Origin of the sequence: Flavobacterium turcicum (genome assembly GCF_011365745.1) — a bacterium.
In the GTDB taxonomy this organism is placed as follows: Bacteria; Bacteroidota; Bacteroidia; order Flavobacteriales; family Flavobacteriaceae; genus Flavobacterium; species Flavobacterium turcicum.
This window is the reverse complement of sequence record NZ_JAAOBY010000010.1, coordinates 1-57,671: the sequence shown is the minus strand read 5'-3', so window position 1 is coordinate 57,671 and position 57,671 is coordinate 1. Positions and strand designations below refer to the sequence as shown.

43 protein-coding genes (1 of these 43 running past the window's edge) are annotated in these 57,671 nt (G+C 35.0%); 27 read left to right on the top strand and 16 right to left on the bottom strand.

What is annotated here, in order from left to right:
* Window positions 1–535, bottom strand: the 5' portion of a protein-coding gene (locus tag G9Q29_RS14330; protein ID WP_166138974.1) for an alpha/beta fold hydrolase. It extends 341 nt beyond the left edge of the window; the window shows 535 of its 876 coding nt (coding positions 1–535); it begins with the start codon at window positions 533–535; the stop codon falls past the left edge of the window.
* 186 nt (window positions 536–721) lie between these two features.
* Between G9Q29_RS14330 and G9Q29_RS14325 the strand changes: the two genes are divergently transcribed.
* The 6 genes from G9Q29_RS14325 to G9Q29_RS14300 all read left to right on the top strand — a co-directional run bounded on the left by G9Q29_RS14325 (window position 722) and on the right by G9Q29_RS14300 (window position 10,254).
* Complete coding sequence (locus tag G9Q29_RS14325) at window positions 722–2,149, top strand: glycogen synthase (RefSeq protein WP_166138971.1); 1,428 nt, start codon at window positions 722–724, stop codon at window positions 2,147–2,149.
* Window positions 2,139–3,419, top strand: a complete 1,281-nt coding sequence (locus tag G9Q29_RS14320; RefSeq protein ID WP_166138968.1) for a glucose-1-phosphate adenylyltransferase — start codon at window positions 2,139–2,141, stop codon at window positions 3,417–3,419. Before G9Q29_RS14325 ends, G9Q29_RS14320 begins: the two co-directional genes overlap by 11 nt.
* A gap of 57 nt (window positions 3,420–3,476) precedes the next feature.
* Window positions 3,477–5,384, top strand: a complete 1,908-nt coding sequence (gene glgB / locus G9Q29_RS14315; protein ID WP_166138964.1) for a 1,4-alpha-glucan branching protein GlgB — start codon at window positions 3,477–3,479, stop codon at window positions 5,382–5,384.
* Between the two features lie 74 nt (window positions 5,385–5,458).
* Window positions 5,459–7,855 carry a glycoside hydrolase family 31 protein gene (locus tag G9Q29_RS14310; protein WP_166138961.1) on the top strand — a complete coding sequence of 799 codons (2,397 nt, stop codon included), beginning with the start codon at window positions 5,459–5,461 and terminating at the stop codon, window positions 7,853–7,855.
* Between the two features lie 89 nt (window positions 7,856–7,944).
* Window positions 7,945–8,757: a M48 family metallopeptidase gene (locus tag G9Q29_RS14305; protein WP_166138956.1), complete on the top strand. Its 813-nt coding sequence runs from the start codon at window positions 7,945–7,947 to the stop codon at window positions 8,755–8,757.
* A 168-nt stretch (window positions 8,758–8,925) separates the two neighbouring features.
* On the top strand, window positions 8,926–10,254 hold the full coding sequence (locus tag G9Q29_RS14300) for an MFS transporter (RefSeq protein ID WP_166138953.1): 1,329 nt from the start codon (window positions 8,926–8,928) through the stop codon (window positions 10,252–10,254).
* Between the two features lie 31 nt (window positions 10,255–10,285).
* Here the strand turns inward: G9Q29_RS14300 and G9Q29_RS14295 are convergent, their stop codons facing one another.
* From G9Q29_RS14295 to G9Q29_RS14280, 4 genes are read right to left on the bottom strand one after another with little or no spacing between them, the layout of a single operon-like run.
* On the bottom strand, window positions 10,286–11,020 hold the full coding sequence (locus tag G9Q29_RS14295) for a head GIN domain-containing protein (RefSeq protein WP_166138949.1): 735 nt from the start codon (window positions 11,018–11,020) through the stop codon (window positions 10,286–10,288).
* A 12-nt stretch (window positions 11,021–11,032) separates the two neighbouring features.
* Window positions 11,033–12,094, bottom strand: coding sequence for a hypothetical protein (locus G9Q29_RS14290; RefSeq protein ID WP_166138946.1), 1,062 nt, complete (start codon window positions 12,092–12,094; stop codon window positions 11,033–11,035).
* Window positions 12,078–12,614, bottom strand: coding sequence for an anti-sigma factor (locus tag G9Q29_RS14285; protein WP_166138943.1), 537 nt, complete (start codon window positions 12,612–12,614; stop codon window positions 12,078–12,080). Before G9Q29_RS14285 ends, G9Q29_RS14290 begins: the two co-directional genes overlap by 17 nt.
* Window positions 12,611–13,165 (bottom strand): RNA polymerase sigma factor, encoded by a 555-nt coding sequence (locus G9Q29_RS14280; protein WP_166138940.1) that lies wholly within the window; start codon window positions 13,163–13,165, stop codon window positions 12,611–12,613. The genes G9Q29_RS14285 and G9Q29_RS14280 overlap by 4 nt, the downstream gene beginning before the upstream one ends.
* Window positions 13,166–13,450: 285 nt before the next feature.
* Between G9Q29_RS14280 and lon the strand changes: the two genes are divergently transcribed.
* Window positions 13,451–15,901 carry an endopeptidase La gene (lon, locus tag G9Q29_RS14275; RefSeq protein WP_166138937.1) on the top strand — a complete coding sequence of 817 codons (2,451 nt, stop codon included), beginning with the start codon at window positions 13,451–13,453 and terminating at the stop codon, window positions 15,899–15,901.
* A 91-nt stretch (window positions 15,902–15,992) separates the two neighbouring features.
* Here the strand turns inward: lon and G9Q29_RS14270 are convergent, their stop codons facing one another.
* On the bottom strand, window positions 15,993–16,799 hold the full coding sequence (locus G9Q29_RS14270; RefSeq protein WP_166138934.1) for an alpha/beta hydrolase: 807 nt from the start codon (window positions 16,797–16,799) through the stop codon (window positions 15,993–15,995).
* Window positions 16,800–16,982: 183 nt separating this feature from the next.
* On the opposite strand from G9Q29_RS14270, the gene porQ reads away from it, so the two are divergent.
* The 5 genes from porQ to G9Q29_RS14245 all read left to right on the top strand — a co-directional run bounded on the left by porQ (window position 16,983) and on the right by G9Q29_RS14245 (window position 25,845).
* Window positions 16,983–18,005: a type IX secretion system protein PorQ gene (porQ, locus tag G9Q29_RS14265; protein ID WP_166138931.1), complete on the top strand. Its 1,023-nt coding sequence runs from the start codon at window positions 16,983–16,985 to the stop codon at window positions 18,003–18,005.
* A 34-nt stretch (window positions 18,006–18,039) separates the two neighbouring features.
* A complete protein-coding gene (gene cmk / locus G9Q29_RS14260) occupies window positions 18,040–18,735 on the top strand; it encodes a (d)CMP kinase (protein ID WP_166138928.1) in 696 nt (231 codons plus the stop codon).
* Between the two features lie 75 nt (window positions 18,736–18,810).
* Window positions 18,811–20,187, top strand: a complete 1,377-nt coding sequence (locus tag G9Q29_RS14255; protein WP_166138924.1) for a nucleoside permease — start codon at window positions 18,811–18,813, stop codon at window positions 20,185–20,187.
* Between the two features lie 376 nt (window positions 20,188–20,563).
* Window positions 20,564–22,339: a 30S ribosomal protein S1 gene (rpsA, locus tag G9Q29_RS14250; RefSeq protein WP_166138921.1), complete on the top strand. Its 1,776-nt coding sequence runs from the start codon at window positions 20,564–20,566 to the stop codon at window positions 22,337–22,339.
* Window positions 22,340–22,470: 131 nt separating this feature from the next.
* On the top strand, window positions 22,471–25,845 hold the full coding sequence (locus tag G9Q29_RS14245) for a DUF7619 domain-containing protein (RefSeq protein WP_225872953.1): 3,375 nt from the start codon (window positions 22,471–22,473) through the stop codon (window positions 25,843–25,845).
* 351 nt (window positions 25,846–26,196) lie between these two features.
* On the opposite strand, the gene G9Q29_RS14240 is transcribed toward G9Q29_RS14245, so the two are convergent.
* A complete protein-coding gene (locus G9Q29_RS14240) occupies window positions 26,197–26,742 on the bottom strand; it encodes an ExbD/TolR family protein (protein ID WP_166138918.1) in 546 nt (181 codons plus the stop codon).
* Between the two features lie 223 nt (window positions 26,743–26,965).
* On the opposite strand from G9Q29_RS14240, the gene G9Q29_RS14235 reads away from it, so the two are divergent.
* A complete protein-coding gene (locus tag G9Q29_RS14235) occupies window positions 26,966–27,520 on the top strand; it encodes a fasciclin domain-containing protein (RefSeq protein ID WP_166138915.1) in 555 nt (184 codons plus the stop codon).
* Window positions 27,521–27,646: 126 nt separating this feature from the next.
* On the opposite strand, the gene pheT is transcribed toward G9Q29_RS14235, so the two are convergent.
* Window positions 27,647–30,067 (bottom strand): phenylalanine--tRNA ligase subunit beta, encoded by a 2,421-nt coding sequence (gene pheT, locus G9Q29_RS14230; RefSeq protein ID WP_166138911.1) that lies wholly within the window; start codon window positions 30,065–30,067, stop codon window positions 27,647–27,649.
* A 283-nt stretch (window positions 30,068–30,350) separates the two neighbouring features.
* Here pheT and G9Q29_RS14225 point away from each other — a divergent pair, with 283 nt between their 5' ends.
* Both G9Q29_RS14225 and G9Q29_RS14220 read left to right on the top strand, forming a co-directional pair.
* The gene (locus G9Q29_RS14225) at window positions 30,351–31,856 is read left to right on the top strand and encodes an aldehyde dehydrogenase family protein (RefSeq protein WP_166138908.1); all 1,506 of its coding nucleotides are present in this window, start codon (window positions 30,351–30,353) and stop codon (window positions 31,854–31,856) included.
* Between the two features lie 76 nt (window positions 31,857–31,932).
* Complete coding sequence (locus tag G9Q29_RS14220; RefSeq protein WP_166138905.1) at window positions 31,933–32,307, top strand: DUF779 domain-containing protein; 375 nt, start codon at window positions 31,933–31,935, stop codon at window positions 32,305–32,307.
* Between the two features lies 1 nt (window position 32,308).
* Here G9Q29_RS14220 and G9Q29_RS14215 read toward each other — a convergent pair whose 3' ends face one another.
* The 6 genes from G9Q29_RS14215 to recG all read right to left on the bottom strand — a co-directional run bounded on the left by G9Q29_RS14215 (window position 32,309) and on the right by recG (window position 42,167).
* Window positions 32,309–33,232 (bottom strand): AraC family transcriptional regulator, encoded by a 924-nt coding sequence (locus G9Q29_RS14215; protein ID WP_166138902.1) that lies wholly within the window; start codon window positions 33,230–33,232, stop codon window positions 32,309–32,311.
* A 73-nt stretch (window positions 33,233–33,305) separates the two neighbouring features.
* Window positions 33,306–34,169 carry a bestrophin family protein gene (locus G9Q29_RS14210; protein ID WP_166138899.1) on the bottom strand — a complete coding sequence of 288 codons (864 nt, stop codon included), beginning with the start codon at window positions 34,167–34,169 and terminating at the stop codon, window positions 33,306–33,308.
* Window positions 34,170–34,197: 28 nt separating this feature from the next.
* Complete coding sequence (locus G9Q29_RS14205; protein WP_166138896.1) at window positions 34,198–35,511, bottom strand: TolC family protein; 1,314 nt, start codon at window positions 35,509–35,511, stop codon at window positions 34,198–34,200.
* Window positions 35,512–35,570: 59 nt separating this feature from the next.
* Window positions 35,571–38,666: an efflux RND transporter permease subunit gene (locus tag G9Q29_RS14200; protein ID WP_166138893.1), complete on the bottom strand. Its 3,096-nt coding sequence runs from the start codon at window positions 38,664–38,666 to the stop codon at window positions 35,571–35,573.
* Window positions 38,667–38,732: 66 nt separating this feature from the next.
* Entirely contained in the window at window positions 38,733–39,791 is a 1,059-nt protein-coding gene (locus G9Q29_RS14195) for an efflux RND transporter periplasmic adaptor subunit (RefSeq protein WP_166138890.1), read from the bottom strand.
* A 264-nt stretch (window positions 39,792–40,055) separates the two neighbouring features.
* Window positions 40,056–42,167, bottom strand: a complete 2,112-nt coding sequence (recG, locus tag G9Q29_RS14190; protein WP_166138885.1) for an ATP-dependent DNA helicase RecG — start codon at window positions 42,165–42,167, stop codon at window positions 40,056–40,058.
* A gap of 421 nt (window positions 42,168–42,588) precedes the next feature.
* Between recG and G9Q29_RS14185 the strand changes: the two genes are divergently transcribed.
* The 7 genes from G9Q29_RS14185 (at window position 42,589) to G9Q29_RS14155 (ending at window position 48,779) form a co-directional block, all read left to right on the top strand.
* Entirely contained in the window at window positions 42,589–43,014 is a 426-nt protein-coding gene (locus tag G9Q29_RS14185) for a MarR family winged helix-turn-helix transcriptional regulator (protein ID WP_166138882.1), read from the top strand.
* A 13-nt stretch (window positions 43,015–43,027) separates the two neighbouring features.
* The gene (locus G9Q29_RS14180; protein WP_166138879.1) at window positions 43,028–43,450 is read left to right on the top strand and encodes an organic hydroperoxide resistance protein; all 423 of its coding nucleotides are present in this window, start codon (window positions 43,028–43,030) and stop codon (window positions 43,448–43,450) included.
* Between the two features lie 22 nt (window positions 43,451–43,472).
* A complete protein-coding gene (locus G9Q29_RS14175) occupies window positions 43,473–44,108 on the top strand; it encodes a nitroreductase family protein (protein WP_166138875.1) in 636 nt (211 codons plus the stop codon).
* Window positions 44,109–44,271: 163 nt separating this feature from the next.
* The gene (locus G9Q29_RS14170; RefSeq protein ID WP_166138872.1) at window positions 44,272–44,751 is read left to right on the top strand and encodes a GyrI-like domain-containing protein; all 480 of its coding nucleotides are present in this window, start codon (window positions 44,272–44,274) and stop codon (window positions 44,749–44,751) included.
* 99 nt (window positions 44,752–44,850) lie between these two features.
* Window positions 44,851–45,399 carry a DUF1697 domain-containing protein gene (locus G9Q29_RS14165; RefSeq protein WP_166138869.1) on the top strand — a complete coding sequence of 183 codons (549 nt, stop codon included), beginning with the start codon at window positions 44,851–44,853 and terminating at the stop codon, window positions 45,397–45,399.
* A 420-nt stretch (window positions 45,400–45,819) separates the two neighbouring features.
* The gene (locus G9Q29_RS14160) at window positions 45,820–47,304 is read left to right on the top strand and encodes an aminopeptidase P family protein (protein WP_166138866.1); all 1,485 of its coding nucleotides are present in this window, start codon (window positions 45,820–45,822) and stop codon (window positions 47,302–47,304) included.
* A gap of 263 nt (window positions 47,305–47,567) precedes the next feature.
* The gene (locus G9Q29_RS14155; RefSeq protein ID WP_166138864.1) at window positions 47,568–48,779 is read left to right on the top strand and encodes a sensor histidine kinase; all 1,212 of its coding nucleotides are present in this window, start codon (window positions 47,568–47,570) and stop codon (window positions 48,777–48,779) included.
* A gap of 24 nt (window positions 48,780–48,803) precedes the next feature.
* Here the strand turns inward: G9Q29_RS14155 and G9Q29_RS14150 are convergent, their stop codons facing one another.
* Window positions 48,804–49,547 (bottom strand): Dph6-related ATP pyrophosphatase, encoded by a 744-nt coding sequence (locus G9Q29_RS14150; RefSeq protein ID WP_166138861.1) that lies wholly within the window; start codon window positions 49,545–49,547, stop codon window positions 48,804–48,806.
* 93 nt (window positions 49,548–49,640) lie between these two features.
* Between G9Q29_RS14150 and G9Q29_RS14145 the strand changes: the two genes are divergently transcribed.
* Window positions 49,641–51,707 (top strand): M1 family metallopeptidase, encoded by a 2,067-nt coding sequence (locus tag G9Q29_RS14145; protein WP_166138858.1) that lies wholly within the window; start codon window positions 49,641–49,643, stop codon window positions 51,705–51,707.
* Window positions 51,708–51,715: 8 nt separating this feature from the next.
* Here G9Q29_RS14145 and G9Q29_RS14140 read toward each other — a convergent pair whose 3' ends face one another.
* Window positions 51,716–52,237, bottom strand: a complete 522-nt coding sequence (locus G9Q29_RS14140) for a DUF7935 family protein (RefSeq protein WP_166138855.1) — start codon at window positions 52,235–52,237, stop codon at window positions 51,716–51,718.
* A gap of 122 nt (window positions 52,238–52,359) precedes the next feature.
* On the opposite strand from G9Q29_RS14140, the gene G9Q29_RS14135 reads away from it, so the two are divergent.
* The 4 genes from G9Q29_RS14135 (at window position 52,360) to G9Q29_RS14120 (ending at window position 57,311) form a co-directional block, all read left to right on the top strand.
* Complete coding sequence (locus G9Q29_RS14135; protein WP_166138853.1) at window positions 52,360–53,127, top strand: sulfite exporter TauE/SafE family protein; 768 nt, start codon at window positions 52,360–52,362, stop codon at window positions 53,125–53,127.
* Between the two features lie 118 nt (window positions 53,128–53,245).
* Complete coding sequence (locus G9Q29_RS14130; RefSeq protein ID WP_166138850.1) at window positions 53,246–55,579, top strand: ATP-dependent helicase; 2,334 nt, start codon at window positions 53,246–53,248, stop codon at window positions 55,577–55,579.
* Between the two features lie 85 nt (window positions 55,580–55,664).
* Window positions 55,665–56,285, top strand: coding sequence for an L-threonylcarbamoyladenylate synthase (locus G9Q29_RS14125; protein ID WP_166138848.1), 621 nt, complete (start codon window positions 55,665–55,667; stop codon window positions 56,283–56,285).
* Window positions 56,286–56,294: 9 nt separating this feature from the next.
* On the top strand, window positions 56,295–57,311 hold the full coding sequence (locus tag G9Q29_RS14120; protein ID WP_166138844.1) for a carboxypeptidase-like regulatory domain-containing protein: 1,017 nt from the start codon (window positions 56,295–56,297) through the stop codon (window positions 57,309–57,311).
* The last annotated feature ends 360 nt before the right edge of the window (window positions 57,312–57,671 follow it).

Below are 57,671 nucleotides of genomic sequence, written 5' to 3'. Positions count from 1 at the left end.
TGCCAATAGCGACAGCACATTTTACTTTTAATCCTTGTTTCATAGCATTAAGTACAGCCATACCTCCTAATGAGTGCCCAATAATGGCATCAAAAGGTCCCATAGTGTTATCAATTTCAAGTATAGATTCAATGAAATCTCCCATTAAACTTGAGTTTCCTGCGGAAGCGCCATGAGCTGGGGCGTCAAAACTAATAGTTGAATAGCCTTCGGCAAGAAGATTATCTGATATTTTAAACAATTGTGTCCCTCTGCCTGACCAACCATGAACTATTAAGATTTTTTTATTGAATGCACCGTTTTCATAAAGTTGAATATCTTGATTCAAAGAGGGAATATATAGCTTTCTTTTACCGCTTTTTTGCAGCATTTGAAATTCTCTTTTGGGAATTTTGTGTTTTACTGGTGTAGTAAAAATTTTCGCAATTAAAAGCACTGTTAATCTCTCAGATAATAAAGAGATTAATTTAGTTGGGACCACTATAATTTTAGGAATTTTCAATGATTCAGTAGCAGGAGAACTTTTTTTTGTCATTTTATTAAATTTTCAAGTCGGTCGAGTTTTTGGTATTTTTTTTACTAAATTTAGAAAAACATAAAAGTAGTATTTTTAAGTTGTAGTTGAAAAGACAAAGTTATAAAGTTGTTGGGTTTAGCTTTCTTATAAAAATTGCTTGTTTAAAAATGGAATAATTTAATAATTCAAATAGATTTTATCACGATGGAAATTTTTCATATCAGTGCCGAATGTTATCCCGTTGCAAAAGTAGGTGGTTTAGCGGACGTCGTGGGTGCCTTACCGAAATATCAATGTAATGCGGGTTATCAAGTTAGGGTTGTGATGCCTTGTTATGATACTAAATTTAGAACTGAAAATCAGTTTGAATGTGTACATTGGGGCAATGTAACTTTAGGGCATTTTAATTTTCCGTTTAGTGTGCTCAAACAAATAGATGATGAATTAGGTTTCGAACTTTACCTGATTGAGATTCCTGAATTATTTGATCGAAAACAAGTTTATGGTTATCAGGATGATATAGAGCGTTTTTTATCTTTTCAAATAGCTACACTTGATTGGATTGTAGGTCGAGCAGAAATTCCAGATGTGCTTAACTGTCACGATCATCATACAGGATTAATTCCTTTTATGACCTTGTATTGTCATAAATATGCCAAATTACGGTCAATATCTACTATGATTACTATTCATAATGGACTATATCAGGGTCAATTTGGATTTGATAAATTGTATTATTTACCGCCTTTTGATTTAGAACATGTAAAACTTTTAGAGTGGGACAATTGTATCAATTCATTAGCTGTTGCAGTCAAATGCGCAGGTGGTGTAACGACTGTTTCTCCGAGTTACCTAAATGAAATAAATTATTTTGCTAACGGTTTAGAGTCGCTTTTTAACTCTGTCAGATATAAATCTCGTGGTATTTTGAACGGAATAGATATTGAGGTTTGGGATCCTGCAAAGGATGTAATGCTGGCAAAAAATTATTCTTTGACTACTGTTCAGAAAGGAAAGCAAGAAAACAAGAACAAATTATGTTCCCTTTTTAATTTCGATCCCGAAAAGCCATTATTCAGTTTTATAGGCAGACTTTTTGACGAAAAAGGCGGAGACTTACTACCTGAAGCTGCATCACGATCGTTGAATGCACATTACAAATCTATTAATATCTTAATTTTAGGTTCAGGAAATGAAGTTATTGAACAACAATTAAATGGACTTTTAACTGAATTTGAGGGTAACTATAACACTTTTATCGGTTATAATGAGGAATTAGCACATTTGATTTATGCTGGTTCTGACTTTATATTGATGCCGTCAAGAGTGGAACCATGTGGTTTAAACCAAATGTATGCCTTAAGATACGGAACCATTCCAATTGTTCGTCGAACAGGTGGTTTGCGCGATACTGTTATTGATTTTGGCGATGATGGTAATGGTATTTGTCATGATCAGGCATCGGCAGATGATGTAGTTTACTCAATAGGTCGTGCGGTAGACTTCTTTCAGGACAAAAAGCATTTGAATCAATTAATAAAGAAAGCCATGCAAACCGATCATTCTTGGGAGCGAGTTTGTCAAGAATATATAGAAATGTACAACCTAATTATATCACATAATGAAAGCTAAAAAGAAAAATGTAATTGCCATTATTTTGGGCGGAGGACAAGGTTCCCGATTGTTCCCTCTTACTGAAACTCGATCTAAACCCGCTGTTCCTATTGGAGGAAAGTATCGTTTAGTAGATATTCCGATTTCTAATTGTATGAATTCAGATATTTATAGAATGTTCGTTTTAACTCAGTTCAACTCAGCTTCGCTTAATGCGCATATAAAAAACACCTATAATTTCAGTATTTTTAGTCATGCTTTTGTTGATATTTTGGCCGCCGAGCAAACTCCAGATAACCCCACTTGGTTTCAAGGTACTGCTGATGCGGTAAGACAGTGTATGCCTCATTTTTTAAATCATGATTTTGATTATGCTTTAATTCTTTCAGGAGATCAATTGTATCAAATGGATTTTAATGATATGGTTGAAGAGCACATCAAAAACGATGCAGACATTACTATTGCAACCTTGCCAGTAAATGCCAAAGATGCCCCAGAATTTGGGATTTTAAAAACTAATAGCGCTAGTGAAATTGAATCGTTTATTGAAAAACCAGCGAAAGAATTATTACCAGATTGGGAATCTGATGTAAGTGACCAAATGAAATCAGAAGGTAAAAACTACCTTGCATCGATGGGAATTTATATTTTCAATCGTCAATTGCTTATTGATATCATGGCCAATAAAGAAACCAAAGATTTTGGCAAAGAGATCATTCCGCAAGCCGTTGGTAACAAAAAAATATTAAGCTATCAGTATGAAGGATACTGGACCGACATTGGAAATATCGATTCGTTTTTTGAGGCAAACATCGGTTTAACCGAAGATTTACCTAAGTTCAATTTATTCGACAACGATAATAAAATTTTTACCAGACCTCGTTTATTACCGCCTTCAAAATTTCAAAAAACCATGGTTGATCGTTCGCTGATTTCAGAAGGTTGCATTTTAAATGCCAAAGAAATTATGAATTCTGTCATAGGGATTCGTTCTCGTGTTGGGGAAGGAACAGTAATTGAGAATTGTTATGTTATGGGTAATGATTTTTATCAAAATATTGATGAAATGACCGCCGATATTAATAACGGACGCCAATTGGTTGGGATTGGAGAAAGATGTTTCTTAAAAAATGCTTTGATTGACAAAAACTGCCGTGTCGGAAATGATGTTCATATCAGTGGTGGCACTCATTTAGCTGATTTTTCAAATGAATTGTACGCAATTAAAGATGGAATTGTTGTAGTCAAAAAAGGAGTCACAATCCCAGATAATTATGAGATTAAATAAATCCTAAACACAAAAAAAGTTTTTACTTACAATTAGTTAGCAGCACATCCACCTCTTATGAGTACAGTTATCACACATTCTTTTTTTACCGATTTTGATATTGATTTATTTAAAGCAGGCAAACATTTTCGGCTTTATGAAAAATTAGGAGCGCACCTCACAACAATCGATGGTGTGGCCGGTGTTTATTTTGCTGTTTGGGCACCATCAGCACGCCAAGTTTCTGTGATAGGAGATTTTAATTTCTGGAATAAAGGGGAGCACGCTCTATCCGTACGCTGGGACTCTTCAGGTATTTGGGAAGGCTTTATACCTGGAGTGCAAAAGGGAACTGCGTACAAATATTTTATAGAATCAAATAATGGAGGTGTTGTGGCAGAAAAAGCAGATCCTTTTGCTTTTTATTGTGAACATCCACCTAGAACGGCATCAATTGTTTGGGATTTAGAACACAAATGGAACGATAGTAATTGGATAAAAAACAGACCAAAATACAATAATTTAGATAAACCTTACTCAGTTTATGAGGTACATCTAGGCTCTTGGAAACGTCATGTTGATGGCAATCGCTTTTTATCCTATGCAGAATTAGCTCAGGATTTGGTTAAGTATGTAAAGGAAATGGGTTTTACTCATGTTGAATTTATGCCCATTATGGAGTATCCGTACGATCCTTCATGGGGCTATCAATTGGTTGGGTATTTTGCGCCAACTTCGCGCTTTGGTAATCCACAAGAATTCATGCAATTGGTCAATGAATTGCATAAAGCCGAAATTGGAGTAATTCTAGATTGGGTTCCATCACATTTTCCGGATGATGCGCATGGGCTTGGTTTTTTTGATGGATCGAATCTTTTTGAACATCCTGATAGAAGAAAAGGTTATCACCCAGATTGGAAAAGTTTGGTTTTTAATTACGGACGAAACGAAGTGCGTTCTTTCTTGATAAGTAATGCCTTGTTTTGGTTAGATCACTATCACGTTGATGCGTTGCGAGTTGATGCTGTTGCCTCGATGTTGTATTTAGATTATTCAAGAAATGATGGTGAATGGGAGCCGAATATTTATGGAGGAAGAGAAAATCTAGAAACGATCAGTTTTTTAAAAGAATTTAATGAAGCTGTTTATGGCAATTACGAAGGTGTGCAAACGATAGCCGAAGAAAGCACTTCTTTTCCTATGGTATCTCGACCAACATCGATTGGTGGTTTGGGTTTTGGAATGAAATGGATGATGGGTTGGATGCACGACACTTTGGATTATTTCAAAAAAGAAACAGTTTATCGAAAATACCATCAAAATGATTTGACTTTTTCGATGACTTATGCTTTTTCTGAGAATTTTATGTTGCCTTTGTCTCATGACGAAGTAGTTTACGGAAAAAAATCCATTTTGGGCAGAATGCCCGGCGATGATTGGCAACGATTTGCAAACCTCAGATTGTTATACGGTTACATGTTTGCGCATCCGGGAGCCAAATTGCTTTTTATGGGTAACGAATTTGCGCAAGAAAAAGAGTGGAATTTCGAAGCTAGCTTAGATTGGCATTTGCTCGAACAACCCAATCATTTGGGAATTAAAAAACTCATCACCGATTTGAATGCTTTGTACAAAAAGGAAACAGCCCTTCATGAAAAACAATTTGAGGGCGGTGGTTTTGAATGGATCAATTATTCTGATCATCAAAATGCAGTTTTATCCTTTATTAGAAAAGGGAAAAATTCCAATGAAGATGTGATTGTAGTTTGCAATTTTACCCAAGTAGTTCGTCAGGATTACAAAATTGGTATGCCGCGCACTGGCAAGCTTCAAGAAATACTCAATAGTGATGCCACGCAATATGAGGGAAGCGGCGTTTCGAATACTTCAAAATTAACAATTGAAGCCACTCCATATGATGGCAGAGATTACTCGGTTGCAATTACACTTCCGCCTTTAAGTGTAGTTATTTTTAAAATTGTTTAAATAATATCCCAAGCCATTTAATTTATCTTAAGTGGCTTTTCGATTTACTAGGTTTAGTCAAAATACCACAAATCATGATTACAAATACTTCGTTAGAGTACAAAGGAGATACCTATCCGTCAAGAATTGTTTTAGTAGAGCAAAACGTCGATTCTTTTTATTTTCATTCAGAGAATAATGTTATCTTAAAAATTACGGTGCTACGTGATAGTTTAATTCGATTTCGATATACCACAAAAGGATATTTTAGTACTGATTTTTCGTATGCAATTGATAAAAGTCATACGCATGGATATAATTTTTTAGAATTTCAAGAATTTGAGCAATTTTACAGAATTACTACGAGTAAAGTGAATTGCATTATTCAAAAAGCTGATTTGCGCGTTGCTATTTTAGACAAAAATAATCACCTGATTCTTGAAGATGAACTTGGTTTTCATTGGGAAGAAAGTAACGAATATGGCGGAAACATTGTCAAAATGAGTAAAACTTCTAGAGATGGAGAATGTTTTTATGGCTTAGGTGACAAAGCTACTCAGATGAATTTGAAGGGAAAACGACTCGAAAATTTTGCGACCGATCAGTACGCTTATCAAAAAGATCAAGAGCCTTTGTATAAAGTAGTTCCTTTTTATATTGGCTTACACAACAAGCAATCGTACGGAATTTTCTTTGACAATACGTTCCGTACTTTTTTTGATTTTTGCCATGAGCGTCGCAACGTAACTAGTTTTTGGGCCGAAGGCGGCGAAATGAATTATTACTTTATTTATGGCCCTCAAATGCAGGATGTGGTCACCACTTACACCGATTTAACTGGCAAGCCTGAACTACCGCCTTTGTGGGCTTTGGGTTACCATCAATGCAAGTGGAGTTATTTTCCGGAGAGCAATTTAAAGGAGATTGTTGCAACTTTCAGAGAACTAAAAATTCCGTGTGATGCGATTTATTTAGATATTGATTATATGGATGGTTTCAGGTGTTTTACTTGGAATAAGTCGCATTTTCCGGACCCAAAACGTATGGTGGCCGAGTTGGCAGAAGATGGTTTTAAAACAATCGTAATTATTGATCCCGGAATAAAAATCGATAAAGAATATGCCATTTACCAAGAAGCTTTAGCCAAAGATTATTTTTGTAAAAGAGCCGATGGGCCTTATATGAAAGGGAAAGTTTGGCCTGGCGAATGTAATTTTCCTGATTTCACCAATCCTGTGGTGCGTGAGTGGTGGGCAACTTTATTCAAAGAACTAGTTTCAGATTTTGGGGTAAAAGGAGTTTGGAACGATATGAATGAACCTGCTGTCATGGAAGTGCCAAACAAAACATTTCCTATGGATGTACGTCACGATTATGACGGAAACCCTTGCAGCCACAGAAAAGCACATAATATTTACGGAACTCAGATGGCGCGTGCTACCTATCATGGTGTAAAAAGATATGCCTATCCTAAAAGACCTTTTGTAATTACCAGATCAGCTTTTGCAGGAGCGCAACGCTACACCTCGTCTTGGACAGGTGACAATGTGGCGACATGGGAGCATTTGTGGTTGGCTAATATTCAAGTGCAACGCTTGTCACTTTCGGGAATGGGCTTCACCGGCTCTGATATCGGTGGTTTTGCAGAACAACCTTCGGGAGAGTTGTACGCGCGTTGGATTCAGTTGGGCGTATTTCATCCATTTTGTAGAACGCATTCTTCGGGCGATCATGGGCATCAAGAACCTTGGGCATTTGATGAAGAAGTTCTAAATATTACTCGAAAATTTGTCAATCTGAGGTACCAATTACTCCCGTATTTGTATACTATGTTTTGGCAGTATATCAAAGAAGGTGTTCCGATGTTAAAACCACTAGTTTATTTTGACCAAGAAGATATTCAAACGCATTACCGTAACGACGAATTTATCTTTGGTAATCAAATAATGGTTTGCCCAATACTTGAACCTAATGCTTTAGGTAGAAGATTGTACATTCCGCGTGGGCAGTGGTATAATTACTGGAATAACACAGCAATGACGGGCGGAAAAGAACTTTGGATTGATACTGATTTTGATCAGATTCCACTTTTTGTAAAAGCAGGTGCTATTATTCCGAAATATCCAGTGCAACAATATGTTGGTGAACTGACTTTTGAAGAACTGACTTTGGACGTTTATTTCAAAAATGGAAAAGAAAAATCAGTAGTTTACGAAGATGCACAAGACGGCTACGATTATAAAAAAGGCAGGTTCAGTTTACTTTCTTTTCAATTAACAGGTAAAGAAAATGAACTTATGATTCAGCAACATAAAGAGGGGAAATTTGAAACTTCATACAAGAACTACAAAATAAATTTAATTGGTTTGCCTTTTGAAGTTCGTTCCATCGAAATTGATACAGTTGCTGTTTCATTAGATGCGGATGGCTATATTCAAAATGGATTTTTGTTTGTAGAAAAAGGTTTTTCAGTGCTGCATATTAAAGGTTAGAGCACAAAATGATGTTACTTTTTTTGTTAATTGTATAAATTGAGCGTGGATATTAATTGTATTTTTGTTGACAACAAACACCAAATATTATGAAAAAAAATCTAATAGCAGGAATAGCAGTAGTAGCACTTGTAGTAGCTTGCTCAACTAATCCTATAACGGGAAAAAAGAATTTTAATTTTGTTTCTAACAGCCAATTATTCCCATCTTCATTTCAACAATACGGGACTTTTTTGAAAGAAAATAAAGTAATTACAGGTACGGCTGAATCAAGAAAAGTGGAAGCGATTGGTTTCCGAATCAAAGCAGCAGCAGAAAAATACTTAACTTATTTGGGAAAAGCAGAATATTTAAAAGATTATCAGTGGGAATATAAACTGGTAGATAGTAAAGAGGTTAATGCTTGGTGTATGCCTGGTGGTAAAATTGTGGTATACTCGGGTATTTTACCAATTACGAAAGATGATGCAGGATTAGCAACTGTAATGGGGCATGAAGTATCACATGCTTTGGCTGATCATGGTGCGCAACGTATGAGTACAGCACAAGCTCAAGAGGTTCTTGGTCAAGTTATAGCTGTAGGAGTATCTGGTAAAAGTGAAAGAACGCAGCAAATTATTGGTCAAGCCTATGGTTTAGGTTCACAATTTGGAGTTATGTTACCATTTAGCCGAAACCACGAAACGGAAGCGGATAAAATTGGATTGACCTTGATGGCTATTGCAGGATACAACCCAGAGCAATCTATTGCATTTTGGCAACGTATGTCAGCAAAATCTGGTGGCCAAGCACCGCCAGAATTCATGAGTACGCACCCATCTGATGCAACTCGTATAGCTAATTTACAAGCTTTTATTCCAGAAGCTAAAGCTATTGCAGCACAAGTGGGAGTTTTGAAATAATCTTATTTTTAGAGAAGTAATACAGGCTAACTGAATACAGTTAGCCTTTTTTCATTTGTAGGATGAAGTACTTTACTAAAATTTGTAGGTTATCTTTAGATAAATTTTTACAGCAATAAGCTTGAGTTACGTGAAAAAGAAATAAATTCGTGCAGTAAATAAAATTCTATGGTACAGCTTGAAAAAGGAAGTAAGAAGTTATTAAATGCATGGGCATTTTACGATTGGGCAAACTCTGTGTATACCCTAACGATTGCCTCGGCGGTATTTCCAATTTTTTATGAAGCACTTTTTGCAGAGCGTGACCATTACATAGATGTATTTGGTCTGCACTTAAAAAACTCTGCATTAATTAGTTTCGTTACTGCCTTCGCTTTTTTAGTGGTATCGTTTTTGTCTCCCTTACTTTCCGGAATAGCTGATTATTTAGGCGACAAAAAGTCGTTTATGAAATTCTTCTGTTACATGGGCGCACTCTCTTGTATGGGATTGTATTGGTTTGAGTTGGACTCTATTTACATTGGTTTATTATTTTATTTCTTGGGTTTGATTGGTTATTGGGGGAGTTTGGTATTTTACAACTCGTATTTGCCAGATATTGCTTTTCCGGAGCAGCAGGACAGCATTAGTGCTAAAGGGTATTCTATGGGCTACGTAGGAAGTGTGATTTTATTAGTCATCAATCTTGGAATGATCATGAAGCCAAAATTGTTTGGCATTACAGGAACCGATAGTGAAGCAGCCATGAAAGCCATGCGTTATTCCTTTGTGATGGTGGGTGTTTGGTGGGTTTTGTTCAGTCAATATTCGTATTACTTTTTACCGAAAGGGAGTGCTGTTAAAAATCAAAAAATCAGTAAAGCAGTTGTTTTTAACGGATTCAAAGAATTAAAAAAAGTTTGGCAGTTACTGAAACAAAATATTCCACTTTTGCGCTACTTGCGTAGTTTTTTCGTGTCGAGTATGGCTGTTCAAACGGTGATGTTGGTAGCAACCTATTTTGGTGCGCAAGAAATAGAATGGAGTACAAAAGAGGAGGGAACCATTGGACTGATTATATGTATTTTATTGATTCAATTAGTTGCTGTTTTGGGAGCTTTCTTAACTTCAAAGGCATCAGGTCGTTTTGGTAATATTCCAACTCTAATTGCAATCAATAGCATTTGGTTGGTTTTATGTGCATTGGCTTATTTCATTACACAACCTACAGAATTTTATATTATGGCTGGTTGTATTGGATTGGTAATGGGTGGAATTCAATCTTTATCACGCAGCACGTACTCTAAATTGTTGCCGGAGACAGAAGACACAGCTTCATTTTTTAGTTTTTATGACGTAGCCGAGAAAATAGGGATTGTGATTGGTATGATTGTTTACGGTGTTGTAGATCAAGTGACCGGAAGTCCTAGAACAGCTATCTTAATTTTGGCGTTGTTTTTTCTAACGGCAATTGTTTTGTTAAATAAAGTGCCAAAAAAAGGTGCTTTAGATAACTAAAACACCTTTCTATAATTTTAAATATTTCTTACTAGGCTTTAGAAATTGAGCCAGAGCCATTTACTTTAGTGTCTTTTTTCTTTGGGTCGCCTTTGTATTGAATATCACCAGATCCTGAAACGCGCGCGCGAATCATTTCGGAGCAATAAACGGTAGTATCTCCAGAGCCCGACACGGTTGCATCGGCATTTTGTGCTTTCAGCTTACTGGTATCTATATCACCTGAACCACTTAATACGGTGGTGATTTCAGCAGAAGAACCGCTTAAATTAATATCTCCAGACCCAGTTAAAGTTACATCAACATTGGTAGCACGCACATCTAAATTCATATCACCAGAACCCGTTAATTGAACCTGAAAAGATTTTGATTCAATAGGATTTTTTGTAGTAACATCTCCTGATCCGGTCATTGCCACCTTTGAAATTGACTCAAGAGGAACTGTGATGATAATTTCTTTTCCTTTACTAGGGCTGATGTATTTGTTTTTTTCAGATGCAATCTTCAATTGATTATTTTCAACTGAAATATTGATGTATTCTAGTAAATTTTCTTCGCCTTTTATGGTGATGTTGCCCTCTTTTCCTTCGACTAAAACCACATCAAAAAAGCCTGTTACAGCAATTCCATCATAACTTGCAGTAGTTTTTTGTTGGGTAATTACGTTGCCATTTCCTGTTATTTTTCCTTTGCTAGACCATTGCGCTTGCACAAAAGAAGTGGCTAAAATGGCAAAAGTAAGTGCTAATAGTTTTGTCTTTTTCATAGTTATTGTTGTTTATTGGTTTTGTGTTAAAGAAATATTTCCGTATCCGGATGTAATTGTCATTGTGTTTTGTCCTCGCTTTTTATGAAACCCTTCGTAGCGTTTATTATTTGAAACTTCTTCTTTGTTATCTATTTCTAAATCAGATGAATATTTAAAATTAGCATATTTTAAATTGACATCAAAGTCAAACGCGTAATTAGGGTGATATCTTAAATTAATTCCAGTGTAATCGCCTTTAATACTTACATTTTTGGCTTTGGCAGAAAGGTTTTGAACGGTTAATGAACTATATTGTGTGGCTAGTTTTAAGGCGTTGGACACTTCGCCAAGACGGATGGTTAAATAATTTCCTGTGGCTTCAAGAATTTGAACCGCATCAAATTTGATTTTGCCGTACGTGCAATCGTATCTGATCATGTCAGCGCTAGTGATTTCTACATCAGTATAGTCAGCGTTTAAATCGAGTTTGCCAACTTCGGCGATTTTTATACTCGAATATTTGGCCTGTATTGTTCCAGTGCGCAATGAACTCATGCTAGAATTAGAACAATACTCTAAATTATATTCACTATTTCCTGACACTTTTCCCATAGTCACTTTTCCGTATTTGCAGGTGATGTTGGCATCAGCATTGATATCGGCAACCAATATAGAACCGTATTTGTTTACTAATTTAACGCCTCCTTTATTTGGAATTTTAATGGTGTAATTGATTTCAAAGTTGTTGTTTTTACTTTTTCCGTTGTATGAAGTGTTTTCCAGAATAGTTTTGGCGCTTACTAAATTTTTTAAGGCTGTGATAGCAATTGAAATATTGTCAATTCGCTGGTTTACATATTTTTCATTATCTCCACTTACTTTTATTAAAACATCAATTTCGATGATATCTTGATTCCAAGTAGTTACGGTTATATTTCCGTAGGAATTGTCAATTGCTACCGTGGCATCAGCGTTGACATAATACGCTTTTTTTATATTTTTTTGCTTATTGTGTGCAAAATCATCTGAATTCGCTTGCGCTAAAAATGGAAGAAAAAGCAGTAGGAAAAGTAGTTTACATTGTTTTTTCATCGGGTATGTTTATTTTTCGTTCGTTTTCTTCAATGTGCTGTAGCACCGTTTGCAAAAATGAAATTCGAGTTTGTAAATTGGCAATCATGGCTTGTAAAATGGGTTTGCTTTCTCCATTTTTCTCGAGTTCTAGAATTATTTTTTCATAATCGGCATCAAGAACCTTCATTTGCTGTAAAGCGTCGGCAATTATTTTTTTGTTTTCAGGCGATTCTTTTTCATTGAGTTTATCCAGCTCTTTTTTGATGATTACTGTAAAAATTGAATCGGTTTGCTTAGTTTCTTGAGAAGCAAAATGTAAGTTGGGCTTTGGGGGTGCTGCTTTATTAAAAAGTGTGATTGTCATTATTAGCAATAGTGAAGCAGCAATACTTAACGGAATCAAGTACTTTTTAAATGATTTTTTTTGTTTTAGTTTATTTTTGAATCTGTTCTCGTGACCTTCTAGTAATGGTGTTACATCCCATTCGTCTTGCCAAGTTTCAAATAATTCATTCCAATTTTCATTTTCCTTTTTCATAATTCCTCCAGTTTTTTTCGTAAATTTTCTTTTGCTCTACTCAATGTGGTTCTCACATTGGCATAACTTATATTTAGGATTTCGCTAATTTCTTCTTGGTCATAACCTTCAATAAAATGCAAGCTCAATACCACTTGGTAATTGTATTTGAGTGTTCCAATACAGTCTATAATTTGTTTTACTTTTAGCTCTTTAAATTCGGCTATATCGACACAATTTTCAGTTTGATCTTCTAATTTGAAAATGGTATTTTCAAAATCTTCTGTTTTAAAAACATTATTTTTCTTTAAAAAATCAATACTTCGATTGACAACTATTCTTTTAAGCCAAGCACCAAAAGCCACTTCTTGTTTGTAATCGTCAATTTTAGTAAAGGCTTTCAAGAAACTTTCTTGCATCACATCTTCTGCATAATGGCTGTCCTTTACAATGCGGTGCGCTACATTATACATAGCCTTTGCATATCGATTGTAAATTTCGAATTGTGCTTTTTGATTGTTTTGTTTGCAACTTGCAATCAAGTCGTCGATATGGTTTTCTTTTGAATTCAAATAGTTTAAGCTAGTTATGTAAAGAGACTTTGAAAATTTGGTTTTGTTACACTTTTGTAAAAAAATAGTGTAATTGACTTTACTTTGTGTTTTAAAATGGATTAAAATAGCATTGATGCTTTTTTTGTAACCGAAAGATACGTTCTTTTGGCATAGTGATTGAACCGTAAAGGGACATTCTAATTTGAAGGTCTTTGCTTTGATTTCAAGCAATATTCAAAAGTGTAGAACTCAAATTGGTGTCGCTTTTATAAAAATTAATGACAAAAAGACTTAAATAATAATATGTCAAATCATAAAATACTTACTATTGACAATCTGTCACTTCAAGAATTTGATTCTGATGCAGATTTAATTCCACTTTTAACTCCCGAAGACGAAGAGGAAATGAATAACGAAGCTTTACCGGAATTGTTAGCCATTTTGCCATTGCGTAACATGGTTTTGTTTCCTGGTGTTGTTATTCCAATTACTGCGGGTCGTGACAAATCTATCAAACTGATCAACGATGCTAATGCTGCTGGAAAAACGATTGGTGTTGTGGCTCAAATCAATGAAGAAGATGAAGATCCTACTAAAAATGACATTCATAAAATAGGTACTGTTGCCCGAATTTTACGTGTTTTAAAAATGCCTGATGGCAATGTAACCGTGATTTTGCAAGGTAAAAAGCGATTCGAAATTGAAGATATCGTTGAAGAGTTGCCCTACATGACTGCTCAAATCAAAGAAGTTCCCGAAGAACGTCCGGCTAAAAATGATTCAGAATTTGTAGCTATTTTAGACTCGATGAAAGAGTTGGCCATTCAAATTATTAAAGAAAGCCCGAGTATTCCTAGCGAAGCTACATTTGCAATTAAAAACATTGAAAGTCAGTCGTTTTTAATCAATTTTGTGACTTCTAACATGAACTTGTTAGTACAAGAAAAACAAGATTTATTGGCTATCAATGAGTTAAAAGGCAGGGCATTAGAAACACTTCGTTATATGAATATTGAGTTGCAAAAACTCGAATTAAAAAACGATATTCAATCTAAAGTACGTTTTGATTTAGACCAACAGCAGCGTGAGTACTTTTTGCACCAGCAAATAAAAACCATTCAAGAGGAATTAGGGGGCGTTTCGCAGGAGGAAGAGATGGACGAAATGCTTCAAAAGTCACTCAAGAAAAAATGGGATGATAAAACCAAAAAGCATTTTGAAAAAGAACTTTCTAAAATGCGTCGTATGAATCCGCAAGCGCCTGATTTTGGTATTCAGCGTAATTATTTGGAGTTGTTTTTAGATTTGCCTTGGAATGAATTTTCTAAAGATAATTTCGATTTAAAAAGAGCACAAAAAATATTAGATCGCGATCATTTTGGATTGGAAGACGTTAAGAAAAGGATGATTGAACATTTGGCAGTTTTAAAATTGCGAAATGATATGAAGTCTCCAATTATTTGCTTAACAGGACCTCCGGGTGTGGGTAAAACCTCAATTGGTCGTTCCATTGCAGAAGCGTTGGGTAGAGAATACGTGCGTATTTCATTGGGTGGTTTGCGTGATGAATCTGAAATTCGTGGACACCGAAAAACCTATATTGGCGCTATGCCAGGTCGAATCATTCAAAGTTTGAAAAAAGCAGGTACATCAAATCCAGTTTTTGTTTTAGATGAAATTGATAAATTGTCAAATAGCCATCAAGGTGATCCATCATCAGCATTGCTTGAAGTTTTAGACCCAGAGCAAAACAATTCTTTTTATGATAATTTCCTAGAAATGGGTTATGATCTTTCAAAAGTCATGTTTATTGCCACTTCAAATAATATGGCAGCAATTCAGCCCGCATTGCGCGACCGTATGGAAATCATAAAAATGTCAGGATATACCATTGAAGAAAAGGTAGAAATTGCGCGCCAGCATTTATTCCCAAGACAGTTAAAAGAACACGGATTAACATCGAAAGACTTGACGATAGGCAAAAAGCAATTAGAAAAAATTGTGGAAGGCTATACCAGAGAATCAGGTGTTCGTGGTCTCGAAGGAAAAATTGCGCAAGTGATTCGTAATGCTGCGAAATCAGTTGCAATGGAAGAGGAGTACAATAAAAAAGTTACTGATGAAGATTTGGTAAAAACTCTTGGCGTAGCACGTTTAGAGAGAGATAAATACGAAAACAACGAAGTGGCGGGTGTAGTTACGGGACTAGCTTGGACCTCAGTTGGTGGTGATATTTTGTTCATTGAATCGTTACTTTCGCCTGGAAAAGGGAGCATGACCATCACAGGGAACTTAGGTACGGTGATGAAAGAATCGGCTACAATAGCGCTAGAATACATCAAAGCCAATACAAAATTATTAGGTTTAGAATCGGAAATTTTGTCCAAATACAACATTCACTTACACGTTCCAGAAGGAGCAACACCTAAGGACGGACCAAGTGCGGGTATCGCAATGTTAACTTCGTTGGTCTCTTTATTTACTCAAAAAAGAGTGAAGAAAAATTTAGCAATGACGGGCGAAATTACCTTACGTGGCAAAGTATTGCCTGTAGGCGGAATCAAAGAAAAGATTTTGGCAGCCAAAAGAGCTAACATCAAAGAAATCATTTTGTGTCACGAAAACAAAAACGATATTGACGAGATCAAGCCAGAATATTTGCAAGGATTGACATTTCATTACGTGAAGGAAATGAGCGAAGTTCTAGAGTTTGCTTTAACCGATCAGAAAGTTAAAAATGCCAAGACGTTGTAAAAACGTTTTCAATTAAAAGTTTAAAATCCAAATTCGACAGCTAGTAAAAAGCTTGTTGAATTTGGATTTTTTAATTAAAATAAACTTAATTCTACAACTGCAAGAGCGCATTTGTTTTTTGTACCAAAAGAGAAGGATAAAGTTTTGGCGCTTGTAGGTGATCGCCTTCGTAAATCCAAAGTTCTTTTTTTGATTTGGTGTTGTTGTACACTGTTTCGCATTGGCTAAACGGTACGTCTTTGTCGGTTTTAGAATGAATAAACAAAACAGGTACTGATTGTATGTTTTTGATGTCTTCTGCAGCAGAATAAGGCGAAGTTACATACATACGAATCATCTGGTGTTGCGCTTCGGGAGTTTTACTTACCGCAATTTCTGTAAAGGAGCTTATAACACCATCTACAATTAATCCACTTATTTTATCTTGGTTGTTTTTGGTTAAATTCACCGCAACTTGTGTTCCCATTGATGCGCCGTAAATGATGATTTTTTTGTTTTTAAAGTCGGGATTCTTTTGAATTTCATTAAAAACAGTTTGAGCATCTGATGCAATGTTGAGGTGCGTGGGTTTACCACTTGATTTTCCGTATCCTCTCATGCTGATCATGATCGCGGTATATCCGTCATTTACCAAAGGTTTTACATAGCCTGCATAATTCATACAATTGCCTCCTGCACCTTGAAAATAAAGCACAACTGCTTGCTTTGCTTTTTGTTTTGGCGATATAACAACAGTGTTAATAGTGTCGTTTTCTACATAATAATTTTGCTCCTTAAATTGTAAAGAATCAAGTGTTATTGTTTTTGCTTTTTTAGGATAGTAAAATTTGTCATCCATTTGCGCTTGCGTGGCTACTGTTGCTAAAAGTAATAAACTGCTGATAAGTAATTTTTTCATGGTCGTTGTGTTTTAGGTTTTAATTTCATGTCAAAAGTAGCGTGAGGATAATTTGTTGCAAAACAAAGCCTACTCAACTGTCGATTTTAAAGACTGAATTGTATCATTTTAAACTTTTCTTTTTCTAAAAAATAATATCTTCGCACAAGCGTTATCATTTTTGTACTTTTGCGCTCCTAAGACATGTTTAAAAAATTAATGATATCCAGTTTGTTACTCTACGGCAGCGCATCCATCGGGCAGATAGGTGGTCAAACGGTATATCAATTTTTGAACTTAGTAGCCTCGCCAAGGCAAGCCGCACTGGGTGGCAAAGTATTGACTATTTATGATAACGATGTCAATCAGGCGCATTACAATCCAGCCACCATCAATCCAGAAATGCACAATCAGTTAGCTATAAATTACGGAAGTTATTTTGGAGAATTATCTTATGGTACTGCTTCGTACGCCTATACGTATGATAGGCACATTCAAACTTTTCAAGCGGGTATTAATTACATCAATTATGGTAGTTTTGAAGGTTATGATGAGCAAGGTCAACCAACTGAGTCGTTTTCGGGTAGCGAAGTAGCGCTTTCAATGGGTTACGCATATAACGTTCCCTATACCGATTTGCATATTGGCGCTAGTGCTAAATTAATATCTTCAAGTTTAGAAACCTACCAATCATTTGGCGGCGCTTTAGATTTAGGAGCCTTGTATATTGACGAACGCAATGATGTAAATTGGGCGTTGGCCATACGAAATATCGGTACTCAATTTTCAACCTATAATGGTATTCGAGAAAAGTTACCATTAGAAATTTTAGTTGGAGTTTCACAAGAATTAGAAAATGTTCCTATACGCTGGCATTTAACATTAGAGAATTTACAACAGTGGAATGTTTCCTTTTCAAACCCCGCAAGAGCAGAACAATCATTTGATGGAACAGCAACTCCTGAAAAAGTTTCATTTGTAAACAACGCATTAAGACACGTAATCGCTGGGGTAGAGTTATTTCCTAATCGAGGTTTTAACCTGCGTTTGGGATACAATTTTAGGCGAGCCGAGGAGTTGCGAATTGTAGAGCAGCGCAATTTTTCGGGATTATCAGTAGGTTTTGGACTCAAATTAAACAAACTCAAATTCAATTATTCCTACTCAAGATATACACTTGCTGGTAATACGAGTCTTTTTGGACTCTCCATCAACTTTCAAGAATAAAACAATCGTTTCAACAATAAATAAATAAATTATTTTGACAAATAAAATCACCATTGCTATTGATGGCTTTTCATCAACGGGAAAAAGTACCTTGGCCAAACAGTTGGCGCAATATTTGGGATACGTATATGTAGATACAGGTGCTATGTATCGTGCGGTGACCTATTACGCGATGCAAAAAGAATATATTACAAGTGCTGGATTTGATGTTGCTGCTCTTGTGAATGATTTGCCAAAAATTTCATTACAGTTTCAGTTTAATCCTGCTTTGGGTTATGCTGAAATGTATTTGAATGGCGTACTTGTAGAAAAGGAAATTAGAACCATAGAAGTGTCAAATTTTGTGAGCAAAATTGCCGAAGTTTCCGAAGTTCGAGCCAAGTTGGTCGAGCAACAAAAAGAAATGGGTAAAAACAAAGGCATCGTTATGGACGGTCGCGATATTGGTACAGTTGTTTTTCCGGATGCAGAACTGAAAGTATTTATGACTGCTAGCGCAACTACTCGTGCGCAAAGACGTTTTGATGAGTTGGTAGCAAAAGGTGATGCAGTAACTTACGAAGAGGTGCTTAAAAATGTAGAAGAGCGCGATTATATTGATACACACAGAGACGATTCGCCTTTGGTAAAGGCTGATGATGCGATAGCGGTAGATAATTCTGCTTTGACTAGAGAGGAGCAATTTGCAGTTGTTTTAGATTTGGTAGCACAGCGTACTAAAAACATATAATTATTTGCAGATTTCATTTTTAATGGTAGATTTACGCCTTGTAAATTTTTTAAAGTATATAAAACAATTCATCTCATGGGAATTAAAAATAGATTGGTAATAATGAGTTTTCTCCAGTTTTTTGTTTGGGGAGCTTGGTTAATTACAATTGCAAATTATTGGTTTGGTACGAAAGGATGGGAGGGAACGCAGTTTGGATTGGTTTTTAGTACCATGGGAATCGCTTCTTTATTTATGCCAACGCTTACGGGTATTTTAGCAGACAGATGGATCAATGCTGAAAAGTTATATGGAGCACTACACATATTGTATGCTGCAGTTTTGTTTTATATTCCGCAAGTTACTACGCCTGAAAATTTCATTTACATTATGTTATTGGCTATGTGTTGTTACATGCCAACAATTGCGTTGAGTAATTCAATTTCATACAACGCGTTAAAAATAAACGGATTGGATGTGGTGAAGAGTTTTCCGCCTATCCGAGTTTTTGGAACCATTGGTTTTATCGCAGCAATGTGGATCACCAACTTAACAGGAAATAAAGCAACTGCTTATCAATTTTATATTGCAGGTTTAGCAGCGGTAGCACTTGGTTTGTATGCCTTTACTTTGCCGCCATGCAAACCACAACGATTGTCTAAAGAGAATGCTTCTTTAATGGAGACTTTAGGATTAGAATCGTTTAAATTATTTGCAAATTATAAAATGGCTTTGTTTTTCATCTTCTCTATGTTTTTGGGAGGCGCTTTGCAATTAACAAATGCTTACGGTGATGTTTTCTTGGATGAGTTCAAGCATTTCCCTAAATACGCCGATTCATTTGTAGTAGAATATTCTACAATTATCATGTCGATTTCTCAAATTTCTGAGACCTTGTTTATTCTAGCAATTCCGTTTTTCTTGAAACGTTTTGGTATCAAACAAGTAATGCTTATTAGTATGTTGGCTTGGGTATTGCGTTTTGGGTTGTTTGCTTACGGAGATCCAACAAGCGGTTTGTGGATGATTATTATGTCTTGTATTGTGTACGGAATGGCATTTGATTTCTTTAATATATCAGGTTCATTATTTGTAGAGACCAATACTGATGCTAAAAACAGATCGTCAGCGCAAGGATTGTTTATGATGATGACCAATGGAGTTGGAGCAGTTTTAGGTAGTTTTACCTCTGGTTGGGCAATTGATAAATTTTTTACCAAATCATTTGCAGGAACTGGTGATTTAGCAGCTTTCTTGCAAACCGAACCTACTAATGCAAAAATGGCTGAGTTTGTTACTAGTCAAGGTAAAACTATTGGGGCAGACGGTCTTTTTGATTCGGTTATACTAATGAAAGACTGGCATACGATTTGGCTGGCTTTTGCACTATACGCGTTAGCAATTGCAATAGCTTTTGCAGTTTTGTTTAAACACAAGCACAATCCTGAAGATGTAGAGCAAATTAGTCACTAAGATAAATCTAAAACCCGATACCATTTTGTATCGGGTTTTTTTATTCCAAAAATGCCTCTATTTCCTCAATAGCCCCGATTGCAGCGGCATCCTTTTTCAGGACTTGCAGTTCGCCGCAGCGAAGGGAAAGGACTGTAAAAGATAGAGCGGAAAGCGGGAACTTTCTCTACAAAAAAAGCCAATTTATTCGCTCCTGATAGTCAAATGATTAACTTTTGCCTAAAGTTTTGTGGTTTAAGATTAATGTGTTACTTTTGCACATCTTTTGGTGAATAAGAGTTTCCATTGGGTTGCAGTAAATTATACCAACAACTTCTGCTGTTTTCTATCACGTTATGAAGCTCGAGAAAATACAGAATACAAATTTTTAATCAGCATGTCTGAACAAGTAAAATCACAAGAAGAGTTTTTAGCAAATTTTAACTGGCACAATTTCGAAGAAGGTATTGATGCTGTTGATGAAAAAAACTTATTAGAGTTTGAAGAATTAGTTTCTAAAACTTTTATTGCAACTGATCAAGAAGAAGTTGTAGAAGGTACAGTTGTAAGAATTACAGATAGAGACGTTATCGTTGATATCAACGCTAAATCTGAAGGTGTAATTTCATTGAATGAATTCCGTTACAACCCAGCATTAAAAGTAGGTGATACTGTTGAGGTATTAATTGACATCCGTGAGGATAAAACAGGTCAATTAGTATTATCTCACCGTAAAGCACGTACTATCAAATCTTGGGATAGAGTTATTTCGGCTAACGAAACAGGTGAAATCGTTAATGGTTTTGTTAAATGCAGAACTAAAGGTGGTATGATCGTTGACGTTTTCGGAATTGAAGCGTTCTTACCAGGATCTCAAATTGATGTTAAGCCAATTAGAGATTACGATGTATACGTAAACAAAATGATGGAGTTCAAAGTTGTGAAAATTAACCACGAATTTAAAAACGTAGTTGTATCTCACAAAGCGCTTATTGAAGCGGATATTGAAATCCAGAAAAAAGAAATCATTGGTCAATTACAAAAAGGACAAGTATTAGAAGGTGTTGTTAAAAACATTACTTCTTATGGTGTGTTTATTGACTTAGGTGGAGTTGATGGATTGATTCACATTACTGACCTTTCTTGGTCTAGAATCAACCACCCATCTGAAGTTCTTGAATTAGATCAAAAATTGAACGTTGTAATCCTTGATTTCGATGATGAGAAAACAAGAATTCAATTAGGATTGAAACAATTAAACGCTCACCCATGGGATGCTTTAAATGCTGATTTGAAAATTGGTGATAAAGTAAACGGTAAAGTTGTTGTAATCGCTGATTACGGTGCATTTATCGAAGTTGCTGAAGGTGTTGAAGGTTTAATCCACGTTTCTGAAATGTCATGGTCTACGCACTTGCGTTCAGCTCAAGATTTCGTAAAAGTTGGTGATGTTGTTGAAGCTGTTATCTTAACTTTAGATCGAGATGACCGTAAAATGTCATTAGGTATCAAACAATTGTCTCAAGATCCTTGGACTGATATCACTGCTAAATACCCAGTAGGTTCTAAGCACACAGGTATCGTTAGAAACTTTACAAACTTTGGAATTTTCGTAGAATTAGAAGAAGGAATTGATGGATTAATCTACATCTCTGACTTATCTTGGACTAAGAAAATCAAACACCCATCTGAATTCGTAAACGTTGGTGAAAAACTTGACGTTGTAGTATTAGAGTTAGATGTTGACGGACGTAAATTATCTTTAGGTCACAAACAAACTACTGCTAATCCTTGGGATCAGTACGAAGATTCATTCGCTGTAGGAACTATCCACAATGGTGAAATTTCTGAAATTGTTGACAAAGGAGCTACTGTAGAATTCGGAGATGATATCGTTGCTTTCATTCCAACTCGTCACCTTGAAAAAGAAGACGGAAAGAAATTGAAAAAAGGCGATACTGCTGATTTCAAAGTAATCGAATTCAACAAAGAATTCAAAAGAGTAGTTGCATCTCACACTGCTATCTTCCGTGAAGAAGAAGAGAAAAATGTGAAATCAGCTTCAGATAACAATTCAGGTTCATCTACTAATGCACCAGCTGCAACTTTAGGAGATAACAATGATATGTTAGCTGCATTGAAAGCTAAAATGGAAAAATCAGAGAAAAAATAATTCTCCGTTTTTTTAAAATAGAAAGTCCCACAGCAATGTGGGACTTTTTTTTGTGCTTTAAAAGATTTATCTAATAAGAAAAGGTGTTAACTAAATCCAAAAGTATATATTTGATTTTTTAAAAATTACTGATGAAAAAAATCTACTTTTTGTTGTTAGCTCTTTGTTTTTTTAATGGTTTGAGTGCCCAGATTATTAATTTTCCTGATTCGAATTTTAAATCAAAGTTGCTTTCGGCAAGTTCGGGAAATACAATAGCTAAAAATTTACTAGGAAATTATTTTAGAATAGATTCTAATTATAATAATCAAATTGAACTTGCTGAGGCATTGCAAGTTAGTTATCTAGATATGAGTAATTCGACACTTTCTTCATTACAAGGTGTTTTGAGTTTTACCAATCTGCAAAGTTTAAATTGTTCAAACAACAAAATTACTTCTCTAGATTTAGGAGGTTTGATAAATCTTCAAAACTTATATTGTTCAAATAATCAAATTAGTTCATTAAATATTGCAGGCTTGAATAACCTTCGAGTTTTATTTTGTGATATTAATTACCTATCTTCAATTAATTTGAGTGGTTTAACAAATCTTCAAATTTTGAATTGTTCAAGTAATAATTTTTCATCCTTGAATTTAGGGGGATTGAAAAATCTCATTGATTTAGATTGTCATGATAATAGTTCTTATATCTCGACATTAGATCTAAGTGGATTGTCAAATCTAACGCGTTTAGATTGCAGTAATATAACCCTTAATAAATTAATTACAAGTGGACTGACAAGTCTTCAACAATTAAATTGTAGAAATAACAGCCTTATTACACTTGAACTTACAGATTTGATTAATCTAACTAATTTAAATTGCTCTACTAATAATCTCGTAACGCTGAATGTTAGTGGTTTAACAAATCTTCAAGTTCTAAATTGTTCTCGTAATATGCTGAAATCTATAGATGTTAAAAGTTCAAAAAAACTTCAAAATTTAAATTGTAGAGCAAATCCATTTGGTTCATTAGATTTAAATGGTTTGTCAAATCTAAATATTATTGACCTTGATTTTAACACAAGCTTAAAATCACTTTATATAAAGGACATTGGGTTTAATAGTAATGATCCAACTCATTTATTTAATTTTGACACTCAATTTGCGTTGCAATATATTTGTGCTAATTCTGGTCTAATTCCTTATTTGCAACAAAGAACATCTAAGTATGGCCAAAATGGTGCCAGTTATAATTGTCTGGTTATAGATTCCTCTTGTTCTTCCAATCCATATAGTGATGTTATTGTTAATGTTCCGGATGTAAATTTTAAAAATAATTTGGTGTATTCTAATTGTTTTACTGCTACCGCTAAAGATTTAACTGGCAAGATCATTCGGATTGATAAGAATGCTGATGGTGAAATTCAAGTCAATGAAGCATTACAAGTAAGTTATTTATTTATTACTTCAACACAACCTATTACTTCTTTAATTGGAATTAAAAATTTTACGAATCTTCAAAATTTGTATTGCAACCAGTTACAACTAACGTCGTTAGATTTAACTGGTTTGACTAAACTTCAAACTATTCAAGGATCTAATAATGCTCTTACATCTGTAAATGTCACAGGTCTAATAAACCTTAATAATTTGTATCTTGATTCTAATAAATTGTCACAATTAAACTTGAACGGTTTAGCTAATCTTAAAACTTTACATTGTAGTTCTAATCAACTGAAATCATTAAATTTAAGTGGGCTAGGTAATTTACAGACTTTAGAATGTTATTCGAATCTACTAAGTTCAATAGATTTGAGTGGTTTAACAAATTTATTAGATTTGAGTTGTCAAAGTAATAAACTTACTTCTTTGAATTTTAATGATTCAACAAAAATTAAATCTTTAGCATGTTATTATAATCTTCTTACAAATTTGGATGTTAGTAATTTGTTTAGTCTTGGCTCATTATATTGTAATAATAATCTATTAAAGTCATTGTTTTTAAAAAACGGTATCAATGAGAAAAATCTAGAATTTGGCAATAATCCTGGTTTAACTTATATATGTGCAGACGATACACAAATATCAAATGTAGAAGCACAAATTTTAACCAATAAAATGAGTGGTTGTAATGTAAATTCATATTGTTCGTTTACTCCAGGCGGAAATTTTTATACAATTAAAGGAAATAATAAATTAGACAGTAATGCTAATGGGTGTGATTTTTTAGATAATGGTGTCCCATATGTAAAATTAAAATTGATTAATGGTTCAATTTCTGGAAGTTTAATATCTGATGCTTCTGGAAAATATTCAATTCCACTACAAGCAGGAATGTACACTATAACTCCAGCAATAGAAAACTCAAATTATTTCACTATTTCTCCATCAACAGTAAATGTCAATTTCCCAACTCAAACCAATCCTAATATTCGAGATTTTTGTATTACGCCAATTGGTGTACATCCGGATTTAGAAATCACATTATTGCCATTACAAAACTCTAGACCAGGTTTTGATGTTGAATATAAAATAGTATATAAAAACAAAGGAAATCAAACACAATCTGGTTCCGTAAATCTAACTTTTGATGATACTAAATTAGATTTTATTTCAGCGATTCCAGTTGCAACTGATCAAAAAGTAAATAGTCTCTCTTGGAATTTTACAAATCTTAAGCCGTTTGAAAGTAAGGAAATAATCTTTACATTAAATGTAAATTCCCCAATGGAAATCCCTGCAGTAAACAATGGGGATATTTTGGATTTTACAGCAAACATAACTTCGGTAGTTATTGATGAAACCCCAATTGATAACATATTTACTTTAAATCAAACTGTTGTTGGTTCATACGACCCAAATGATAAAACTTGTTTGGAGGGCAATAAAATCAAACCAGAATTAATTGGGCAATATGTACATTACATGATTCGTTTTGAAAATACAGGAACTTATGCAGCACAAAACATTGTTATAAAAGATATGATTGATTTGTCAAAATTTGATATTTCAAGTTTAATTCCAACTAGTTCAAGTCATTCTTTTGTTACTAAAATTTCTGATATAAATAAAGTTGAATTCATTTTCGAAAACATCAATCTTCCTTTTGATGACGCAAATAATGACGGTTATGTTTCTTTTAAAATCAAAACAAAGCCAACTTTAAAAGTTGGAGATTCATTTACCAACGAGGCTAATATTTATTTTGATTATAATTTCCCAATAGTTACAAATAAAGCTATATCAAAATTTGAAACAACTTTAAATATTCAGGACTTTGATTTTTCTAATTATTTCAGTTTGTATCCAAATCCAGCAAATGAAGAATTAAATATTATTGCTAAACAAAATATAGAAATACAGTCTTTAACAATATATGATATTTTAGGACAAGTAGTTATTGCTGTTCCTAATGCTAAATCAGTCTCAAAAATCGATGTTTCCAAACTTTCATCCGGTAACTATTTTGTAAAAGTAAAATCAGATAAAGGATTTTCAAGTAAGAAGTTTATTAAAAATTAAGTTTAAGAATATCAGAGAAAAAATAATTCTCCGTTTTTTCATAAATAGAAAGTCCCACAGCAATGTGGGACTTTTTTTGTGCTTTAATTTTTCTAGGAGCTTTGTCCTGCTATTCGCTGCAATCTTTTACAAAGCTTCTAGCCAAAAGGCTAAAAGCTTTGTGAAAGGATTTACGCTGCTATCAGGGCTAGGGAATTCGTTTGCAGTACATGCATTCTTTATAAATTTCACCTATTTTATATTCATTCAACTTTAAAATTTACTCAGAATTGTACCAATTTACATTCGTGTGAATCTGTGTAATTCGTGTTTTATTTTATAGCAGTAAATATCTTTAATGGTATCCTATTTCTAATTAACTGCTAATAATTGAGATTCTTCTGGTGTAAAATCGTTAATGATCGCGTAAGTATCAATTTTGGCAATAGCCATTTCATCTAAAATGTCAACTAGATTTTTATAGTTGCATTTTTTACTAGGTTTTATAATCACAATTGGTTCTCTTGACGGATCGCCGTAAATCTCTTGAATTAAATGTTTTTTATTTTGCAATTCTTTTCGGATTCCATGTGAATCGTAGGATAATGTTTTGGGTTTTTCATTAGGGTAGCTTAAAAGTCCATGGTAGCTTACTAGCCTGTTATTATTGTCTAGTAAAATGGTAATCATGCGAATGTCTGTTCCTGATCCACAATTTGTTCTACCATCCCATTCTGGATTCTTATCAGGTAAGCCCATGCTCATAGTTTTTGGCTTTGCCAAATCAATAGTGACCATAAAAAATACGATCAAAAGAAAAGATACGCTAACCATTGCAGTAAGGTCAACTCTTGATTCTAGTTTTTTGCTTCTAATTTTTTTTAGTTTCTTTTCGCTATTCGGGTTAAAATCTTCCATAATCGTTTTGATTTAAATTGATAGTAGTAGCAAAATCGTTTTTCAATTGTACTAAAGGTACAAAAAAATCATTCTTGCAGAATAATTTTACTAAAATTTTTGGTCTGTAACTCCTTATAGATTAAGGCTTGGTGAATTTGTTTTGTCAAATTCGTAAAAAATGAAAACCAAAACCATTTAATGTGCGTAAATGACTTTATATAACTTAACAAAAATAAATTTTATGAAAACTAAAAAATTCTTATCAATCGCATTTATGGCCTTAGTATTTGGAGCAACTTCTTTTGCTCAAAAAACAGTAATGGTAGGTGGAGCAGCAATGTATCCTTCTAAAAACATTGTTGAAAATGCTGTAAATTCGAAAGACCATACTACTCTTGTAGCGGCAGTTACTGCAGCAGGTTTAGTAGAAACATTACAAAGTAAAGGACCATTCACCGTTTTTGCCCCAACAAATGCAGCGTTTGCGAAATTGCCAGCAGGTACAGTAGATACTTTGCTAAAACCAGAAAATTTGAAAACTTTGCAAACTATTTTGACTTACCACGTAGTTGCAGGAAAAATGAATGCTGCTGATATTGCTAAAGCAATTAAAGCAGGAAACGGTAAAGCTACCGTGAAAACCGTAAGTGGTGGTACGTTAACAGCTTGGATGAAAAGTAAAGATTTGTACATCACTGATGAAAACGGAAACATGTCAAAAGTTACAATTGCTGATGTAAACCAATCAAATGGTGTAATTCACGTTGTAGACACAGTAGTTTTGCCTAAACAATAACAATTTAGTTTAAGGTTAATATGTTTGTTAGTCTTAAGAGCCTCAGATTTCTGAGGCTTTTTTGTGCAATAAAAAAACCGATACTTTTTTGAGAGTATCGGTTTTTTTAATTCTTGTTGGTTCTTCTTATCTTAAAACAGCGCCGAGCTCTGTTTCAAATGTTTTTTGCAACTTGCTCATGATTTTGTCAATTTGCACATCTGTCAAGGTTTTAGCGCTATCCTGAATGGTAAAACTAATAGCGTATGATTTTTTTCCTTCGGCAAGATTTTGACCTTGGTACACATCAAAAAGATCTACATTTTTGAGCAATCCTTTTTCTGTTTGTCTCGCTAGGTTGTAAATACTGCTGTAAGTTACGTTTTCATCAATCAATAAAGCCAAGTCACGTCGAACTTCCGGATATTTTGGAATTTCTACAAACTTAATTTTTGTAGAGAGTTTTTTCAAAATTAAATCCCAGTCAAAATCAGCATAAAATACTTCTTGTTTGATTCCGAATTGTTTCAAAATACTCTTTTTCACAACTCCTAACGACACTAAAACATCGTTTCCTATCGATAATGAAATTCCTTCTGACAATACATCTAGAGTAGTCGGGATATTTTGAAATTTAGATAATCCTAAACGAGATAAAATCCCTTCGACATAACCTTTAAATAAGAAAAAGTCAGATGGTTTTTGTGCAGCCGTCCAGCTTTCAGCGTTGCGATTTCCGGTTAAAAACAAAGACAAATGCTTTTTTTCTTCGTAACCTGCCAAATATTTGTGGTACGTTTTTCCGAATTCAAATAATTTTAAATCGGCATTTTTACGATTAATGTTATACGATACTGCCTCCAAACCAGAAAACAATAGAGATTGGCGCATGGTCGACAAATCAGCACTCAACGGATTTAAAATCGTAACATTATTGCTAGGATTCAACTGCTCTGATAAATCAACATATGATGCTGTTGTTAACGAGTTCGCCATCATTTCATGAAATCCTTGAGAGTTCAATTGTGTGGCAATAGTATTTTGTATTTTGTAATCTTCGTTTCTAGGAGCATTAAACACGGTTGCGTTCAACTTATTTGAAAAAGCAACATTGTTGTAACCGTATACTCTTAAAATTTCTTCGATAACATCAATTTCTCTTTGTACATCTACTCGGTATGACGGAATAGTTAAACCAAGCCCAGCATCAGAAACACTGTTAACTTTAATGTCAAGTGAAACTAAAATTTTCTTAATTGTATCTTTCGGAATTTCTTGACCAATAATTTTAGCTACTTTGCTGAAGTTTAAGAAAACTGTGAAATCCTCGATCTTTTTTGGATAAAAATTTACCACATCAGATGTGATTTCTCCACCTGCTACTTCTTGAATTAATAAAGCAGCGCGTTTTAAAGCATATTCTGTAATTGTTGGGTCAATACCTCTTTCAAATCGGAAAGACGCATCAGTATTCAATTGATGTCTTTTAGCTGTTTTACGAACGCTTACCGGATTAAAATAAGCGCTTTCTAAGAAAATAGAGTTCGTACTTTCTGATACGCCAGATTTTTTTCCACCAAAAACCCCAGCAATGCAAAGTGGACCTTTTTCATCGCAAATCATCAAATCTTCTTCATGTAGTGTGCGCTCAACATCATCCAGTGTAACAAATTTTGTTCCCGCAGGAAGTGTTTGTACAATCACTTTACCATTGATTTTAGCTGCATCAAAAGCGTGTAGCGGCTGACCAAGATCATGTAAAACATAATTGGTAACGTCAACTACATTGTTTTTTGGTGTTAAACCAATAGCTTTTAATCGGTTTTGCAACCAAGCTGGTGATGGTTTAATCTCAATTCCCGAAATGGTTACACCACAGTATCTTGGAGCTAATTTGCTCTCTTTAACATCAACATCTATTTTTAAAGTACGTTTGTCTACTCTAAAATTACTAACAGATGGAGTGATTAGTTCTACACTAATTCCTTTTTGTAGCATTCCAGCTCTCAAATCGCGTGCTGTTCCCCAGTGACTCATAGCGTCAGCACGATTGGGTGTTAATCCAATTTCAAAAACTTCGTCGTTTTCTATTTTAAACACCGTTGCAGCTGTTGCGCCAGGAACTAGAGCATCGTCAAGAACCATAATTCCGTCATGACTATCACCTAATCCTAATTCGTCTTCGGCACAAATCATACCGTGGCTTTCTTGACCTCTGATTTTTCCTTTTTTGATGGTAAATGCTTCTCCATTGGCATCGTATAAAACGGTTCCAATTGTCGCAACAGGTACTTTTTGTCCGGCGGCTACGTTGGCTGCACCACAAACAATTTGTACGGGAGTTCCTGTTCCTAAATCAACGGTAGTTATTTTTAGTCGATCAGCATCAGGATGTTGTACGCAGGTTAACACATGACCCACTACAATCCCCTCTAAGCCTCCTTTTACAGATTGGTATTTTTCAACGCCTTCTACTTCAAGACCTAAATCAGTCAATAGAGCAGATGTTTCCTCTGAATTCCAGTCTGTTTTAATAAATTGCTTTAACCAGTTGTATGATATTTTCATGTGATAATTTTAATAAAAGTGCAAAGAGCTTCATTTTAGAAACTGTGTGCAAATATAAGGATTGAAGCGTGTAGAAAGAAACAATTTTTTTGCTTTTTTAAACGGTTTCATTAGCATTGTTCAGTTGTTCTTTTTCGATATGAAAACCTAATTAAATGTGAAATGTGTAATAAATAGTTCTTAAAAAAATGTATTTGGAAATTTTATGCTACTAATTGATACTATCGTACTATATTTTTTGGAATTGGGTTGCTAAATTTGAAAAAACATAAAACGTACTACTATGGATAATGTGTTCAAAAGACCTGAATTTAAGGCAAAATATGATAATTATATTGGCGGTAAATTTGTTGCGCCAACAAGTGGAACTTATTTTGATGTTGTTTCACCAATTGATGGAAAAGTATTTACGCAAGCAGCTCATTCAAACAAAGCGGATCTTGATTTGGCTGTCGATGCGGCTTACGATGCTTTCAAAACTTGGGGAAAAACATCAGTAACCGAGAGAAGTGTTCAATTAAATAAAATTGCCCAAATAATCGAAGATAATTTAGAATATTTAGCAATTGTAGAAACCATAGACAACGGAAAAGCAGTTCGCGAAACTCTTGCGGCCGATTTGCCTCTAGCGATAGATCATTTTAGATATTTTGCAAGTGTAATTCGTGCCGAAGAAAGCTCAATAACCGAATTAGATTCGCAAACAGTTTCGATTGCATTAAGCGAACCTCTTGGGGTTGTTGCGCAAATCATCCCATGGAATTTCCCTATTTTAATGGCAGTGTGGAAACTGGCTCCAGCGCTTGCAGCAGGAAATACAGTAGTGCTTAAACCAGCTGAGAGTACTCCGATATCAATTTTAATCTTAATGGAATTGATAGGAGATGTATTGCCTCCTGGAGTTGTAAACATCGTTAATGGATTTGGTTCTGAGTTAGGAAGAGCCTTGGTAACCAACAAAAAAGTTTCAAAAGCTGCCTTTACAGGATCAACTCCTACAGGACGTTTGGTTATGCAATATGCCACAGAGAATATTATTCCAGTAACCTTAGAACTTGGCGGGAAATCACCAAATATTTTTATGAAATCAGTGGCAGATGCTGATGATGAATTTTTTGATAAAGCAGTCGAAGGTGCTGTGATGTTCGCCTTAAACCAAGGTGAAATTTGTACCTGTCCATCACGTTTATTGGTACACGAAGATATCTATGATAAGTTTATTGCCAAAGTAATTGAACGTACCGAAGCAATTGAAACAGGACATCCTTTGGATAAAAATACCATGATGGGTGCTCAAACTTCGATGATTCAGAAGGAAAAAATTCTATCCTACATTAAATTAGGAAAAGAAGAAGGAGCAGAGTTGCTTACTGGCGGTTTAGAAAACACTCACGACGGGGAATTAGAGGGTGGTTATTACATTAAACCAACTCTTTTTAAAGGGCATAACAAAATGAGAATCTTTCAAGAGGAAATTTTCGGACCTGTTTTAGCAGTGACTACTTTCAAAACAACTGAGGAAGCCATCGAAATTGCAAATGACACCATTTATGGTTTGGGCGCTGGTTTATGGACGCGCGACGCTCATGAAATTTATCAGGTTCCAAGAGCTATTCAAGCTGGTCGTGTTTGGATTAATCAGTACCATTCATATCCTGCAGGAGCTCCGTTTGGAGGGTACAAACAATCAGGAATTGGTCGTGAAAACCATAAAATGATGTTGGGTCATTACCGTCAGACTAAAAATATGCTTATTTCTTACGATAAAAATAAATTAGGTTTCTTTTAATTGGTTACAATAGATTGTTCAATTCAAAACCTGGCAAGTACTTCAATTTGCCAGGTTTTATTTTAAAGACAAAAAAATGAAAAAACGAATTCATGCTACTCAAAAAGCGATTGATTTAATACACATTTTACAAGAAAAACATGGTGATTTGATGTTTTATCAAGCAGGAGGTTGCTGTGAGGGAACGCAGCCGCAATGTTTTGAAAAAGGAGGTTTTTACCAACGCTATGGCGATGTATGTATTGGTACAATTGAAAACACAGAGTTTTGGGTGGATAAAGATTTATTTGAATATTGGAAACATGCTCATTTTACCCTTGATGTTTTGGATGGCTTTGGCGTAGGAGGCTTTTCATTGGAAACTCCACTTAAAAAGACATTTCGAATTGAATATCGTTTGTTTTCAGAAGAAGAACTTCTTGATTTAGAACCGCTGCGATTTATAGAATAGACTAATTTACAAACAGTTGTTGGTATTGTTTTGGCGTGATGCCTTCGTGCTTTTTGAACAATCGAATGAAATAATTACAATCTTCAAAACCAGATAAATAGCAAACTTCATTAATTTGAATCGCTGGATTTTTAAGTAATTGTTTGGCACAACGCATTTTTTCTACGTGAATAAATTCTACAGGACTCATGCCTAGTTCGCGTTTGAAATAGCGATAAAAAGAGCTTGTGCTCATAGATACTTTGTCGCTAAGCTGCTTCATGTTGAAATTTTCTTTTATATTTTCCCTGATAAATGCTACAATTTGGGTCATAGGATTATTAGGATCCGTTGAAGTTCCTTCTTCTAAAGATTGAGTAGCTTGCGATTGTATAATGCGGATTAATAATTCTTGTAATGTCAAATCAGCGAGAACATCCTTGGTGATCGATGTGCTCATGCATTCCTGAATTAGTTTATTGATAGTTGTAGCTAATTCAATATTGTTGTAGAAAAAATAATTTTGGTAATTAAGCTGCCAAAACTGATTGTTTCCTTCCTTTGGATAACGTTCGTTCAAAAATTGGAGTGTATCTGTAATTTTTACTTGGTCAATGGCAAGCGCTAAGCATTGTGTGGGGTTGTGACTTGAAGCCTCTGGAAAGTCAATTTTCATAGCTACATTTGACGGAATCACAACAGTTTCGCCAGGTAAATAAACAAAACTTGGGTCATCAAAAAGGTGCATTACTTTTTTACCTCGAAGCATACTAGTTACCACCAAATCATTGAACTGTAAAGGCACAGCCATTGAGGATTCGTAAGTTTCGAATAAATTTAACTCGCAATGGTTCAAACCGTAAACAGTTCTGTTTTCTACTAAAGTTTTAAGTGATTTTTCGTTAGATAACAGTGGTGGCTGAATGAAATAGCGGTTATTATTCATAGTATATTACTTTTCGATGAGGGAAGTATAAATATACTAAAAAAGCTTTATTCGGTAATTTACTTTAACATTTTTACAGTAATTCGTTGACGTGTCTCTGGATGTTTTGACTAATTTTTTGCGTTGGCAAATCGTTTTCATCGGTACCAAAAGGTTCTTCGATTTCTTCAGCAATTAATTCCAAACTTGCCAAGACATAAAAAATAAATACAACTACTGGAACAACGTAATACCCCAAATTAAAAGAATATCCAAAAGGTAAAGTCATTACATAAAAAAAGATAAACTTTTTAATAAATGCACTGTAGGAGTAGGGAATTGGAGTGTTTTTAATCCTTTCACAAGCACCGCAAATATCAGTAAACGACTTCAATTCTTCGTTCAAAATGATAAGTTGGTCACCTGTAATTTTTTTATCGTTGTATAATGAATTTATTCTTTCAAACATCAGCTTAGCCACTTGATTAGGCCTATGTTTTTCTTGATCCAAATCAATAACTAAGTTTTCATTTAATTGTTGGCTCGTTGCTTCGTCCTTCAAATGCAAGTTTAAAACAAAAGCGTAATTTGGAATTAGATTTCTAAAAAAAGCTACATCTTCTTCGTTTTTGAGAATCGCAGCTAGTTTCAAAGCAAGATTGCGACTGTTGTTTACCAAAGCGCCCCATAATTTTCGGCCTTCCCACCAACGATCATATGCAGTATTGGTTCGAAAAACAAGCAAAAGGGAGATTACAAATCCCAGCATTCCGTGCATGATGGTTATGTTTCTGACATAACTGTCTTCGGCTAATTTCCAATATTCTACTTCAACATAACCAACTATTCCCGAATAAAACCCAATGGCAATCATCACTGGAAATAATTTTCTAAAAGTATCTGCTTTGTGAAAGCGGAATATAAATGTAAACCAATCTTTGGTGTTGTACGAAACCATTTTGTTTTTTTTACTGTTGTAAAAGTAATTAAAAAACCAAATTACCAGCCAATTCACGTAAAGCAATTTCAGATAGTTTACCTTGAAATTGAGCATTGCTGTAACGTACTTTAGCATTCACATAATTTAACTGCGCTGTTCTAAATTCTAAAGTGGTAATAGTTCCAATTCGGAATTTATCTAAAGTAATTGTTAAGTTTTGTTGTGCAATAGCTTCGTTTTTTTCTTCTAAACGAATCAGTTCTAAATTAGTCAAATACGTTTGGTAGGAGGAAGCCAACTGCGCATTAAGAGTCAGATTTTGCTTATCAATCGTCAGTTTAGAATTAGCTACTTGTAATTTTGCGATTTTCTCGTTTCTGTTTTGTGCAAAACCATCGAAAATATTAACGGAAGCCGTAAATCCGTAATTAAAACCTCTGGATTGCGATTCTCTAACAAATCCTAAACTACTTTCACTTTCTGAAAAATTGTAGGCCGTATTCACTCTCAAAGTAGGGTAGCGCGCAGCTTTTACTTGTTTTAGCTCTAATTCAGCCACTCTCTTATTGATGATTTGAGCTTCTAATTGAGGGTTTTGTTTTTCAGCTAAGGCTTTCAACTCTGGTAAAGTTAAAAACGAATCGACAGCTAGTTCATCTACTACTTTAAAATCAGTTGTCACATCACGTGCGAGAAGTTGATTGAGTAAAATTTTACTATTAGCGTACAATTCTTTTTGACGCAAAAGTGCGACTTGATCTGTATTTAAGTCCACTTGTGCATTTAAAACTTCAAGTTTTGATGCCTTACCAATTGTAAATCGGTTTTGAGCCAATGCTAATCGTTGGTTAGAAATTACAATAGTCGTATCAAGAGCTGCTAATTGTTGCTGCTGCTGCACCAAATCGTAATAGGCTGTATTGACATCACTAATTCTAGTCAGAATAGTGAGTTTCAATTGCGCTTCACCAAGCTTTTGTAATTCTTTTAATTGATCTCTGCGTGCAAACATACGCATACCATCAAAAATAGTCCAATCCAATCCAACACCGTAGGTTAGATTGTTATTTTTGGCATTATCTAATTCGTTTTGTGTACCATCCTGCCTTATTTGCGAACTATTTTGAATACTGTTGTTATCCAAAACATTTGCAGTTAACGTAGGTAGCATTCCAGCGTTACCAATAGCATTATTTATCTTTTGAACATCAAGATTATTACGTCCAATTTTAATATCGTAATTATTCTCTAATGCCGTTTTTACAGCGTTTTCTAGAGAAAGTACTTCTTGCGCAAAACCGTTTGAACAGCATAAAAATAGGAACAGTCCGGTTGCGATATGTTTTTTAAAATTTGTCATTCTTCTAATTTTTCGTGCCAAAAAAAATGGCTATTTGGCTTGAATACAATTACTTAATTTTATTTGAATTCTTTCTCGTACTCTTCAATACGGTCAAATTCAGGATAATGTTTACGTGCTTTAGACCACATTAAATACATGGCTGGAATAACAAACAATGTTAATACGAGAGAAAAAATAGTTCCTCCTACGATAACAACTCCCATACCAATACGACTTGTAGATGCCGCTCCTAAAGACAAAGCAATTGGTAATGCACCTAATGATATTGCCAAACTGGTCATTAAAATTGGTCGCAAACGTGCTTCAGAAGCTTCGAGAATTGCTTCTAATTTTGGCTTTCCTTGTTCACGGAGTTGGTTGGCAAATTCGACGATCAGGATTCCATTTTTGGTAACCAAACCAATTAGCATTACGGTTCCAATTTGACTAAAAATGTTCCAAGTTTGATCAAATAGCCACAATGAGAACAATGCACCAGCAACAGCCATGGGTACGGTTAAAATGATTATAAATGGATCGATAAAACTTTCGAATTGTGCTGCTAATATCAAGAAAATTAAAAGTAAAGCTAAACCGAAGGCGAAAGCAGTATTCGAACTACTTTCAACAAAATCGCGAGATTCGCCACCTAAATCGGTTGTAAAACTATCATCTAGAACTTTAGCTTTGATTTCGTTCATAGCGTCAATTCCGTCACTGATACTTTTTCCAGGTGCCAAACCAGCAGAAACTGTTGCAGCCATATAACGGTTGTTGTGGTACAACTGTGGCGGATTACTTTTTTCCTCAATAGTCACTACGTTGTCCATTTGAATTAATTCACCTGCGCTGTTTTTTACAAACATCGAGGTTAAATCCAATGGTTTTGAACGGTCATCTTGATCGAACTGCCCAATAACTTGGTACTGTTTACCATTTCGCATAAAATATCCAAAACGTTGACCGCTTAAAGAAAGTTGCAGCGATTGGGCAATATCTATAACTGAAATACCCAAACTTTCAGCTTTTTCTCTATCAATTGTGACATTGACTTCAGGTTTGTTGAATTTCAAGTTGACATCACTTACAGCAAAGGTTGGATTTTTAGCCACCTCATCCATAAAAACAGGAATCTTTTCTTGCAATTTTTCAAAGTTAGGTGCTTGAATGATGTACTGAATTGGCAAACCACCACGACGATTTACAGCAATTGTTGGCTGTTCGATAACAGACGTTTTTGCATCAGGATATTGCTTGGTCCACTTGGTTAGTTTTTCGGCAATTTCTTTCTGAGAATCTTTACGTTCGTCTGGTTGTACCAATGAAACTCTGATGAATCCACTGTTTACAGATGATGAACCAAAACCTGGTGACGTAATTACGAGCGCTACCTTTTTACCCGGAATAGAATCATCTACTAGTTTCGAAACTTCTTGCATGAATCGATCAGTGTATTCGTATGAAGAGCCTTCAGGCGTAGACATTCGCATTACAAAACCAGAACGATCATCGTAAGGCGCAGTTTCTTTTTGAATCAAACTATAAAACAAGTAAATCAAGCCAAAACAAGCAATTAAAATAGGGAAGCTCAACCATTTGTTTTTGATGAAAGAACTTAACGAGCTTGCGTAACTGCTATTTAATTTTTCAAAATAAGGTTCTGTTTTGATGTAAAAATTAGACTTTTTCTGCTCGCCACCTTTCATTAAATAAGCATTTAACATTGGTGTTAAAGTCAAGGAGACAAAGGCAGAAATTAAAACTGCGGCTCCAATCACCACTCCAAATTCTCGAAACAGTCGGCCTACGAATCCTTCTAAGAAAATTACTGGTAGGAACACTGCGGCTAAGGTTACCGAAATTGAAATTACTGCAAAAAAGATTTCGTTTGATCCTTTAATTGCCGCCTCAATTGGCGTCATTCCTTCTTCGACTTTTTTGAAAATGTTCTCCGTTACTACAATACCATCATCAACAACCAAACCGGTTGCCAAAACAATGGCTAAAAGTGTTAACACATTGATTGAAAATCCGAACAACCACATGATAAAAAAGGTAGCAATAAGTGATACCGGAATATCTATTAAAGGTCTGAAAGCGATAGCCCAATCTCTAAAGAATAAGAAAATGATCAAAACTACCAAAACAATCGAAATTCCAAGAGTTTCAGCTACTTCGATTACTGATTTTTTTACAAAAACAGTATTGTCAATGGCAATATTTAATTTAATGTCTTTTGGAAGGTCTTTTTTTAGTTGCTCAAATTCTTTGTAAAATGCAGCCGAAATATCTAAATAATTGGCTCCCGGAAGTGGTACAATAGCAACTCCAACAAGCGGTGTTCCTGATTGAGTCATTTTGGTTTCGGTATTTTCAGGACCTAAAACTGCATTTCCAACATCGCTTAAACGTACTACTTTTTCACCTTCTGAACGAATGATAATATTGTTGAATTCTTCTGCTGTTGAAAGGTTCCCAATAGTTTTTACCGTTAATTCCGTATTGTTTCCGGTAAGTTTTCCAGATGGTAATTCTACATTTTGCTTGTTTAAAGCGGTTCTCACTTCTGCTACTGTACAACCGTAGGAAGCTAGTTTTACCGGATCAATCCACAAACGCATCGCGTAGCGTTTTTGCCCCCAAATTTGAACTCCAGATACTCCTGGGATAGTTTCTAAACGTTGCGAAATTACATTTTCAGCATAATCGCTCAATTCTAAAGCGTTTCGAGTGTCACTTTGAACCGTCATCGAAATAATGGCATCACCATTGGCATCTGCTTTTGAAACTACTGGTGGTGAGTCAATGTCTTGTGGTAAGTTTCGAACGGCTTGCGATACTTTATCACGCACATCATTAGCAGCGTCTTCAAGGTTTTTATCCAAGTTAAACTCGATGGTGATGTTACTGCTTCCTTGTGCACTTGACGAAGTAACGTTTCGGATTCCATCAATCGAGTTAATTGCTTTTTCAAGTGGTTCTGTGATTTGCGATTCGATAATATCAGCATTTGCACCAGCGTAATTTGTTCGAATCGATACTTGAGCGGGGTCAATAGAAGGGAATTCCCTCACGCCCAGAAAAGTGTAGCCAATTAAACCAAATAAAACAATGGCTAAATTAATTACAATGGTAAATACAGGTCTTCTAATACTAGTTGTTGATAAACTCATTTAGATTTTTAATTTTTGATTGCTGTTTTTAGATTTTTGTGTTGTTCAGAAATCTACCTTTTGAATCTATTTAACTTTTACGGCAATTTCGGCCTCATTTTTCAATGACATTACGCCTGATGTGATCAGTGTATCTCCTACGTTTAATCCTGAGAGAACAAGTAGCGAAGTAGCTGTTCTTGTTGTTGTTTCGATATTCACTTCTTGAGCAAGACCATTTTTAGATATAAAAACTTTTTTACCATTTTGAACCGGAATAACCGCTTCGGTAGGAACAATGATGGCATCTTTAATTATGTCAAGTGGTAAGTCAACATCAGCAAATGTTCCGGGTAATAATTTTCCATTTTTATTGTCGGCTAAAGCGCGAACTTGAAGGGTACGAGTTGCTACAGCTACTTCAGGTTCAATGGCGTAAACTGTTGCGGTATATTTTTCATCTGAGCCAGACACCTTGAAATGAAGTACAGTATTGTTTTTAACTTGTGTGGCGTATTTTTCTGGGATCGAAAAAGTAATTTTCAATCGGCTTGTGTTCACCAATTTCGCTACTAAAACCGTAGGTGTGATGTATGTTCCTGGTGAAATACTGCGTAAACCAATTTTTCCTGAAAATGGTGCTCTAACAGATGTTTTAGCAATTTGTGCACGAATTAACGAACTTTGTGCTTGTGCCGATTTTAGATCTGCTCTGGCTAAATCATATTCTTCTTGGCTGATGGCTTCTTTTTGTAATAATAATTTCGCTCTGCGTTCGTTTTCGGAGGCTAGCCCTTCTCGAGTTTGCATTTGCGTAAGCTGTGCTCTAAGTTCAATATCATTTACCTTGAACAAAACTTGTCCTTTGCTTACGTTACTTCCTTCTTGAAAATAAATACCTTCAACAATACCTGAAACTTCGCTTCTTATTTCTACTTGCTCGTTAGCTTCGATAGAACCTGAAAGTGACAAATTGTTATCAAATGTTTGGGCTTTAATTACAATTCCACTCACATTCATTTTTTTTCCTTTTCCTTTCGGATCTTTTCCATCACCATTTTCACTTTTGTTTTCCATGATTCTGTAACCAATAAAACCGATGATTCCGGCAGCTAAAAGGGTATAGGATAAGTATTTAATTTTCATAGAGTCAAGTATAAAGTAAGATTATGATTGTATAAATTTAGTTAAAAGCAAATTTAGCTTTTATTACTGTACCGATACTTTTCTTAATTTTTATTTAACGTTTGTTGCTACAAATGTTGTACAGAAAAGTATGAGTAAGACAGCAAAAATTGCCTTTTTGTTTTTTTTAGACACTGAGTTGTTAAAATGGTTTAATTTGATTTTCGAAAAAAATAGAAAAACTAAATGGATTTAGTAACTGGGTTTATCAAATGTATAAAACAATTAACTAATGTAGTTCCAAATATTTTTCTTTTTAGTTAATTCTAAGTAGACTGCACTCAAAGTAGCGTGCTCTGGTTTTTCTAAAGGAGCATCAGCTTTTAAAATTTTCATAGCATGGTGCCGCGCCAAACTAAGGATGTCCCGATCTTTAACAATATCAGCAATTTGTAAATTCAAAACACCGCTTTGCTGTGTTCCCATTAAATTACCAGGGCCGCGTAATTTTAAATCGACCTCAGCAATTTCAAATCCGTCGTTTGTGCGCACCATGGTTTCTAAGCGAGTTTTGCTATCAGCGCTTAGTTTGTGGCTACTCATCAAAATGCAATAGCTTTGATCGGCACCACGACCAACACGACCACGCAATTGGTGCAGCTGTGACAATCCAAAACGTTCCGCACTTTCAATAATCATAACCGAAGCATTGGGAACATTTACACCAACTTCAATAACAGTAGTAGCCACCATGATATTGGTTTTACCATCAACAAAGCGTTTCATTTCGGCTTCTTTGTCGGCAGCTTTCATTTTACCATGAACAATTGAAATGGCGTATTGTGGCAACGGAAAATCACGAGAAATACTTTCGTAGCCATCCATCAAATCTTTGTAATCCATCGATTCCGATTCTTGAATCAGTGGATAGACAATATATATTTGTCGACCTAAGGCAATTTCGTCTCTAATAAATTTCCAAACTTTCAAGCGGTTGCTGTCAAAACGATGTACGGTTTGTATGGGTTTTCGCCCGGGTGGTAGTTCGTCGATCACTGAAATGTCCAAATCGCCATATAAACTCATGGCCAAAGTACGAGGGATAGGAGTAGCCGTCATTACGAGCACGTGTGGCGGAATACTATTTTTTTTCCATAATTTCGAGCGTTGCTCCACCCCAAATCGATGTTGCTCATCGATTACGGCGAGTCCTAAATTTTTAAACTTAACCTTATCTTCTAGCAAAGCATGCGTACCAATCAAAATTTGCAGACTTCCATTTTCTAACTCTTCATGAATTTGTCTGCGGGCAGCTATTTTACTTGATCCAGTTAGTATTTTTATATTGAGATGCAGTTTTTCTGCCAATTCGGCTAAACCTACAAAATGCTGATTGGCCAAAATTTCTGTAGGAGCCATTAAACAAGCTTGAAAACCATTGTCCAAAGCCAATAACATAGTCAAAAAAGCCACAATTGTTTTCCCCGAACCCACATCACCTTGCAACAAACGGTTCATTTGTGCATTGCTGCCCATGTCGGTTCTAATTTCTTTAATCACCCTTTTTTGAGCATTCGTCAAATCAAAAGGCAAGTGTTCTTTGTAAAAACTATTAAAATTATCACCCACAATTCGAAAAGGATGGCCTTTTATTTTGTGTTTTTGAATTAAATTTTTGGTGATCAATTGCAACTGTATAAAAAACAATTCTTCAAATTTCAGTCGGAATTGAGCTTTTGCTAAAGCATCTGGATTTTTTGGGAAATGTATGTGCAGTAACGCATCTTTTTTAGAAATGAGCAGCAATTCTTGTAGCAAATACGTTGGCAGCGTTTCAACATACAAACTGTGTGTTTCCGTAAACAACTGCAGCATCATTTTATTGATTGTGCGGTTCGAAATTCCTCTGTTAGTCAAAGTCTCTGTCGAAGGATAAACCGGTTGCATAGCTGAGCGCAAGCTTTTTTCATGCTCACTTAACAGTTCAATTTCAGGATGTGCCATGTTGTACGCCCCGTTGAACGAGGTACATTTACCAAAAATAACACACATTTCATTCAATTTTAGCGATTCACGAACCCACTTGTGTCCCTGAAACCACACCAATTCCATCTGCCCCGTTTGGTCCACAAAAGTAGCAACGAGACGTTTTCTGCCTTTGCCAAACTCCACCGTTTTTACATGAATAATTTTACCAATGAGTTGTACCTCAGCAACATTATTTTGCAGCTCGTTAATTTTGTAATAACGGGTTCGGTCAATATATCTGTTCGGGTAAAAATTCACCAAATCAGCGTAGGTATGAATCCCCAATTCCTTGCGCAACAGAGCACCGCGACTAGGTCCCACGCCTTTTAAATATTCAATCGGAGTAAGTAAAATTTGATTCAATGACATCTTTTGCTGTTGGAATTAAGGTTTCGCTACGTATCTGTTTTTATTCGCAATTGCGACCTATTTCTACCGCACGAAGATAGTTTTTTGTTCCTAAAATAGAAAATGCTCTTTACTTTAAAAACAAATCTTTCTCTTTTGTTGTGGCAGCTATTCTTGCTATTCATTTCAAGCTTTTTGCCACAAAACCTTTTTTCTTGCCTTTGTCAGGAGCTTCCTTTGGTCGCTCTGTCAAAACGAGAAAAAAATGGTTTTTTGTCTGCAAAGGCTTTTCATTGCTATCAAGGCTGCGAAATTGTTGTGAATAGCAATAAAGGACTTCGGTTGCTAAAATACCTCATTGTTAAAACTATATTAATTTTATAAAATTAAATTGTGTACAATTTAATCACGTCATATCTTTGTACCATAAATTAATTCAATTATGAATGAGCAACTCAATTTAAGTCAGCAAGTTTGTTTTCCTATTTATGCATTTGCAAAGGAAATCATCAATCAATACCGTCCTTTGCTAGATGCTATTGAATTGACCTATCCGCAATACTTGGTCATGATGGTGTTGTGGGAGCACGATTCGCAAACCGTCAATCAGCTAGGAGGCAAGTTGCATTTAGACAGTGGAACGCTAACGCCTTTGTTAAAACGATTGGAGACTAAATCATTGGTGAGCAGAACGCGCAGCACAACTGATGAACGCATTGTAAACATCACTTTAACCACAAAGGGAAAAGAGTTACAAACTCAAGCGGCTAATATTCCTCAACAACTTATGAACGCGATGAATCTAGAAATAGAAGATCTTGAAGAATTAAAACGAATTATCACAAAAATTTCAAATAAAAATAAATAATACATTTAGCAATATGAAAGCATTATACAGTACAAAAGCAACTGCACAAGGCGGCAGAAACGGTCAAGTGAAAAGCGAGAATGGCTTTTTAGAACTAACAGTTCAGCATCCAAAAGCATTAGGCGGAGCAAATGATGATCACGCCAATCCAGAAATGTTATTCGCAGCAGGATACGCCGCATGTTTTGATAGTGCGCTGAACTTAGTTATCAAAAAAGAAAAAATTACAACTGGAGAGACTACGGTAACCGCAAACATTGGTATCGGACCAAACGCTACCGGAGGTTTTACTCTTGAGGCCGCTTTGCATGCCAATATTCCTGGAGTTACGATCGAAGTAGCACAAGATTTAATTGAAAAAGCACACCAAGTATGTCCGTACTCTAACGCAACTAGAGGAAATATTGAAGTTGCGCTTTCAGTTTCAAACAACTAAATTCATAATTAAAACAAATACAATGGCATTAATTGAAGATTTGAATTGGAGACACGCTGTAAAAGCATATGATTCAACCAAAAAAGTAAGTAAAGAAAATATTGATAAAATAATCGAGGCGGCTCGATTGGCTCCAACTTCATCTGGTTTGCAACCATTTCAGATTTTGGTAGTTGAAAATCAAGAGTTAAAAGAAAAATTGGTGCAAGGCGCTCTAAATCCAGAGTGTATGCGTGATTGCTCGCATGTATTGATTTTTGCGGGTTGGGACAGATATACTGCTGAGCGTATAGATAAAGTATATGATTTTACAACTGCTGAACGTGGTTTGCCACAAGGTCGTTTTAATAGTTATACTGATATGCTTAAGAAAATTTATCTAGCGCAACCTGCCGAAGAAAATTTTGCTCACATTGCCAGACAAACTTATATCGCTCTTGGCTTAGCTTTGGCACAAGCTGCAGAGTTAAAAGTGGATACAACGCCTGTTGAAGGTTTCAAAAATGAGGTAGTTGACGAGATTTTAAAACTAAACGAATTAGGTTTAAAAAGTGTTTCCTTAATGTATGTAGGTCATGCTGATACACCAAACGATTGGATTGCACCTATGAAAAAAGTACGAATCCCAACTGAGGAATTTGTAGTGGAGTTCAAATAGATTGAAATAAATCAGATTTTACAGAAACTGATTTTAAGCTAAGTTCAAAGCAAATGAAAATTGTTTGCTTTGAACTTTTTTATTTTTAGGTCTCGCAGTGTAGGAACAAATTAGTAAACTTGCACTTGTGATTTTTTATTTTCAATTTTAAATAACGTCTATAATGACTTCAATAATTATAACTATACCAGAAAAAAGATGCATTGGAATGCGCCAAGATATGTCCTTTGCACATTACAAAGCGCATGAAGTTTGGCAGCGTTTTATGCCACGCAGAAATGAAATAGAAAATAGGTTGGGGCAACACTTTTTATCGGTTCAAATGACTGATGCCAATTTTTGGAGTAATTTTAATCCTAATACTTCTTTTCAGAAATGGGCGGTAGCAGAAGTTACTGATTATTCATCGCTACCTGAAGGAATGGAAATCATTACAATTCCGTCAGGTTTATGTGCTATGTTTATTTACAAAGGAGACGGAACCGATGCGCCTGCTTTTTTCGAGTCAATTTTTACAGATTGGCTGCCCAACTCAGATTATCAATTAGCTCATCGTCCGCATTTTGAACTTTTAGGAGAAATGTACCAACGTGGCAATCCTGATTCTGAAGAAGAAGTTTATATTCCCATTGAATTGAAATAGTGCGTTTCGATTATTTCAAAGAACAATTTTTGCAGTCGAAATCAAATTCATAGCGCCTACTTTTAAAATAGCGCTTACATTTGCCAAAAAAAATACAACATGATAACTCATTTGGCATTGTTGCGCGGTATCAACGTATCGGGCCACAATATGATTAAGATGGAGGCTTTAAAAACAGTGCTCGAAACAGCAGGTTTTCAAAATGTACAAACCTATATTCAGTCGGGTAATGTTTTTGTAGATACAGTTGAGACCAATGCTGCGGCTGTGGGATTCAAAATAAAGCAAGAATTGTTTAAAAATTTTGGTCATGAAGTACCTGTTGTTGTCATTGCAAAATCTGATTTAGATGCGTGCCTAAACAACAATCCCTTTTTGAAAGAGAAAGAAGTTGATACAAAAAAGTTATACGTAGCCTTTATTTCTACAACGCTAAAAGATACAAGTATCAATGATTTAAAAGTTAGTCAATTTAAACCAGATGAAGCCCGAATTGACGGCAATAAAATTTTTATTAAATATGCTGTTGGTGCTGGTAAAACACGTTTTGATCAAAAATACATCGAAAAAAAATTAAATGTAACAGCTACAATTCGAAATTGGAATACAGTTACTCAATTATTACAGTTACACACAGAACGATTGTAATATCCTGCTTTTAAGTTGGTTGGAAATCACTTTGTAAGTAAACATCAAATGTAAATAAATGTATTATTGGAGGTTTTATTATTTTTTTTGAAAAATAAACTTTTTCCACGCAACCTTTTTTTAAAACTACATCTTAGGTTTGTCCTTTGCAAATGAAAACATAGGTTAGTTATACTTTAAAATGAAAAATTTTTAAAAAAAGGAGTGCTTACATTAACATTTTTCATAAAGATTAGTTTGGTTAATTTTAAGAAAATGAAGTACTTTATAAAGAGCATTTAAAAGGTGAAAATCTTTTGATGCTCTTTTTTTATGCAAAAAAATAATAAAGAACTTTCAACTATGAATTTCAGAATTTTATCTTATGTTTAAACTTTAATTAACGCTCAACTACCAAATAACTTTTATCAAACCATAGAGATGACTTTTAAACTTTCTATAATTGCAGTAATTTTCAGCGTATCGAGTCTTTTTGCTCAAAGTAACAAGGCAACAGACTATTTAAGTCCACAATTTCACAAAGAGAAACGTGACGCATTTCGTTTAAAAATGCCAAAAAATTCGGTTGCAGTTTTCTTCAGTAATCCTTTACGCAATAGAGCGAACGATGTCGATTTTATTTTTCACCAAGATCCTGATTTTTATTACCTAACGGGTTACAACGAACCCAATGCGGTTCTTGTTGTTTTTTCTGAGAAACAAATCCTTTCTGACGGAACTTCAGCTAACGAAATTTTGTACGTACAAGAAAAAAATGCAAGACGCGAGCAATGGACTGGCATCCGTTTAGGGATAAAGGGAGCAAAAAAAGAACTCGGATTTGCAGTAGTCAAAAATGGTAGTGATTTTTTAAAAGCCGAAATCACTTTCAGTAAGTTTGATACTGTTTTGTATAAAGAGTTTCAAAACGATGTTCGCGATGAAAACAATGAAGTAGCAAATTTGTACCAGTTAATTTCAACTTTTAAAACTCAAATCGATTTTGATAAAGAAAGTAACGCTCAAAATGATCCAGCAGCATTAAAAACCGTTAATCCGACAACTTCAACACCAGTAAGAAAGACTAAGCTTGATACGAAATCGATGTTGAATTTTATGGCAGCAATGCGAGAGATAAAAACGGATGAGGAAATCAAATTAATTACAAAAGCCGTTCGAATTTCTGCGATGGGACAACGTGAAATCATGAAAGCGATGCATCCTGGCATGTCTGAAATGGAAGTACAAGGTGTTCACGAATATGTGTATAAGAAATACGGAAGCGAATATGAAGGATATCCCTCAATTGTAGGTGCGGGAAACAACGGTTGTGTTCTGCATTATATTGAAAATACAAAGCTAAAAGTCGAAAATAATTTGGTTCTAATGGATTTAGGAGCAGAATATCACGGCTACACTGCCGATGTGACAAGAACAATTCCTGCAAATGGAAAATTTTCTATAGAGCAACAATTAATATATGATTTGGTTTTTCAAGCCCAAGAAGCTGGTATTGCTGCAGTACAATTAGGAAATTCATTCAATGCTCCAGATGCCGCTGCAAGAAATGTGATTACAGAAGGTTTAGTTCGATTAGGAATTGCTAAATCAGCAATGGATGCCCGACGATTTTTTCCACACGGTACAAGTCATCACATTGGTTTAGATGTACATGATCCTGGAACTTACCAAGCCTTCAAACCCAATATGATCGTAACGGTTGAGCCAGGTATTTACATTCCAATTGGGAGTGATTGCGACAAAAAATGGTGGGGAATAGCAGTTCGCATCGAAGATGATATTTTAACAACCACTAAAGGTCCGATCAATCTCTCTGCAGAAGCCCCAAGAAGTAGCAGTGAAATTGAAAAATTAATGCTTGAAAAAAGTATTTTGGACTCATTTTTGCTTCCTAAATTAGACTAATATTTATTGATTAAAATAAATGTCTAATAGCGTCTCCAGACTAAAAAGAAACTTTTTGACGGTAAATTTTGCATTTTGTCGGATTAATATTTCGACTTTGTATTAAAATTGTTATAAATGTTTTTCTTTTTTATATGCAAACATAATAAAATTGTATTTTTGCATACTTATTTGTTTGATAATGTGTTTGTTAAAGTATTGAAAACATTACTTTCAAACATTCAGAAAATGGGGAAGGGAGATGATGCAAATTAAAAAATAAAATGATTACACCAGAAAGACACCAATCAGAAGTTAAAAGACTACAAGTTTTAGAATCATATTCTATTTTGGATACTTTACCAGAGGAGGATTATGATAATCTAGCTGCTATAGCATCGCAAATATGTGATACACCAATTGCTATAATTGGCTTTATTGATGCCAATAGGCATTGGTTTAAATCGCGGGTAGGAACTGAATTCAATGATAACGAAAGAGATTTTTCATTTTGCGGGCATGCAATTAATAGTGCAAATAATGTTTTTATTGTGCCTGATACTCGCAGAGATACGCGTTTTCAGGATAATCCTTTGGTAACAGGAGAATCACAAATTCTTTTTTACGCAGGTGTTTCTCTTTTAGATGATAATACTGGCTTGCCTATAGGTACGATATGTGTTCTTGATCATGAACCTAAAAATTTAAGTGAAGGCCAGATTAATTCATTGCAAGCACTTTCAAGACAAACGATGAAATTATTGGAGCTGCGTGCCAATAAATTAAAGTTAGAAAAAAATATTGCTTTGCTCGAGAAAAAAAATCAGGATTTGGAGCGTTTTGCATACAGTGCAGCTCATGATTTAAAATCACCACTATCAAATATTTCAGGACTATCGACACTACTTATTGAAAGTTATGAAGATAAAATTGATGGTGAAGCCATTGAAGTTATCGGTCTTATAAGAAGTTCAGCTTTGAAGCTAAAAGATATGATTGATAACTTACTTGTAATTAGCAAAGCTGAAAGCATTTCGGACATCAGTAATGACGAGGTTTTAGTGACCACTTTAGAGACAGAGTTAAAAAACTTGTTATCCTTTGAAGATAATTGTACAATAACATTGCAAACCAATGTTGTGGCGTTATACATCAACAAAACAATTCTTGAGCAAATTTTACTCAATTTGATTTCAAATGCAATTAAGTACAATAACAAACAAGATATTCAAATAACCATTTCTATTCATGCTGAAGCTGCGAGCTATACCATTTCAGTTCAGGATAACGGTTTAGGCATTTTACCAGAACATCAAGATATCATATTTGATGAATTTGAAGTAGTTGAAGAGCAAGATCGTTTTGGCCAAAAAGGTAGCGGTATAGGTTTAGCAACTGTAAAACGCTTAGTAGAAGCATATAAAGGCAGTATTGAAGTTTCATCAGAAATTGGAAAAGGTTCGCTATTCACATTTAGTTTACCTCGATTGAAATAAAGAAAACAAAGTAAATCGCGCTATTTACTTTGTTTTTTCTATCAAATCGCAATACCAAAATCCATATTCATATGGAGCGTTAGAATGCGTATCACAGGCTGTATTTGAAGCAGTTGAAGTAGCTGGTTTTTCATATTTTCGATATACAGTTTCTCCAATTTCAAAACTAATTGGTTGTTTAAACAAAGGACCATCAAAAGTAAAGGTGTGAAATTCTCCATTTTCACCGCAAGGATCCACATTTTCAGGCAAGTCTTCTAAAAAGGAAGCATCAATAATTCGCCCAACAAAACTTTGATCCAAATACCGTTCGTTTACACAAACTACTATTGTTTTGAATCCTAAATCAATAAATTCTTGAACGAGTTCAGGCGTTGACTTTTGCCATAGCGGAAAAACACCTTGAAGACCAACCGTAGCTAATTTTTCGTCGCGGTAACGGCGTAAATCTTCTAAAAATATATCTCCAAAAATTGATTGGGTGATGCCCTGATCTTTTAATTTCGATAGTTTTTCATGCATTACATTTTCGTAAACTTCCATGCTCGGCATTTCTGGCAAATACATTATTTCTAGCGGAATTCCGATACTTTGAGCTTGCTGCTGCAGTAAACTTTCGCGCACGCCATGCATTGAAATGCGCCCGTATTTTTCATTTACACTCGTAAGTAAGCAAGTCACTTCTATTTCTTGTTGTTGTAAAATTTTATATAATGCCAATGCAGAATCTTTTCCACTGCTCCAATTAAATAAGGCTTTCGTTTTCAATGTAGATAATGTTTTGTGCGGTAAACTTACAAAATTTCAGGCTGTAGTACTGCAATCCTTTGTAACTTTGAAACTCTTGCTGAAACTACTTATATGAAATATATTTTTTTACTCATGTGCTCTTTTGCTTGGTCACAACAAACCAATTTTGTTGATTTTACTACCGCAAATGCAATGCTAACGATTAACGCAGAGAACAAATCTGTTGCGGGCACTGTAACCTATACTTTTGATGTGTTAAAAGATACCGACACAATAGCCATTGACGCACAAAACATGACATTCGATGAAGTACTTATTAATAAAAAGTCTGTTCCTTTTCAAAACAACAAAAAAGCCTTATTATTAGTTTCTAATTTTAAAAAAGGAAACTATACTCTTAGTTTTAATTACCAGTGTAGCCCTAAGCAAGCACTTTATTTTGTTGGATCAACAGCTTTGGATAATTTACAAATTTGGACACAAGGGCAAGGGAAATATACAAGCCATTGGTTTCCGAGTTTTGATGATGTCAAAGAAAAAGTAGTTTTTAATCTAGCTATACAATTTGATAAAGAATATAGCATTATTTCGAATGGTATTCTAAAGGAAAAAATCGTAAAGGACAATAAAGCTACATGGAACTACAAAATGACTAAACCAATGAGTTCGTATTTGTTGATGTTGGCTATTGGGAAATTTGATAAACGAATTGAATTTTCTAAATCGAAAGTGCCACTACATACTTATTTAGAGCCGAATGACTCTGCACGATTTGATTGGACCTATCGTTACAACAAGCAATTGTTTGATGCACTTGAAAAACTAATTGGCGTGCCTTATCCATGGGAAGTGTACCAGCAAGTACCTGTGCGAGACTTTTTGTACGCAGGAATGGAAAATACAACAGCAACAATTTTTAATTCGCGCTATGTTGTAGATGAAGTAGGTTTCAATGATCGAAGTTATACCAATGTGAATGCACATGAGCTCGCGCATCAGTGGTTTGGCAATTTGATCACGGCAAAAAGTAGCACGCATCATTGGTTACAAGAGGGTTTTGCTACTTATTTTGCTTTGCTGGCAGAAAGGGAATTGTATGGCGATGATTATTTTTATTTTAAATTATACGAATCGGCGCAGCAGTTAAAATATGCTTCGCGAACGGATGCAATTCCTGTTTTAAATGCGAAGGCGAGTTCGCTTACTTTTTACCAAAAAGGAGCTTGGGCGCTATTTGTTTTGCATCATGATATTGGTGACGAAGCGTTTAAAAAAGTCATTCGAAATTATCTCACTAAACACGCATATCAAACGGTAAATACAGATGACTTTTTTGCAGAGGTTAGAAAAGTAGCTTCATATGATGTAAAGAACTTTAGCAAAATTTGGCTTGAAAGTACGGCATTTGACACTCCAAAAAGCAATGAATTACTCTCGAAAAACAAAATGATACAAAGCTTATTGGCAGTGGAGCAGTTTAAAAAAGTAGGTTGGGACCAAAAGTTCGATTCGATACTCAAAATTATGGATTCTCAAGTGTACTTTTCCGTAAAAGAAGCTGTACTCAAACAACTAAAAAATGAAAGGTGGGAGTGTCAAGCTGTCTTTTTCACCAAGGCCTTGCAATCAAATGATTTGCAATTGAGGCAAGTTGTTGCGCAATTATTACCGCAGTTCCCCGCTAGTTTTAGGGAGCAATACGAAACTTTATTACAAGACGCCTCTTATCAAACCCAAGAAATTGCCTTGTACACACTATGTAATTTATTTCCAGAAAACCGATCTAAATATTTGGATCAATCAAGAAATTGGGTGGGTTTTAACGATTATAATTTGAGGGTACTATGGCTTTCGCTTGCTATTACCACGCCAAATTATCTTAATGATTTGGATTCAAAAGTTAAAGAACTCAAATCGTACGCATCTGCAAAATACGAGGCCAACATCCGTCAAAATGCGCTTGAAAAACTAATTGCATTTGAGTTAATTGATGAGGTTGTTTTACGTGAGTTGGTGCAGGCAACTACACACCACATGTGGCAGTTTTCTAAATTTGGTCGCGATTCCATTCGGTTGTTATTGAAAAATCCACAATGGAGAAACGCTTTCATTGCTTTAGAACCTAATTTAGAGGCAACTGAGAAAGCGCAGCTCAACCGATTGTTGAAAGAATTGTAATTGCAATTTTACCACATTTCTGCCACTTCATTTTTTAAAAAGGCCAAGGCAGCATGACTCGGAGTTTGTTTTTCTAAAAATTGTTGCAGCAATTGCTCCCGTAACTGATCGGCATTGTTTACGTTGGCTTCACTAGCTACTTTGCGAATCATCTGAATTGTACTGTTTTTTGCAGTAAGAATAATTGTCCAGGCTTCATCAGATAAATAAAGTTGTTGTGTCAAATTATGTTCTAATTCTTGCTCTATTTGACTGATTAGGTAATTAGCATAATCGTTTTTATTGTCACTAATAGGAGAAACGCGCAACAATAGTTTATTCGGATTAATGCGTTCTAAAAATAAGGTCAATCGCTCATAGGCTTGCAAACGAAGTGGTAAAGCTTGTTTGTTGGCTTCATTTTGTAACTGAAATTTTCTTGTTTGCTGCATTTCTGCAAAATAAGCGGTAAAAAAATAATAGGCTACACCGCCTGTTACAAGTGATGGTATTGTGTAAGCTAGAATGTCAATTAATTTAGAAGTATCCATGGCGATTGTTATAGTATTAATCAAAAAGCAAAAATATACTTTTTTAGGTACAAATCAATTTAGGATTCTTAGCTAATAAGGTGGTGGAATATTATTTTTGTCTCGGCTTTGAAAAATTAACGATGGAAAACTACATTTTACCTTTATTGTGTTTGGCTGCTTTTTTTGCGGGATTTATTGATGCAATTGTAGGTGGCGGAGGCTTGATTCAAACTCCAATGGGATTGGTCTTATTACCTAATCTTCCCGTAGCAACTGTAATTGGAACTCTCAAGATTCCTGCTTTTAGTGGTACTTCAATTGCGGCCTACCAATACCTTAAAAAAGTAAGCATGAATTGGAAATTATTGGCAATAATGATGGCCTTGGCACTTCCTTCCGCTTTTTTGGGATCAACTTTACTGACTTATGTGAGTAATGATTTTATGAAACCTTTATTGCTCGTTGTGCTATCGTTTTTGGTGATTTATACCTACGCAAATAAAAATTTCGGACAACAGAAAACAAAAGATACTTCTGCCACAACCCAAATTTGGTATGCTGTTTCCATCAGTTTTGTGATTGGGTTGTATGACGGTTTTATTGGGCCAGGAACAGGAAGTTTTTTGGTAGTCGCATTTATAGCTATTATGGGTTTCGACTTTTTACAAGCCAGTGCCAATGCCAAAATGGTCAATCTAGCTACTAATTTTGGTTCTATTTGTTTGTTTTTTATCAAAGGAAAAATTATTTGGAGTATTGCCTTGCCTATGGCTGCAAGTAATGCTTTTGGTGGTTTTTTAGGAGCTAAATTAGCCATAAATAAGGGCAATGGATTTATCAGAATCTTTTTCTTGATTGTCGTAATTGGCACCTTGACTAGGTTTGCCTACGATGTGTTTTTTAAATAAAAATGATCTTTAATGCAACGTTACTTTCTAGCTTTTGCGGCAGCGTAAATGTTGTTTTTGATATTCCAAAGCTCGCTCAAAATGCCTATTTTTGTTCTTTTAAACTATATAATTCTACATGCACAAATATATCGATCAACTCAATGAAGCCCAGCGCGAACCTGTTTTGCAAAAGGACGGTCCTATGATCATCATTGCGGGTGCCGGCTCCGGAAAAACAAGGGTGCTCACCATTCGTATTGCTTACCTGATGCACCAAGGCATCGATGCTTTTAGCATTTTGTCGTTAACCTTTACCAATAAGGCTGCACGAGAAATGAAAAAAAGAATTTCAGATATCGTAGGAGCAGGCGAAGCCAAAAATCTTTGGATGGGTACTTTTCACTCTGTGTTTGCTCGAATTTTGCGTTCAGAAGCGGAGCATTTAGGATATCCTTCTAACTTTACTATTTACGATTCTCAGGATTCACTGCGTGCCATTTCAGGAATTATCAAAGAGATGCAGCTTGATCGTGATGTTTACAAACCAAAGCAGGTTTTAGGACGTATTTCTAACTTTAAAAATAGTTTGATTACGGTGAAGGCTTATTTCAATAATCCGGAACTTCAGGAGGCTGATGCCATGTCGAAGAAACCAAGAATGGGCGAAATTTATCAAAATTACGTAGACCGTTGTTTCAAAGCAGGCGCAATGGATTTTGATGATTTGTTGTTAAAAACCAATGAGCTCTTAACGCGTTTTCCAGAAATTTTGGCCAAATACCAAAACCGTTTCCGATATATTTTAGTTGATGAGTACCAAGATACCAACCATTCGCAGTATCTTATAGTACGCGCGTTATCGGATAAATTTCAAAATATTTGTGTAGTTGGTGATGATGCTCAAAGTATTTATGCTTTTAGAGGAGCGAACATTAATAATATTTTAAACTTTCAAAAGGATTACGAAGGTGTAAAAACTTTCCGTTTGGAGCAAAATTACCGTTCTACTAAAAATATTGTAGAGGCGGCCAATACGATTATTGATAAAAATAAAGTCAAGCTAGATAAAATTGTTTGGACAGCCAATGATTTTGGACCAAAAATAAAAGTGCATCGTAGCCTTACCGATAATGAAGAAGGCCGTTTTGTTGCTAGTACAATTTGGGAACAAAAAATGCAAAATCAACTCCACAATGGGGCTTTTGCTATTTTGTATCGTACCAATGCGCAATCGAGAGCTATGGAAGATGCGCTGCGTAAACGAGACATTCCGTATCGTATTTACGGTGGACTTTCTTTCTATCAAAGGAAGGAAGTAAAAGACGTTTTGTGCTATTTGCGTTTGGTTTTGAATCCAAAAGACGAGGAAGCGTTGATTCGTGTTATCAATTACCCTGCACGAGGAATTGGGAATACCACCATCGAAAAACTGACGATTGCCGCTAATCATTACAAGCGTTCGTTGTTTGAAGTGATGCAAAATATTGAACGAATTGATTTAAAACTTAACTCCGGTACCAAACAAAAGTTATTGGATTTTGTGACTATGATTCAGAGTTTTCAAGCAATTAATGAAAACCAAGATGCTTTTTATTTGGCTGAACATGTTGCTAAAAAAACAGGTTTAATTCAAGAACTCAAAAAAGATGCGACTCCCGAGGGAATGGCAAAAATTCAAAACATCGAAGAGCTTTTAAATGGTATAAAAGATTTTACCGAAGGGCAAATTGAAGTTGATGGTGCAAGAGGATCTTTGGCTGAATTTATGGAAGATGTAGCTTTGGCCACTGATTTAGATAAAGATACTAGCGATGAAGATCGTGTGGCTCTAATGACCATTCACTTGGCCAAAGGACTAGAGTTTCCACACGTTTTTGTAGTGGGTATGGAGGAAGATTTGTTTCCTAGTGCCATGAGTATGAGTACCAGAAGCGAGCTTGAAGAGGAGCGTAGATTGTTTTACGTAGCTTTAACACGTGCCGAACACCAGGCGTATTTAACTTATTCGCAATCGCGTTATCGCTGGGGCAAATTAACCGATAGCGAGCCATCACGATTTATTGAAGAAATAGATCCTCAATATTTGGAGTATTTAACTCCAGCAGAGAGTAATTACCGATTCAAACCAATGATTGACAGCGATATTTTTGGCGATGTTGATAAATCTAAACTGCGATTAGCGAAACCATCTAACGGAACTCCGCCACCTAAAACAAGTGCTCCAGGACCAAAACCAGAAATAAATGTTCGAAAATTAAAACCAGTTGGTTCTAATGCAGGTTCAGGAACAAGTAATTTATTTGACAATCAATTGGCAATAGGTAATGTGGTTATGCACGAACGCTTTGGCAAAGGCGAAGTTCTCAATTTGGAAGGAGCTGGTGCTGATAAAAAAGCAGAAATCAAGTTTGAAGTAGGCGGTCTTAAAAAATTATTGCTGCGCTTTGCGAAATTGGATATTATCGGATAAAAATTTGTTTGAAGTTTAAGTTTTAAAGATGTCATTAAAAAGCACTCTAAACCTTAAACATTTTAAACTTTAAACTTAAAAATAAATGGCACAGTTTATCAAAATATACGAAGACAAACCCAACGAAGCCGCTATTGCAAAAGTAGTGAAGGTTTTAAAAGAAGGGGGATTGGTGATTTATCCAACCGATACCGTTTACGGATTGGGTTGTGATATTACCAATACAAAAGCACTGGAACGCATTGCAAAAATCAAAGGAATTAAGCTAGAGAAAGCTAATTTTTCTTTCATCTGTCATGATCTAAGCAATTTATCCGATTACGTGAAACAAATTGATACGCCTACTTTTAAAATCCTAAAGCGTGCTTTGCCAGGACCGTATACTTTTATTTTGCCCGGAAATAACAACTTGCCAAAAGAATTTAAAAAGAAGACTACAGTCGGAATTCGTGTTCCAGAAAACTCCATCATTCTAGAGTTAGTCAAACAATTAGGAAATCCAATTGTGTCAACCTCAATTCGAGATGAAGATGATGTGATTGAATACACAACAGATCCGGAGTTGATTTTTGAAAAATGGCAAAATCTAGTTGATCTTGTTATTGATGGCGGTTACGGAGATAATGTAGGTTCCACCATCATCGATTTATCTGATTTTGAGCCAGTAGTTGTTCGTGAAGGAAAAGGTAGCTTAGATATTTTATAAATACGGATTATGAAAAGTGCAATATTTATAGTTTTGTTTTTATTCACAACATCACTTTGCGCTCAAGTTATTAGCGGCAAAGTTGTTAATGATAAAAAAGAACCATTAGCAGGTGTAAATGTGTTTTTTGATGGCACTACTATTGGTGCAGTGACAGATCGTTTAGGAATATTTACTATCAATCAATTTGTTCAATCTAGTTCCATATTGGTAGTGAGTTGCTTAGGTTATCAATCATTATATCTTAGTGGTATTAACTTTTCTAAGGAGTTGAATATAACTTTACTTCCGCAAGTAGTAGCTCTTAATGAGGTTCAAATTAAAAGCGATGGCTTTACTAGAAAACAAAAAATGAAGCTTTTTAAAGAACAATTCTTGGGCGCTAGTTCTATTAGCAAAAAAATAGTGATTCAAAATGAAGACGATATTCGCCTAAGGTACAATAAACAAACTAAAACTTTAGAGGCCTTCGTATATCGACCCTTAATGATATTTAATTATGAATTAGGTTATAAGATAACTTACGAGCTTGTCAAGTTCGAGGCTCATTTTAGCACGTTAAGCATCAGTTCAAAAGATGTGACCAAATCCTACTATTCGGGTTTGTCGCTCTTCGAAAATCACATTGTTACTCCCGCTATTATTAAAAAACGATTGAAAGTTTTTCAAGGGTCTCATTTGCAATTTTTTCGAAACCTAGCATCTAATTCTTGGGGGAAAGACCAATTTTTACTTTTTAAAGGAAGTTGGCAAGCGGATCCCAATGTACATTTTAAAGTTTCAGACTCGTTGGGTATCAAAAAAGTAGTGGTAACAAATCAACTCAACGTAGATTCCAACTTGCCATTTTTTGCTACATTTAATGTTTTGTATAAAAAGAACTCGCAATCAAAGGTAACTTTTAAAACTAGTACTTTTTTTATTGATCGTTTTGGAAATAATACGGATATCGAAAATATTTATTTTTCTGGTGATTTAGGCGATCAAAAGGTAGGTACTATGTTGCCGATTGACTTTGGCTTGTAAATGAGGTTTACTTGTAATTTTTAATCAAACAACTTTAAAAGATTTGATTGTTTTGAAACTTTTTTTTAGCATTGGAGTTGAAATGTAACTTGGTAAAATTTATCACTTATGTTTTATTTTAAATTGTTGCAGTTTTATTATAAATTTTTATATTTACACCAACTGCGAAAAAAAAGAATCTTCATAGTATGCTATTCTTAATTATATTTAATTGGTTGTTAAAGAAAAATTGAGGATACATTAGGGCAGGTCTTCGGATCTGCCTTTTTTATTTTAAATGAATTGACTAGTCCTAAATAATCGATACAGATTATTAAACAAAAATAATTAATTAAACACTTGCTGGATCGTTCTTGCAAG

Coding starts and splice junctions, on each gene's coding strand:
- G9Q29_RS14325 (WP_166138971.1), top strand. CDS start 722: ATGGAAATTTTTCATATCAGTGCCGAATGTTATCCCGTTGCAAAAGTA.
- G9Q29_RS14320 (WP_166138968.1), top strand. CDS start 2,139: ATGAAAGCTAAAAAGAAAAATGTAATTGCCATTATTTTGGGCGGAGGA.
- glgB (WP_166138964.1), top strand. CDS start 3,477: ATGAGTACAGTTATCACACATTCTTTTTTTACCGATTTTGATATTGAT.
- G9Q29_RS14310 (WP_166138961.1), top strand. CDS start 5,459: ATGATTACAAATACTTCGTTAGAGTACAAAGGAGATACCTATCCGTCA.
- G9Q29_RS14305 (WP_166138956.1), top strand. CDS start 7,945: ATGAAAAAAAATCTAATAGCAGGAATAGCAGTAGTAGCACTTGTAGTA.
- G9Q29_RS14300 (WP_166138953.1), top strand. CDS start 8,926: ATGGTACAGCTTGAAAAAGGAAGTAAGAAGTTATTAAATGCATGGGCA.
- G9Q29_RS14295 (WP_166138949.1), bottom strand. CDS start 11,020: ATGAAAAAGACAAAACTATTAGCACTTACTTTTGCCATTTTAGCCACT.
- G9Q29_RS14290 (WP_166138946.1), bottom strand. CDS start 12,094: ATGAAAAAACAATGTAAACTACTTTTCCTACTGCTTTTTCTTCCATTT.
- G9Q29_RS14285 (WP_166138943.1), bottom strand. CDS start 12,614: ATGAAAAAGGAAAATGAAAATTGGAATGAATTATTTGAAACTTGGCAA.
- lon (WP_166138937.1), top strand. CDS start 13,451: ATGTCAAATCATAAAATACTTACTATTGACAATCTGTCACTTCAAGAA.
- G9Q29_RS14270 (WP_166138934.1), bottom strand. CDS start 16,799: ATGAAAAAATTACTTATCAGCAGTTTATTACTTTTAGCAACAGTAGCC.
- porQ (WP_166138931.1), top strand. CDS start 16,983: ATGTTTAAAAAATTAATGATATCCAGTTTGTTACTCTACGGCAGCGCA.
- G9Q29_RS14255 (WP_166138924.1), top strand. CDS start 18,811: ATGGGAATTAAAAATAGATTGGTAATAATGAGTTTTCTCCAGTTTTTT.
- rpsA (WP_166138921.1), top strand. CDS start 20,564: ATGTCTGAACAAGTAAAATCACAAGAAGAGTTTTTAGCAAATTTTAAC.
- G9Q29_RS14245 (WP_225872953.1), top strand. CDS start 22,471: ATGAAAAAAATCTACTTTTTGTTGTTAGCTCTTTGTTTTTTTAATGGT.
- G9Q29_RS14240 (WP_166138918.1), bottom strand. CDS start 26,742: ATGGAAGATTTTAACCCGAATAGCGAAAAGAAACTAAAAAAAATTAGA.
- G9Q29_RS14235 (WP_166138915.1), top strand. CDS start 26,966: ATGAAAACTAAAAAATTCTTATCAATCGCATTTATGGCCTTAGTATTT.
- pheT (WP_166138911.1), bottom strand. CDS start 30,067: ATGAAAATATCATACAACTGGTTAAAGCAATTTATTAAAACAGACTGG.
- G9Q29_RS14225 (WP_166138908.1), top strand. CDS start 30,351: ATGGATAATGTGTTCAAAAGACCTGAATTTAAGGCAAAATATGATAAT.
- G9Q29_RS14220 (WP_166138905.1), top strand. CDS start 31,933: ATGAAAAAACGAATTCATGCTACTCAAAAAGCGATTGATTTAATACAC.
- G9Q29_RS14215 (WP_166138902.1), bottom strand. CDS start 33,232: ATGAATAATAACCGCTATTTCATTCAGCCACCACTGTTATCTAACGAA.
- G9Q29_RS14210 (WP_166138899.1), bottom strand. CDS start 34,169: ATGGTTTCGTACAACACCAAAGATTGGTTTACATTTATATTCCGCTTT.
- G9Q29_RS14205 (WP_166138896.1), bottom strand. CDS start 35,511: ATGACAAATTTTAAAAAACATATCGCAACCGGACTGTTCCTATTTTTA.
- G9Q29_RS14200 (WP_166138893.1), bottom strand. CDS start 38,666: ATGAGTTTATCAACAACTAGTATTAGAAGACCTGTATTTACCATTGTA.
- G9Q29_RS14195 (WP_166138890.1), bottom strand. CDS start 39,791: ATGAAAATTAAATACTTATCCTATACCCTTTTAGCTGCCGGAATCATC.
- recG (WP_166138885.1), bottom strand. CDS start 42,167: ATGTCATTGAATCAAATTTTACTTACTCCGATTGAATATTTAAAAGGC.
- G9Q29_RS14185 (WP_166138882.1), top strand. CDS start 42,589: ATGAATGAGCAACTCAATTTAAGTCAGCAAGTTTGTTTTCCTATTTAT.
- G9Q29_RS14180 (WP_166138879.1), top strand. CDS start 43,028: ATGAAAGCATTATACAGTACAAAAGCAACTGCACAAGGCGGCAGAAAC.
- G9Q29_RS14175 (WP_166138875.1), top strand. CDS start 43,473: ATGGCATTAATTGAAGATTTGAATTGGAGACACGCTGTAAAAGCATAT.
- G9Q29_RS14170 (WP_166138872.1), top strand. CDS start 44,272: ATGACTTCAATAATTATAACTATACCAGAAAAAAGATGCATTGGAATG.
- G9Q29_RS14165 (WP_166138869.1), top strand. CDS start 44,851: ATGATAACTCATTTGGCATTGTTGCGCGGTATCAACGTATCGGGCCAC.
- G9Q29_RS14160 (WP_166138866.1), top strand. CDS start 45,820: ATGACTTTTAAACTTTCTATAATTGCAGTAATTTTCAGCGTATCGAGT.
- G9Q29_RS14155 (WP_166138864.1), top strand. CDS start 47,568: ATGATTACACCAGAAAGACACCAATCAGAAGTTAAAAGACTACAAGTT.
- G9Q29_RS14145 (WP_166138858.1), top strand. CDS start 49,641: ATGAAATATATTTTTTTACTCATGTGCTCTTTTGCTTGGTCACAACAA.
- G9Q29_RS14140 (WP_166138855.1), bottom strand. CDS start 52,237: ATGGATACTTCTAAATTAATTGACATTCTAGCTTACACAATACCATCA.
- G9Q29_RS14135 (WP_166138853.1), top strand. CDS start 52,360: ATGGAAAACTACATTTTACCTTTATTGTGTTTGGCTGCTTTTTTTGCG.
- G9Q29_RS14130 (WP_166138850.1), top strand. CDS start 53,246: ATGCACAAATATATCGATCAACTCAATGAAGCCCAGCGCGAACCTGTT.
- G9Q29_RS14125 (WP_166138848.1), top strand. CDS start 55,665: ATGGCACAGTTTATCAAAATATACGAAGACAAACCCAACGAAGCCGCT.
- G9Q29_RS14120 (WP_166138844.1), top strand. CDS start 56,295: ATGAAAAGTGCAATATTTATAGTTTTGTTTTTATTCACAACATCACTT.